This is a genomic window from Aliiglaciecola lipolytica E3, from assembly GCF_000314975.1.
GTDB classification, from domain to species: Bacteria; Pseudomonadota; Gammaproteobacteria; order Enterobacterales; family Alteromonadaceae; genus Aliiglaciecola; species Aliiglaciecola lipolytica.
In genome coordinates, this window is sequence record NZ_BAEN01000015.1 from 57672 (window position 1) to 115342 (window position 57671).

Consider the following 57671-nt stretch of genomic DNA (forward strand, 5'->3'; position numbering starts at 1 on the left):
AAATCGGCACCCAAAGCAGCAGCTCCAGCGAAGCAAGAATCAGCGTCTGCTCCTGCACCAGCAAAAGCACCCACTGAAAGCACGCGAAAGCCACCGGTTCCGCATCATCCTTCTGCAGGCGACAAAAAACCAAGTGGTAAAGTGCATGCTTCACCTTCGGTGCGTCGTTTAGCAAGAGAATTTGGGGTGGATTTAACCCAAGTCAACGGAAGTGGCCCTAAAAATCGTATCTTGAAAGAAGATGTGCAATCTTTTGTTAAGTACGAGTTGTCGCGTCCTAAGATGACAGCTGGTTCTTCAGTCGGTAGCGGCTCAGGTGGATTGCAAGTTATCGCGCCACCTAAAGTGGATTTTGCTAAGTTCGGTGAAGTCGAAGAAGTACCACTCACTCGAATTCAGAAAATTTCTGGGCCAAATCTGCACCGAAACTGGGTCACTATTCCTCATGTGACACAATTCGAAGAAGCAGATATTACGGAATTGGAAGCTTTCCGCAAAGAGCAAAACGTACTCGCTGAAAAACGTAAACTAGGGGTTAAAATTACACCTTTAGTATTTATGATGAAAGCGGTAGCGGATGCGTTAAAGGCTTATCCGGTATTCAACACATCATTGTCTGAATCCGGTGAATCTCTAATCCAGAAAAAATACTACCACATAGGTATCGCGGTAGAGACCCCAGGTGGACTGGTTGTTCCTGTGGTTCGTGATGTGGATAAAAAAGGTATTATTGAACTTTCTAGAGAGCTAACAGAGATCAGCATTAAAGCTAGAGACGGTAAACTCAAAGGGCCGGATATGCAGGGCAGTTGTTTTACTATTTCTAGTTTAGGCGGGATTGGTGGAACAGCATTTACACCGATCGTAAATGCACCAGATGTGGCTATTTTAGGTGTTTCAAAAAGTGAGATGAAACCTAAATGGAATGGTAAAGACTTTGAACCAAGATTGATGTTGCCTTTATCATTGTCTTACGATCACCGTGTAATTGATGGTGCTGTAGCAGCGCGTTTTGCGGTCCACTTAAGTAGTGTACTTGCAGATTTACGCCAGATACTAATGTAGTAGGTCACACTTTGTGTGCGCTACCATTGAATGTGGTAGCGTACACGGTTTAAACATTTTTATACGATGAGTCATACTTTTCTTTGCTAACAGTCTTATGCAAAGGTAGTATTTTACAAATCTGTCAGAATAGAATTCGAAATTTGAGGTCATAATGAGCGAAATTAAAACTCAACTGGTTGTGCTAGGTGCAGGACCTGGTGGATATTCAGCAGCGTTTAGAGCAGCTGATTTAGGTATTGAGACAGTCATCATTGACGCCCGTGACACGTTAGGTGGTGTGTGCTTGAATGTTGGTTGTATTCCATCTAAGGCATTGTTGCACGTCGCTAAAGTAATTGATGATGCAAAAGAAATGGCGTCACACGGTGTGGTATTTGGCGAGCCAAAAATTGATTTAGATAAAGTACGTGGATGGAAAGATAGCGTTGTAGGGCAACTTACGAAAGGCTTATCAGGCATGTCTAAAATGCGCAAAGTCAAATTTGTACAGGGTTATGGTAAGTTTACCGGCTCGAATACGATTGAAGTAGAAGGCAAAGACGGCAAAACTACGATTTCTTTTGACAACGCTATTATCGCAGCCGGCTCAGAACCTGTTTCACTACCGTTTATTCCTAGTGATGATGAGCGCGTAATTGATTCAACTGGCGCATTGGAAATGAAAGATATTCCTGAAAAAATGCTAGTGCTAGGTGGCGGTATTATTGGTTTGGAGATGGGAACGGTATATCGTTCACTAGGTTCACAAATCGATGTGGTTGAGTTTTTAGATCAATTGATTCCTGCAGCTGACAAAGACGTCATTAAGATTTATCAAAAATATGTAAAAGATAAATTCAACGTCATGTTAGAAACCAAAGTAACTGCGGTTGAAGCGAAAAAAGACGGTTTGTATGTGACCTTTGAAGGTAAACAAGCACCTGCAGAGCCAGTTAAATATGACAAAGTATTGGTAGCTGTAGGACGTCGTCCAAATGGTAGCCTTTTGGATGCTGATAAAGCTGGCGTGAAAGTAGATGAGCGTGGCTTTATTAATGTTGATAAACAAATGCGTACCAACGTTAGCAACATTTATGCGATTGGTGATTTAGTCGGTCAGCCAATGTTGGCGCACAAAGCGGTTCACGAAGGACACGTTGCAGCGGAAGTTATTGCTGGTAAGAAACATTTCTTCGATCCTAAATGCATTCCTTCAGTAGCGTATACTGATCCAGAAGTAGCTTGGGTTGGATTAACCGAAAAAGAAGCAAAAGAGCAAGGTGTAAGCTATGAAACAGCATCTTTCCCTTGGGCTGCTTCGGGTCGTGCGATTGCTTCTGGACGTACTGAAGGTATGACTAAAATGATATTTGAGAAAGACACTAACCGTGTAATCGGTGGTGCAATTATTGGTATCAACGCGGGCGAAATGCTGGGCGAAATTGGTTTAGCGATTGAAATGGGAGCAGATGCAGAAGACGTTGCTTTGACTATTCATGCGCATCCAACGCTTAACGAATCAATTGGTTTAGCCTCTGAGATTTTTGAAGGTAGTATTACCGACTTGCCTAATCCAAAGGCAAAGAAAAAGTAATTAACTTCTTTAGAAGATAACTATATGAGATGCCAGTCTGTTTACAGACTGGCATTTTTTTATGATTAGAGTTGGGTTGCTAATACACTCAGCGCGATTGATCGTGTATAAATATAGACTGGAATAGGCTAAGTTAGTTTTTTAACCTTCAAATGGAGACAAACATGGAGCATGAAATTCAAGGTAGTTGTTTGTGTGGCAAGGTCAAATGTGCTGTGAAAGGACCATTTACGCGCTTTTATCAATGCCATTGTGATCGATGTCAAAAGAAAACCGGCTCTGCTTTTGCTTCTTTGATATTTACCACACCAGATAAAATACGTTGGGTAAGTGGCGAGAACAACATCAAGCGTTTTGATCTGCCAAAGGCGGTACGTTTTAGTAATGTTTTTTGTACAGACTGTGGATCACAAGTACCGTATTTGAGTCGTGATGGCAGCATGTTGTGCATTCCGGCGGGGTTCTTAGATGGTGATCCTAAGATCGTGCCTCAAGCAAATATATTTTGGGAAGAGAAATTCCCTTGGTACGAAGCTGGTCAAGACGCGGTAAAGTATCAACAGTACCCTGAATAGTACGCGCTATTTCGCCAATCTGGACGCATGGGTGTACACTTAAGAAAAGTCATCATTTTTGTAGAAAAACAGTTATCGTGGATCAGCTCGAGTTTTTTGACATTCCTAGTCCTTGCATCGGTGTGTGCCAATCTGGTAAGAATGGTTATTGCTCTGGTTGTTTTCGAAGCAGGGAAGAAAGGTTATATTGGCATCAAACATCCGCGTATGCCAAGCGTGTTATTATCAAAGCCTGTCAGCGCCGCAAGGCTATTTCTCAACGTAAAAATAACAGTGATAGTGGTCAAACTATTGCCAAGCAAACCGACTTGTTTGACAACTAAAGTATAATTTATCGTGCGATATTAGCGATACCACTTATTATTTGCTCCCAAAGTGGCTCAGGTAACGTATGAGCCATGCCTTCAAGAATCATTAACTCAGACCCCTGAATGGCTGATGCAGTTGCAATTCCACAAGCAACAGGAATAAGTGGATCTTGGTCTCCATGGATAACCAACGCGGGCAATGTTAGTTGCTTTAGTGCTTGAGTTCGGTCAGGAGAAGCTAAAATAGCGCACACCTGTCGCCATATCCCTTTCGGATAAAACGAACGTTCTCTGGCTAACTGTAAAAAGCTCCCCACTTTTTCTTTATCAAAGTAGTAGTGTGTTCCATTTAATAATTGCCACAAATTCAATGCGTACTGCAGATATGCTTCGGGATCTTTGGGAGCCGGTTTCATCACTTTTAATACAACTGATTTTTTGGGTTTGGGCAATGAAGGATCACCGGTTGTTGACATGATAGAGGTTAAACTGAGTACGCGTTCGGGAAAATCGATTGACATGCACTGGGCAATCATGCCACCCATTGATGCACCAACCACATGACTTGCTTGAATATTAAGATGATCTAAAAGTGCAACAGCATCGGCAGCCATTGTGTGTAAATCGTATAAAACCTCTAGTTTTTTACCAAACAATTGATTAGCAGCAACTGAAATTATTGAGGGGACCTTTTGACCTCGCAACATGGTACTTCTACCTATGTCGCGGTTATCAAAGCGGATCACCCAGAATCCTTGATCCACTAATTTTTGGCAAAATCCTAGATCCCAGTGAATCATTTGAGTCGCTAATCCCATAATGAGTAATAGCGGCTTATTATTTGGATCACCAAACGTCTGGTAACATAAGGAAATGCCGTTTACTTCGGCAAATTGTTCTTGGTTAATGTGTGAATCTATCAAACTAGGCCCTGTCTGGATTTGGATAAAGAATCTTATGTAATGTGTTATCTCGGAAAGGCTGCCATTGGCCCTGTTTTTGTGCCAGACGATTAGCAATAATCCACAACACCTGCGCATTGTGACCTAATCCCATATGACTACCTTTTACTTCGATGTTTTCGGATAAAGCGTGGTTTTCTTCAATATTATTTATACATGCCTGCCAATGAGCAACCCCGTCGCTGCGTGAAAAGATGGCGGAGTTCGGTACTGTTGGCGGTGGAATTAGTCGTGAAACAGCGTCTGGCTCGCGTTTGCTCAAATCGCCATTTATCATTTCAAACATCTTAGCGGCTAGGGGAGCAGAACCTTGTGGACCATTGAACGGACTGCCTAACGATATTACCTGACGAATACAGTCTGGAATAGCGCGCGCTATCTCACGGGCTAAAATGCCGCCTAGACTCCATCCAATTAAACTAACCTTGCTATTATGTTTAACGTGAAGCTCAATCACTTTATTTAATAGCTCATCACTAACGATATGTTTTCCGCCGACTATATGTGTCCCCAAATTACGTCCCAAACCCCAACCAACAGCAGAATAACGCTTCATTTTAAGAAAAGTACGTAGTGGTTTGGTTGATATATCAGAGGCAAGAAAACCGGGGATGACCATTACCGGATGTTTATCACCGCGCGGAGCTTGTAATAGTAAAGGCAATAAAAAACTAGTCGCGCCTAACTCCAGCAATGCTCTACTTTCGGTTAGCATATGACGTTTTTTGGGACGTAAGCTGGGTATCTGAGTTATTTCATTAGCCATACAAATTCTCTGTCAGGTAAATTTCACTTGCGGATTTTTATTTTTGATTTAATAACGCATTAAATGCCGCCATGGCAGTTTGTTTCTCTTGTACTGCCGCTTCCAATTCATTAGCCGAATCCAAAATACATTTGGTAAAAACATCGATATCTGGCATCAAATTCGCGGAACTCGTCGGACTGATTGAGATAGTTCCATCATAACTTAACACCGGAATAATTAATCCCATACCGTCAAAAATAGGGGCAGTTCCCATATTTGCTAGCAATTTATGTCCACCTAAATAAAGTGGTACATTGGGCCCAGGAACATTCGTAATCACGAGGTTGAAAAACGGTTTGTGCCATTTAGCCAAAGCTGAACGTGAGTAGAAACGTGATGCGACACCCGCGAGCCCAAATGGGATCAGGTCGGCAAATCCCATCAAACTTTTAGCATCAATCGCGTCTTGATAAAGTTTACCAACAAGCGTATTGATATGAATTTTTTCCAAGCGTTTAATCGGATTTTCAATATCTGTAGCTAACTGAATATACATGGCTGATACTTGGTTACCCATTGCATTTTTTTCTTCTCTGGAGCGTGTTGATACCGGCACCATAGCAACAAGTGGTTGTTCGGGTAATTCACCTTTTTCCAATAAATACTGACGCAAAGCACCACTGCAAATAGCCAAAATGACATCGTTCATTGTTGCACCATCTATCACTTTGCGTAACGCTTTAACGCGGTTAAGTTCAAGCAATGCAGAGTTCCATTTTCGCTCTTGATCGACCACATCGTTAAATGGTGTTTTGGGAGCACTAAAAGGTAAAGTAGGCATTTTGATGCCATGAACCCGAGACAAGTAACTTGCTTTTAGCGTCGCTTTTCCCGTATCCCAAAGTAATGAAGGCAGCTTACCGGGCTTAGTGATGAGGTTATAAGCACCGCGAGCCACTAAGTTAATATTACCGGGTATTTGTTCTTTTTCCTTTAATTTTGGCGCAGGAATAGGCCTAGGAGTGGGGGATATATCATACAACATGGCCATCAAGTCGGCTCCAGATTTTCCATCAAAACCTGCGTGATGTACTTTTGTTATGAGCGCGACTGAACCTTTAGGTACTTGTGATACGTTGTCTAACCCCTCTACAAACATAAACTCCCAGAGAGGTCTGTTGCGGTCTAATTTGGTTGAAAAATACTGAGACGCTGCGTACCTGAGCTCTTTCCACGATCCCGGCGCTGGCAACTGGATTTTGCGAATATGCAAGTTTAGGTCAAAGTCAGGATCATCAGCCCAGTACGGCTTGTCTATACTAAGCGGGACGGTGACGAGTTTTTGTGTGAGTTTTGACACTAAATGAACGCGTTGTTCTATAAAGTCAAAAAAATCGCTAAATTCCATCGAGCCTTCGATGATACTCACTCCACCTATATGCATTGGAATTTTATCGGTTTCTAAAAAAAGAAATGCAGCATCTAACCCTGAAAGCTCTTCCATCCTGTTGCCTTGTTAACAAAATGTTGTCATAACACCGTACTGTAAAGCGTGTAAATATCAACTAAAATTTATCTATGCGTAACGCTAAGTAGTGCGAATGTTTACTTACGCTTATGAAAAGTCATAACTAAGCGTAAAAAAAATCCGCAAATCCAGCTCAGCATGGCTATAATGTCGGCTAATGTAAACTAGGACCTCACTCAAATAATATATGCAAGCAATTGATTACGCCAAACAAGCGAGCACGTCATTCGTTTTACCGGATATCTGTATACGTATCAGACAAATGTTGGATGATCATCATTCGGATATAGACGATATAGGAAACTTGGTGAGTTTAGATCCGTCACTTGCATCAAAGTTACTAAAACTGGCTAACAGCCCGTTGTTTAGATTCCGTTCGCAAGTAGATAGCATTAGCAAAGCGATAAATGTACTTGGCGGTGAAGCCTTATATAATTTAGTGATGGCGGAAACAGCAAAAGACGCATTTCAGTATTTTAGTGACGAAAATATGGATTTGACGCGTTTTTGGCAGCAAAGTTTATACACTGGGCTAATCGCAAAACATTTAGCTAAATTAGCTCGAGTAAGAGGAACAGAACGTTTTTTTCTGTTGGGGTTGTTGCACAACCTAGCGGAATTGGTAATTACTAAAGAAAACCCTGATATGGCAGCAAAATGTCTGCCAACGGATGAGACCATATTACCTTTTGTATTGCAGAAAAAAATACTCGGATTTACTTATGCACAATGTAGCTCTAACATACTGCAGTTGTGGCAATTACCTACCCAAATTTGGATGCCAATTGAACAAATCAATGATGAAAATCATGCGCTAGGTAACAAAGAAATTGCGATAATGAACGTGGCCTCAGTGGCGGGTTATTTGCTCGCGACGCAATCCTCGAAAAAGCCTGAAAAAACGATTAACGCAGAGATCTTAAAAAGTGTCGATATGGATGCTGATCTGTTAGTTGACGCAATTACATTCAGTAAACAAGAATTCAACCAAATGCTATCGATATTCAGCTCGAACTAAACGCTATTTTTGTAGCCAAAAAGAGACATTTAGGTATAGATAGTTAGACTGTCCAGCCAAAAAATACTATTTGTTTGATTTTTAATCTATTTTACTACTGCAAATCGATGATTAATTCTATACAATAGCGCAAAAAATAGTACAAAATTTAATTTCGAACGTTTTATATGAAGCTTATTTGCGCCACATTTCTTTGTTTTTTGAGTTTTTCCAGTATCGCGCGTACTGATGTTATCCGATCTTTGTTTCTAACGGATGCGCCCTTTCATGGTGACGCTACTGCTGAGCATCACGATTCTTTTGAGATGAATGGAGAGTTGGGCGTCATTTATTCTTCCGGGAATACCACCGGCACTACCATCACCAGTAAACTAAATGCCAAACAGAATTTACTTCATTGGCACAATCGTTATGTCGCTAAAATTCTGTATAAACAAAATGAGCAGGTTATTGATGAAAACAGAGAATTGGTGACCAGTGCTCAAAATGTTTTTGTATCCATGCAGTCTGATTATAAATTGGAAGACCCCAAGAACCGGTTGTTTATGTATGGTGAATATGAAGATGATAGATTCAATGCATATCGTTACCATGCCGCTTTAGCAGTAGGTTATACAGAACAATTATGGTCAGATAAAGAAAGTGAGTTTACTTACAGTGTGGGGCCTGGATATGCACGTACAATTGCCAAAGAAAATTCTTCTGCCCTCGATCAGACCGGTGTTATAATCCGCGCGGCGATGGAATATGAGAAAAAATTTAATGATATGGCCACATTTAGGCAGTATTTGAGTACAGAAACTGATGATGAATTTTCTCGCTCATTTTCCGAAACATCCTTAGCCGCAAAAATTAATGGCTCGTTAGCTATGAAATTATCATTTAATATGACCCATAACCGCTCACCGCAAGAGCTTGACGAACCATTAGATACACAAACTTCCGTTACTTTGGTGTATCAGTTTTTTTAGTAAAAAAAGACTAAAAATATCCATGAATCAGCATGTTGGTACACTTTGTGTTTGCCGAAATGCTGATTCGAAACGTTTCACACATTATTCAGTATAAAAATAATAATATCAGCTGTTTTTATTTTAATTAAAATCAGGAAAGTCGAATGAAAAAATCAGTTCTATGTTCAGTTGTTTTTTGCGCATTGTCAGCGAATGTAAGCGCAGAAGAAACTAAACCTTTCACCATGGATGGCGAGTTTGGCTTAATCGTCACCACGGGTAACACTGAAACTACGTCTGTAAAAGGAAAGTTATCAGCTCATCAAGAATTAGAAGATTGGAGCAATGACTTCATTATTGAAGGGCTTTATAAGAAAGATCAGGTCACTGTTGATGAAGAAACCGTTTCTCAAACCACTGCACAAAAATGGTTTGTTTCTGGTCAGGCTAACTACAAGTTAGAAAACCCAGATCATCGTCTATTTGGATTCGCGTCCTATGAAGATGATCGTTTTAGCAGTTACGAATATCAATCGACAATTGCTGCTGGTTGGAACCAAAAGCTATGGGATACTGATACAACGTCGTTTGAATACAGTATTGGTCCTGGTTACTCATATGCTAAAACCGAAGAAACAGTTGATAGCAATGGTAATATAATACCTAGTGAAACTGAGAAAGGTTTAATTGTACGTGCTGCAATGGATTATCAGTGGCAAATATCTGATACCGCTACTTTCAAACAGTTGTTATCTACCGAGGTGGGTGAAGACAACACAAAATCCAAATCTGTGACCTCTTTGTCAGCTAAAATAAACGGTTCTCTATCCATGAAGTTTACGATTACGTTAGATCACAACTCTGATGTTGCGGAAACTCGTGAGAACTTGGATACGCAGTCTGCAATAACATTGGTATATACCTTCTTCTAAACAGCATTTTAGCTTGCCAAAAAGTCGGCTTATCTAGCCGACTTTTTTGTGCAAACAACAAAACCAATAACGTATTTAACGACTACCAGCGAAATTGCGTTACCAATAAAGTCTGGTGTTGATTAGCATCGATAGGTAGGTTCAATAACACTCGGTTTTGTGCCGTATTTTTATTCATATGCTGCTCTACACCAATTTGCCACTTATCGGTTATATCGTAACGCCAAGCCAATGTGAGACCATAACCATCACTACTATTTGGATCGGTAGGGAAAATATCGTCCTCAGAAACAATAAATCGATCATATCGAAGGCTTATTCGATGTTCTGCAATTGTGTGACTTAGCATCAAGTACCACGCATCAAAATCCACGAAAACATAGCTTAAACCCATCACAGTACTGCCACTCATCCATTGACTGATGAGGCGTGTTTGGGATGTGAATTTGTGCTGTGCAGACAGACTGTGAAATTTGGTTCGCCAACCATATAGCCTCTGACGATTAACTGATAAGGGGTCAGCTTGGTTGTCATAGTAATAGTAACGTAGCGCACTTTGGTTAAAATAATTTAGATGTGCGCCTAGATAAAATCCCCAGCGCTGATCTAATTCATGAAACGGCTCTACATAGTTGGGATGCCAAATAAAATCGGGATCAATTACTGTAGAGTAGGGGGCAAACTGCACTCGATCATTGTTTAAGGATTGGCGGTCGTGCATGGCAAATCCTCGCCAACTAATCAAGGTGCCTAGCGGATCATTTCCTTGAAACAAACCACCAGTCACTTCCCATGACCAAGGGCTTCGTCTGGCTCGGCCGGGACTATACAAAGAAAGCTCCAAGCCTAAGGTTCGCATTTCCTCACCCACCCAACTATTAATCGCCGATTGTGTATAGGTATAAGGAGAGAGCCAGCCTTTATCCACGTTTTCTAATGATAAACGTGGATAAAAAAAGCCAACGCGACCTTTGAATTTAATCTTATCAGGACTTAACGGTTTGTAATTCAATGCAAGCTGGGAAAAGCCTAGGTGTTGTTCGCCGTCAGGATAATAGTTTGCGACTGCGTCTAAGGTCAGATCAGAAGTAAGATCAATATTTGCGTATAGCAATGCCTGTTGAATGCCCACGCCATTTTCATCATGTCGAAGTATACCGGTTCCTTGGTTTTGATATGACTGCAAGTCGTCACTATCGATAAGATAAATTTGAGCCATTCCGCCAATTTCGTTAGCGGCTGCTGTTATTGTTACACTCCAGCCAATTATTACACTCAGTAAAACGTGAGTTATAATAGCGCATTGTGAAACGTCATGTCGTGCCATGGATAGCGAATCTCCAAATTGATCTATTTAGATTTTCTAATCGTTGTAATCTGTCAATTTGTCAGTTCGTTGTTGGTAAAAACTGAGATCTTGTAGAAGTTCTTTTTGCAGTTTTATTTCAATCACAGACGGTTGATTTATATTGACATTTTGCGACAACGATTCAAGGTCATCCTGAATTCTAGGGTGCCACACCTTCAGTGTATAGTGACCAACGGGGACGTCAATTACAACAACGCCATCTTGTGAGGTTTTAGCAAAGTAGGGTGTATCGACTACCCAAATATACGCCAACATCCAATCATGTACATTACAACCTAACTCTACTTCTCCATCAGTTTCAAATAGCAGAGGCTCAACTTTTGAATCACGATATAGCTTTAACTCGAATTGTTTTGCCGGAGAAAATGAATAAACATGATGTTGAATGGAGTCAGAATTTGGAAACACAACGCTACTGCCTTTTTGAATCGGCAAGATATGGGGAACGAACTGACGATCAACTTGATCAAGTACTGACACCTTATCTACCGCTGGAACAGGAGGCGTTCCAGATGTCGGTTCTAAGTAAACAACAGTTTGAAATACAGGTAAGTTTTTATTGCTTTTTATGTCTACGGTGACTGGTACAGCAACAGCATTGACACTAAACAAGATTAACCAAAGCATTCTACCCATATATCCAGATCCTTTTATTATTCGGTTTTTACAATACATTATTACTAGAACGGATTATTGCTTATCTTATTTCTTATTATCCCAAATTCAGATTTAATTACACGGCTTGGAATAAATTTTACGGAAGATTTCTGGAAGAAGGGGAGGTTAGCACTTCCGAAACAGTCAATATTCGGAAGTGCCGGGGTGTTGAATTAATGTAGTATACGGGTTTTGATAGTACCGTTGATTTTGGTTAGCTGCTCAAATGCTTCTTTCGCATCATCTGTTTCAACATCGATTACCACATAACCAATATTTTCATTGGTTTGTAGATATTGTGATGCAATGTTGATGTTATGCGCGGCAAACGCTTGGTTAATTTGGGTTAACACACCCGGTGCATTAATATGAATATGCAGTAAACGAGAACGATCAACGTGTTCTGGTAACGAGACTTCAGGGAAATTAACCGCAGAAAGTGTCGAACCATTATCACTATATTTAGCAAGCTTACCCGCTACTTCGATACCGATATTTTGTTGCGCTTCTTGCGTGCTGCCGCCTACATGAGGCGTTAGAATGACATTATCAAATTTACGTAGAGGCGAAATAAACTCTTCGTCATTAGACTTAGGCTCAACTGGGAAAACATCGATGGCAGCTCCATTTAGCTTGCCTGACTCCATAGCATCAGCCAATGCATCAATATCGATAACTGTTCCTCTGGCAGCGTTCATCAAAATAGCGCCATCTTTCATCATCGCTAGCTCTTTTTTGCCAATCATATTCTGCGTTTGTGCCGTTTCAGGAACATGTAAACTAACCACGTCAGAAGTACTTAATAGCTGCTTTAAAGTTTTAACTTGGGTCGAGTTACCTAACACAAGCTTGTCTTCGATATCGTAAAACTGTACTCGCATGCCTAAATGCTCAGCCAAAATGCTTAGCTGTGTGCCGATGTGACCATAGCCAATAATTCCTAAGGTTTTGCCGCGAGCTTCATACGAACCAACCGCGCTTTTTTCCCATTCACCTCTATGTGCTTTAGCATTTTTGCTAGGAATACCGCGTAGTAACAGGATGATTTGTCCTAATGCAAGTTCTGCTACAGAACGCGTATTAGAAAAAGGTGCATTAAACACAGGGATGCCACGTTCTTGGGTTGCAGCTAGGTCGACCTGATTGGTACCAATACAAAAACAGCCAACTGCAACCAGTTTTTGTGCTGCATCTATTACATTTGCAGTTAATTGCGTACGAGAACGAATACCAATGAAATGAACATCAGCAATTTTATCAATCAGTTCTTGCTCAGATAGAGACGTCTTAATATATTCAATATTGGTATAGCCGTTAGCTTCAAGAGTTTCTACAGCACTTTGGTGCAAACCCTCAAGCAACAATATCTTAATTTTTTCTTTGGGCAGTGATACTTTGCTCATTTATGTTCCCGTACGTGATCGATTGTAATAAATACTTTGGTTTAGCGTATCTGGCTTAGAGACATCTGGACGTCTATTTGAAAGTGGAAAATACCAGAACTTGTACTTTTAGGAAAGTTTCTTTTATATCTATTTAATCTATTCAATCTCAATTACTTCAGAGTCTGTAGCCACCAATACAATGTCGGCTGCACGTATAGCAAACAAGCCGTTGGTAACAACGCCAGGAATGTGGTTGATTTGTTTCTCTAATTCTACTGGATTAAGAATTTTTAGGTTATGCACGTCTAGAATCACGTTACCGTTGTCAGTAACCACGCCTTGACGATATTCCGGATCGCCGCCTAATTTAACCAGCTCACGAGCCACATACGAGCGAGCCATAGGAATGACTTCTACAGGAAGAGGAAAAGCACCCAAAACAGGAACTTGCTTACTATCATCAATTATGCAAACGAACTTTTTAGCCACAGCAGAAACAATTTTTTCACGGGTTAACGCGGCGCCACCACCTTTGATCATATGTTTATGTTTGGTAATCTCGTCTGCACCATCGACATAAATATCAAAGCTATCCACTGAATTAAGATCAAAGACTTCAATGCCCATCGCTTCTAGTTTCTTCGTGGAGTCATCAGAACTTGATACAGCGCCTTTAATTTTATGCTTCACCTTTTCCAGTGCACTAATAAAATAATGTACTGTAGAACCTGTACCAACGCCTATTACACAGTCATCAGTAACAAATTTGATAGCAGCTTCACCAACGGCCTGTTTCTTTTGATCTTGAGTCATACTTACTCCTAAAAAATACTGAAAATATTCGCGATTCCAAACTAGGCAATGAGTATAACGCACTTAACTGAGGAACAGGTATAAACAACGTTAAACTGAAATAATTCGGCTCGGCGTTACTATTTTGTGTACTGGAATGTCCCAACTTTCTGTTGATAAGGAAGAGGCTTGTTGGCAATCATGGGCGAATCCAAATAGTTGAGGAGATCGAGCTAAATTGTCTATTTCTGCCAGTGTTCTATCATAAAATCCGCCCCCCATACCGAGTCTATTGCCATTTTCATCAAATGCGACTAATGGCAAGAAAATGCAATCAAGTTGATCAATTAATGTGACGTTCGATGACTCAATTACAGGCTCAGGTATTGCGAATCGGTTATTGAGCATGGGGGTTTGCTCAGTATATTCGACAAACAATAATTGTTGACCTTGATCCGGATCGAGCACGGGTAAATAGGTTTTTTTGCTATTTTGCCAGCACCATTGAATTATCTCATGGCAAGACAACTCACCATCTCGACTGAGATACAAAGCAATGTGTTCAGACTCCTCGAGTAAACGATGATTAACAATTATTTGTAACGCTTGTGTACTGGCTTCTTGCTGTTGTTCTGCGCTGAGTTCGCGACGTAATTGCCGGAACTTTTTTCGCAATTCAATTTTGTCAGTTAACAATGTTGGACTGCCTTAAATAAGCCTAAGATGAAGGACAATAATGATTCAATATACTGACAACTTTGCTTTTTTCTATAGGTTTTGTCAAAACATCAGAAATGCCAGAAGTGTGAAGTTTTTGTTGATTTTGCGCGAATACATCGGCCGTTAAGGCAATAATTTTCTGTTCTGGAATTAACGATTTAATTTGGGCGCTGGTTTCGTATCCATCCATGCCAGGTAAATGAATATCCATAAAAATGATGTCGTATTGTTGGTTATTTATTTTCTGTAATGCGGTTTCGCCATTTTCAGCAATATCAATAGATAGGCCGATAGATTCAAATATGGCCTTCGCTACTTCTTGATTAATATCATTGTCTTCAACCAACAATACTTTTGTGCTGGTATTGATAGTTTCTGGCATCAATACAGTTTTCGTCGGAGGCTCGCTAGTAGGTGCTAACGTGACAGGAAGTGACACTTTCACTAATGTACCTTCGTTTAGTTCGCTATTTATTTTTATCGTTCCCGACATGAGTTCAACTAAACTCTTGGTTATCATCAATCCTAACCCAGCACCTTCTTTACCAGCTCGTTCACCCACTTGTTGAAATTTACCGAAAAGCAACGGCATGTCCTCTTTGGCTATGCCAATGCCCTGATCTTTTATGGCGATAACCAAAACATTATTATCGATCACTATATTGACCGAAACCGACTTACCTGCGGGGGTAAATTTGACCGCATTAGAAATCAAGTTGAGAATGATTTGGCTCAACCTAGCCTCATCTAGCTCTACATTTTGTACCGAATTGGCTGCAAACGAGAATACTAATTGCACTGAGTTATCGTCTGCTAAGGTACGTGCTATGGCGTGTATTGAATCGAAAAAGTTATTAATATCAATGTTTTTTGGGTTAAGTGTTAATTTACCTGATTCAATCTTATTGACATCTAGTACCGAATTGATCAATTCCAATAAGCGCTTTCCACTAAAATCCATATGTCTTAAATACTGATAATAATGATCGGGTAACTGTACACTTTTGTCGTTTTGCATCAGTTGGCTAAAACTAATAATTGCATTTAATGGCGTGCGCAACTCATGACTAAGGCTAGACATGAAATCGGTTTTACGTTGATTTGCTTCTTCAACTTGTCTGATTTTTAAGCGCAGCTCTAATTGTGATACTACTTCTCTACCTAAGATCGCCAAACTTTTACGTTGTTGGTGAGTTAAGGTTTTTGGTTGGTCACTAATGGTACAAAGGGTACCAATTGCCATTCCTTCTGGTGTTTCTAATGGCATACCTGCGTAGAAACGAATATTGGGCTCTTCGGTAACTAAAGGGTTGTCAAAAAATCGCTCATCTAAGTGAGTATCTGATACTTCGAAAATTTCTTTTTGATGAATCGCGTGTGCACAAAATGCAATATCACGACTAGTTTCTTCAGCATCGATACCCACTTTTGATTTAAACCATTGTCTATCAGGATCGACTAAGCTAATCAGCGCGATAGGTGTACCGCATATTTCTGAGGCGAGTTCAGTTAAATCGTCAAACACTTTTTCTGCTTCGGTGTCTAATATTTGATATCGATACAGCGCTTCTAATCTTTGCTTTTCGTTTTCTGGTTTATCAGCAATTTTCATTTTTTTGTCATTGATTTCAGTACGCTTTCAATAAGAGTAGCTTATCTATACGAATGCATGATCACAATAGTTAAAATGCTGAGGTAAAACTGAATAAAAGTAGGGAAGTACGGACCAATACAATCACATTGCTTGATCCGTATTTTTGAAGACAATTATAACGCGTAAGTATCGATATACAGTTTACGCAGACGAGCATGATCGACTTTGGTCGCTACATCTATTTGATTAGCGTCTAGCCACAATGGACTCGCCGTTGAGCCTGCTGGTGCGATGCTAGTTTGTCCACGATTAAGCGGGTCGGTAGAGACCCTAGCATGGCCACGGGTTAACTCAAATAAACTTGGATCGATTAAATATGCCAATGGCATTGCATCATGGAAAAAACAAACACGGTCATCTCGCCCTTGCGAATAAAAGTCCACATAGAACTGAGAGGATTCTTTCACGAAGCCACCTAATTTAGGGTTTTTGCTTTCAAGCTCGTCAAGAAAATCTAATGTGAAAGGCACGTCATTGGTTACATCCAACCCAAACATTTTTAGATCCCAGTCTGCTGCAAATACGATCTCTGCTGCATGGGCGTCGTTCCAGATATTGGCTTCGGCAACCGGCGTTACATTGCCTTTCACAAATGCCGCTCCACCCATAATGACGACGCCTTTCACCAACTTGGGAAGTTCAGGCTCTAGACGCAAGGCTAATGCTAAATTGCCCAGTGGACCTATTGCGACTATGGTAACTTCGCCAGGGTGCTGGCGTGCCGTATCGACGATGAATTGTGCAGAGCTGCGAGGATCAAGCTTGCGGTCTGAAACTGGAAAGTTAATATTGCCAAAACCATCGTCACCATGAACAAAATGTGCATAGCCTGACTCTGGTCCCACCCAAGGCATACCCACTCCCTTGGTTACAGGAATATCTTGTTTCGCCAACTCACACAAAGTCAGTGCATTTTGTGCTGACATAGAAACCGGCACATTTCCATAAACTGTGGTTAAACCTAATACGTCTATATCAGGAGATTGAAAAGCAAAAAAGATTGCCATCGCGTCGTCAATACCTGGATCGGTATCAAGAATAATTTTGTGAGCCATGTATATGTTCTCTTTAAAAAATAAATTTTGATTAAGCTTGGTTCTGACTGAGGAAAAGATCAACCTCTTCAGAGTTCGGAATTGATTGAGCTGCGCCACTTCGCGTGACAGCTATAGCGGAAGCTGCACAAGCTCTTGTTAATGCATCTTTGGCTTTTTCTCTGCGACTGTAGGCCGCTAAAAAATAGCCTATAAAGGTATCACCGGCTGCCGTTGTGTCTACTGTATCGACAACAAATGCAGGTACATCAATAGTTTCTTCTGGCAGTATCATTCGAACGCCTTTTTTGCCCAACGTAATAATTACCTCCGCATGCGGCCAGTCACTACGAAAATAGGCTTCCATTTGTTCAATATCATTCACGCCAGTTATTTCAGCGGCTTCTACTTCGTTAACTATCAATAGGTCGATACAATCATGAGGCAATTGCTTGACTGAATCTGTCATTGGCGCTGGATTAAAAGCCACTTTTAGCCCGATCTTTTTGGCATCTTGGAAAACAATATCGATTGCGCTGGTTTCATTTTGGGTTAATACCCAATCAGAATCTGCTGCGTCATCGAGTGCGCGTAGTATGTCTTTATTATCGATGGTGAGGTTGGCGCCACCAAACAATACAATGGCATTCTCACCAGTGGTAGTAACTTGGATAATGGCATGACCTGTGGGCGAATCTGTACATTGCACAAATTTACAATCGACACCTTGTTTGATCATCGCTTGCTTAAAATGCGCATCATGCTCATTAATTTTGCCTACATGCTTAACTTCGGTTCCCGCTTTAGCCAGTGCTATAGATTGATTTGCACCTTTTCCACCTAATAATTGCTGATAATCAGTAGAAGATAGCGTTTCTCCGGGTTGAACAAAATGTTCTACCTGATAAACGTGATCAATATTAATTGAACCGAAATTAATAACAGCCATATAGTTTCCAACCAAGCATTAAATTATGAGTTTAAGAAAGAAATGCGTTTGTACCATAAGTTTAAAGCAAAAAGAACAGATAAAGTTGACCATGTGGTCAACTTTATCTGTTTTTGTCTAGCATATCGCTGATTTACGGAAAGCGAATTAGCGCGCAAAAGCACCTGAAATTCGATGCAATATGCCTCGCGGAGCTTGGAAAGGTTGACTATTAGCACGAAAAAGTCGCACTGAAATGGTTGCGCCATGACCCCAAGGCCACCAAGACAACATCATCTCAAACTCACCACTATCGTCTTTGGTGAGAAGTTCTTGGTTTTTTTCCAGAATATTAAAGAAACCCGCACGATGTCTTAAAATGGGATCGGCTTTTTTGAATTGTTTCTTATTCCAAGTATGCGGAAAATGTTTTTGTGCGATTAGATAAACTTGTTGCGCGTGATCGACTGAAAATTCTGATAAAAGACAACCAAAATGTTCATCCCACTTCCATTCTATTCTATTGCCAAGTTCGTCGAAAAATCCAGAGCATGCTTCACGCATTGCTTGTTGATGGGTTGGTGACACTTTCATTTTTTATTATTCTTTTTATTAGTTTAAAAATTAAGCGGTGTGATTAAAATATTAATTCACCACCTTAAAGTTCAACTCCTTTTGTGCATATTTATTTCATTAGTTGCTTGTTTTTTGTCCTTTAAACATTCGCGAAATAATCCTGCAAAATGTACACCATCAAGATTATTGTTCATGTAAAACAGAGTGTTACGAACTATTTTTTGCATAAAAAAAGCGAGCTGTCAAATAAATTGACACTCGCCTTATGAAATTAGGGTCTCCCAAAATGCCGCTGTTCGGTGTGCGCCCGTGAACCGAAAGTTCAGGGCGGAAACATCATCATTACCGTAGGCTTCTTGGTTCAAGCCAAGCTTGCACAATAGTAATGGAATCAATTTCCAGGTTAATTAGCATCGGCCAGGGACATAACTGAACTGGCAAACATCCCAGGAGATGACAAATTTTACCATAGCGGCAATAAAATAAAATCGAAAACTGGAAAATCATTTTTAGATGCATAAAAAATCAACATTTCGCGCGCTCAAAAGGAGCTGCAAAATGTTGAAAATTAAACTTCCTATAATGAATTTAAAAATGCTAAAAGTGCGTTTTTATCAGCATTAGACAAACTTTCAAATTGGACTCTAGCTTGTTCAGATTCACCGCCATGCCACAAGATTGCTTCTTCGATAGTGCGCGCTCTGCCATCATGCAAATAACTGTGCTCTGGTGTACAAAACTCATTTCCCTGTCCACCTATCTCATTAATTACACCACCCGTAACACAGGCAGATAAACCTAATCCCCAAAGAGGAGCAGTTCGCCATTCAGCTCCACTGGCAATACCTTCCCCTAAGTTATCAGCTAACCCTTCACCCATGTCATGTAACAGCAAGTCGGTATAAGGATAGATAGTCTGATCTCTAAGTTCAGAAAACGGATGATACACACTGGTTTGTGCCTGAGGCGTGTGACAGCTTGCACAGTCAATTGCTGAGAATATTGCTTTTCCTTGCTGCACTTGTGGGTCATCTATATCGCGTTGGGCACGTACACCCAATAGCGCGATATATTTCACTAAGTCATCTAAGTGTTCATCTGCTAGCTCAGAGCCGCTGTTGCCACATTGATGCTGATTACTGCCACAGTCTGGGGTAGGTAATACACTGGTCATAACGCCAAGATCCGTATTAAATGCAGCGGCAACTTGATGTTTAATGCTCGATGTTGCGGCTTTGTAGCCAAATCGTCCTAACCGGAGTTCAGCCGTTTGTGGATCAAATACCCGTTGAGCACGGCCGGAAATACCGTCGCCATCGATGTCATCAGGATCTTCCATCGAGAGAATATACTCTTCTGGAATAGCTTCTAATAATTCTAGTCCAACCAATTGTGGTGCGATTCGAGCAGAGAATTTGGCCGGTGTTTTTTTACTGAACACATAATTGGGCGAACGTAACCCGTTGTTTTCTCTCCAAGAGTCAATGGATACTTCACCTTCACCAAATTGATTGCTATCGATATATAGAGTCTTAGGTTGCAAAACATTACCAAGATCTGGGTCAGATAAACCATTTTCATCAGCTACCTTAAATACCCATTTGTCCAATGGCTCGCCTATCGCAACTGGCGCAGCTCGACCGTTTCGCTCGTGGCAGCCTGAACAGTTTTCTTTGATATAACGTGTATTTGATTTGCCAATCATTTCAGGAAAAATACCATTTTCAACTCGCTCGTCATGTTGCCCATCTACAAAACTTGTGTGATGAATGCGGCGGCCTAAAACAAACGCTTGGCCATTTAGATTAGAAAGATTGGTGGCCATTTGCATAAAATGGTTATCAGGTTCATTGGTGTAGTTATAAGGTAAAGTCGTTTTGCCTCCTAACCAACCTTGTTGATCAATCGGATAAGAGTCTTCTCTTTCAGATCCCATGTCACCAAACGTACCTCTAGTTTCCCAAGGGACAATACCTTGACCCACGATATACAAATAGGTCGTGCCATAATAATTTTCACGACCTTCAGGCGGTGCATCTAAAAATTGACTTACTTCAAACTCCATGCGTTGACCGACTTCTAAAGGCAAAGCGCCGTTTGCAGGGTCCCAATTTAGTGGGCGATAGTCATCAATAATGACTTGATATTTATATTGGTCACCATCGTTACTTATTTTATTGAAGTTATAATCGAACGATCCGTTATCAAGTTCAACAACACTGCCACCACCAAAGTAATTACCGTGATACTCGGCAACAGTGCCAATTCCACGATACCAGGCTCTAAATTCGCGCGCGCCAAGTTTCCATTCGGTGACAAAAGTAATCTCAATCGAGCTTCCGCCTTTGGGAATATAGTCGACAATTTCAAATTGTGCAGTGCGATGAGTCCAATAGTGGGATAAATAGTGGTCGTATATCTGGAACTGATCTTCTTTGGCGTGCCTGTCGCGCCCCCGGTCTGCAAAGCGGGTAATAATGGCATCGCCACGGTCATAACTAATCGGTTGCTCAAGGTCTGTGCTACCACTAAATAATGGCACAATGTCGCCAGTATCCACATTGTAACTAACTAAATGCCAAACACCGCCAACACCATCACCATTGGTATCGCCTGGATTTAAATCATTGGCAAACAAATACAAGGGACGACCCTCGAAGGTCACTTGCATACCACCATCATTTCTGTCAATTGTGCTTAAGCCGTTTATGCCAGAAACTTGGTTATCCTGTACTAACAGGGGGGGCCAATTTGCTGCACAGCCGTCGTAGCAAACACTTTGCCCATCTTGTCCAATATCGTTGTCAAATACATAGAGCGAATACCCTGGAGTAGCGGTTGCGTTACCGGATACTAAAATGCCATTAGAGACAGTTACTTCGCTACCTTGAATGATGATCGCGCAGCCTGAAGAATCGACGACAGTATTGGCAGGCGTATTCGGGCACATGTCTAGTTCATCTGCAACACCATCATTGTCACTGTCTGCTGGCGGAATATCCGCACATCCGAATTCATCTACTGGTGTACCAAACGGGGTGTTTGGACATTGATCAATACTATCCGCTACCCCATCAGAGTCTGAGTCGGTTACTGAAGGAATAACGATATCATCAAAATAGAAAGTCCAATCTTCAGGATTTGCCGCCGCGTCACCATTAATCCCTAAGTCAAAAATAATTGTAATTTGACTAACATTGCTTCCCACTTCGCCAGCAAATTCAAAACTTAGCTCTTCCCACCCGTTTCCAGAATGCGGCACATTACGTTCTACATTCATGCCTTCTAGTTTAAACAACACCATTACAGGACGGTTCGCCCAGACTTTCATGGTAAAAATTGTGCTATCAACGTTGATAGGGGAGTCGAGTGTAAGCGTGCTTCCACCCCATGGTTCGCCTGCAAATTTTTGCATGCGGACCACTTGAGAACTCGTATTAATTCCAGAGGGATCGGGGTTATTGATAATCGACGCTTCGCCGCCAGCGAAGTTTCCAAATGCATAGTTTCCAGCTTGATCTTCAAACTCAACCGTTGTGGAGTTGGTATCTGCGTAGGGTTGATCACTGATTTCGTCATAGTAGAACGTCCAGTAATCAGGGTCACCTGCAGCATCACCGACAATGCCTAAATCAAATATAAAGGTTAACTGTGAAACAGAACCCATTACGCCGGCAAAATCAAAGGAAAGGACTTCCCAACCCGTTCCGGTATGGACAACACTGCGTTCTTGGTTCAATCCTTCTAACTTAAATAGCACACTAACTGCACGGTTAGACCATACTTTCAAATTAAATACCGTACTTTCTACACTGATTGCTTCAGAGAGTGAGTATGTTGAACCTCCCCAAGGTTGTCCTGCGAATTTTTGCATTTGCACAACTTGGTTACTTTGGTTGATGCCCATCACTTGTGGATTGGCAACAATAGTTGAAAAACCACCGTCGAAATTGCCAAAAGGGTAGCTCTCTATGGGACCTTCGAAATCTACCAGTAGTCCATCAGGTTGCGGTTCTGGATCAGGCTCTGGATCGACATCAATTGGCTCATTTGCTGATGGATAACTAATGTCATCGTAATAAAAAGTCCAATTAGTTGGGTCGCCGGCAGCATCCCCCATAACGCCTAGATCAAAAATTAATGTAATTTGATTAACGTTGCTACCATTTTCGCCGGCAAAATCAAAACTAAGCTCTTCCCATCCATTACCTGAGTGAGCGACGTTTCGTTCGACGTTCATACCTTCGAGTTTAAATAATACGTTGACGCTTCTGTCTGACCACACTTTCATGGTAAAAACAGTATCCTCTACATCAATAGCTGCAGGCAATGTAAACGTTGAGCCGCCCCAAGGCTGTCCGAAGAACTTCTGCATCAGCACAACCTGAGAACTTCTATTAGTTTCGGTAACTTCAGGGTTTGTCGCAATTGAGGACACGCCACCATCAAAGTTAACAAAGGCGTATGAAGCAGCATCCGCTTCAAAGTCAATAACGTCTATAGTTGGCTCTTCAAACAAAACAATGTCATCGTATAAGAACGTCCAATTAGCAGCGTCTCCGGCGGCATCCCCCATTACGCCTAAATCAAAAATTAAAGTGATTTGCGAAACATTTGCGCCTGACTCACCACTAAAATCGAAATTTAATTCCTCCCAACCAGTTCCAGCATGCGCAACATTGCGTTCTACATTCATACTTTCAAGTTTAAACAGCACATTTACAGGCCTGTCAGACCACACCTTCAAACTGAAAATGCTACTATCCACATCTATAGGCGCGTCCAATGAAATCGTTGAGCCCCCCCAAGGTTGACCAAAGTATTTTTGCATTTGCACAACTTGTGCACTGGTATTGGCGTCACTAATTTGCGAATTTGAAATTACCGTTGAAACACCACCGTCAAAATTAACAAAGCTATAATTATTTTGGGTCTGTTCAAAATCGACTAAAACGCGTTTATTAAGTCCATTGCCAGGCGGTAGTTCCTCACCTTGCAAAAATGCCACATTGTCGACTCTAAATACCGCACCTTCACCTTGTCCCCAATCGGGGAAAATCATCACTACATCAATGCCGTTTAGGTTCAAGCCAGAGCCAGCAAGGTTGCGTAGCGGAATAGAATAGTGTTGCCATTGTTCGGTTGGTGGGTCTATTGAAACTACCGCTTCAGAACTTACTCCGCCTTGTTCTACTTTTAGATTCCAATTGACATTTGCCGCCATAGTGGGATTTACAAGCTTCAAGTCAAATTCGAGTACACCATTAGCCAACATGGGTGAGCCATCAAAAGGCGCAGGTAAGCTGGAAACAGAGGTGTTAAAACCGACGACTGTTGGCGCAGTACCAATGGTGAATTCAACCACCTGTCCGTGTTCGGCATCATCTTTCACAGTAACTGGGGTAGAGCCACCACAACAATCCCATGCTGGCCAAGATTCATGTATATCATTTTCAAAAATCACTAATTCTCGGGCTACACCGTCGGATGGCGGAATAGGAGTAGGGGCTGCACCATTTTGTAGTGTGCCACCCTCAGCAATACTGTCATCATATCCTTCAGATACAGTTGCGCAGCCTTTACCATTGGTCGGTGATATAGAACATTCGTATACCCGCACATAATCAACTTCAAACGTGTTCTCAGCATGGAAAGCGTTTGGATCAACGCCGCCTAAATTAACCGCTTCTGGCCAAGCACCGCCTACAGCGAAATTTAAAATAAGGTGAAAATCTTGGTCATAAGGTGCGGAATTCCATAACAGTTCACCATTTTTTTCGGTGTACCATCCTTTATGAATTAAGCCATCAGGCTGACCATCTTCATTATAAGCAACCTCAGATTGACGCTGTGTTTCGAATAAAACATCGTCTACATACCAACGTATTTCACCTTCTTCCCACTCTATAGCATAAACATGGAAATCATCAGCAGGATTAACGTTGTTGGCTAGTACGTAGTTGTGACCTGTTTGGTCATTGTCTGGCCAGCTTTTTCCATAGTGCAATGTGCCATACACATCAGTTTGAATATCACTTGAATTTGGTGCACGAGGTACGCCTAAATTAACCGCTTCGAAAATATCAATTTCACCAGAATGTGGCCAACCTCCATACACTTCATTTGTGGGAAGCATCCAAATTGCCGGCCAGGCCCCTTGGCCACGAGAGGCTTTTGCGCGAATTTCGAATCGTCCATAAGTAAAATCAGCTTTACCTTTGGTAAGAAGTTTGGCTGAACTGTAAGGCAGTGGCAGGCCGCTTTCCGGCTTAGCAACAATTTTCAGTACACCATTTTCTATGTAGGCGTTTTCAGGATTATCTGTATAACATTGTTTCTCAAAGTTTCCACCGCCATTACAGTCAATTGCATGTGCCCATTTATTTGAGTCAATCTGATCTTGATTAAATTCATCATTCCAGACCATTTCCCATGGTGTGTATGCTTGTGTGACAGCTGTAAATAGCATGCGCGCCCGTTGCAGCTCAAAATCAACTCGCACTGTCGTTGTTTGCCCCGGTGCTAAATTAGCAGTGTCTAACTCTTTAAATGGCGTGCCATTTTCATCGACACCATCTGGATTCAGCACAGTATGTGAAGAATGGTCAATTAGAACCCGCATAGGTTGAGAGAGCGGTTCGGTGCTGGAGTTTTCAATAGTTAAATAAGAAAAGTAGCTTCGATTCACGCGATCCACAGCCAGTCGTGACTGACTGACCTGCACGCTATTTTGAATGTTTTGCCAAGCTGCCTGGCACGTGCCTGACAGCAGAGTGAGCAAGGCTAAGCCCAGCCCCTTAAAGAGTTTTGCTTTTTTCATTAGTTTACCTAGATAGAAATTTGTCAGTAAAAATGTGAGGCAAGACCCATAATCCACTACTTTTGGAACAGCTGAACAAATCGCCACACATCTGCAAAAGTTAAAAATTAATTGTTAGAGGGTTTTGTACGGCGTCGTCTGAGTCCTAAAAGCGCTAATGAACAAAGCCATAATCCGCTAGGTTCATTTACATCAACATTTGGGTTAACGTCTTTTAGGCTAATATTATCAATAATAAAACTAGAGCCATATGCGTCAGCTAACGCAAAATCATCGATACCTACATTCAACTGGAAGTCTAAAAACCAGCCATTTTGATTGGCAAATGAACTGTCTAATTCGAAGCTAACAGACTGACTGGCAGCACCATTAATTTCTGAGGGACCAATCAAGAAACCGAGCGCCCCTGTATGATCGTAATAGTTACCTAATCCATCGTTTAAACCAATTAAGAAGTAATCAGCTACAAAATTAGCATTTGCCGAAGTCACTTCGCTATCGACAGAAAATTGAATATCTAACCATAAGGTGCTGCCAAGATCTGCACTCAAATCTAGTTCTTGATATAACGTATTGGCAAAAAATGCTTCGTCAATTGCAAAACTTCCTGAGTCACCTGGTACGTCAAAATGATCTACATTGATTACGGCAGCGCAATTTCCTGCATCATTTTTAATTGCAAAATCATTGCCTAGGGAAACATCACCAAATCCGTCGGTATCCTTTTGCCATCCGTTGTAGTTACAGGAGCTGAAATCACCGTTACTTATGATTGCTGCTGGGGCATTCATACTGCTGATTGCCAAGACTAATAGTGCCATTTTAATTGGTTTATCCATTTTTTTATCCATACTTTTAGTGATGTAATTTGGCTATTTCCCGCAGATATAAAAATCAATGCAATTTGGTAACATCTGCCATGCAAATGGGAAAATATTTGTTAACTTATTATTAACAGTTGACAGAGTAGGGTGAGAAAAGACATGTTGAAATGCATTTGCGCTAAAAGGGGTATGACGACGAGTTAAGTTGGACTAAAGTCTAATTCCAATCAGTAGATTTTTAGGTTTGTTTGATTTCTGTATAAAATTATATGGGTGTTGAGTATTCGTAAAAATACTTTTAATTCAATATGATAGGTTTTTGATTGCGTTTTTTATGTCTAAAAAGGTTATTGAACGAAACAATTACCTTATAAATCGTCAATAAATTCTCACTTAACAGAGGCTAATTTGCGCCATTGATACCCCTCTAGGCAGGGCACTTTGGTAGTGTTACGATCTAGATAATTAATATTGCCTTATTTCCAGTAAAGGAATCTGATTTGAATCAATCGCTTTTAAACTATGAAGAGTTGTCTACATTACTTGAACAACACAATATTTTAACCGATGCCTCGGAAGTGCATGGTATTTTCTGTGGCATGTTGTCAGGTGGAATGCCGTTAGAAAGCCAGGATTGGTCGACGCCACTAAACGACTCAATCAATCAGGGGGATTCTTTGCCGCAGAAGGTTCAAGAGCAATTAACTGTGTTGTATAACAATACCTGTCAACAGTTGTTGGAAGCTGATTTTACGTTGAATCTTTGCATGCCTGATGATTCCGCACCTATCAATGAAAGAGGTAAGGCACTTATTAACTGGGTTCAGGGATTTATGTTGGGTTTTGGATTCCACCAAGCCGATTTAACCGCTTGTTCGGACGACGTAAAAGAAGCGCTCGAAGATTTTTACGAAATTTCTCGAATGGACGAAACCATGCCCGAAAATGAAGAGGCGGAAAGAGCCTTGTTTGAAGTTGTAGAATATGTACGTGTGTCGTGTATGTTGTGTTTTAATGAATTGGGGCATTCTGCTGATCAGGCACAAACAGAACCGAAGACGGTCCATTAATGAGTACTAATATGATTCAACAGTGCAGCGCTCGCAGAGACAAACTGCGCTCACAAATGTTGCCCAATAGTATTGCCATAATTCCCGCAGCAAACTTGGTCACACGTAGCAACGATACAGAGTTTACCTTTCGACAAGATAGCGATTTTCATTATTTATGTGCATTTCCTGAGCCCGATGCCTATTTAGTCATTAGTAACAGTGAACACCTGAATGATGATTTTAGTGCATTATTTTGTTTGCCCAAAGATGAATTAGCAGAAATATGGCAAGGTCGGCGTATTGGTCCGGAAGCGGCAATGGCAGATTATGCCGTTGATATTGCCCATGTGATTGATGATCTTGAGGTAGGGCTAACGAGTTATCTCGATGGCCACGACAATCTTTATTTTGCCCGCGGTCACCATGGCCCGAGTGATGTATTAATTGATGAGGTCATGAGCAATTTACGCAGTGCGCCAAAACAAACGAAGATAGCGCCCGCATGTGAAATTGATCTTCGTCCTTTGGTGCATGAAATGCGCTTATTTAAATCTGACTTTGAAATCGAGATAATGCGCAAGGCCGCGGCCATTTCAAGTAAGGCCCACGTTGAAGCTATGAAGTGCAGTCAGGCGGGCAAAAACGAATACCATTTAGAAGCAACTATTCATTACCATTTCGCAATGCACGGTGCCAAATCACCTGCTTATTCGACCATTGTTGGTGGTGGCGAAAATGCGTGTATTTTGCATTACACTGAAAACAATTGTGAGCTACAAGACAACACCCTAGTGTTGATCGATGCCGGCGCAGAATTGCAAGGTTATGCTGCTGATATCACGCGAACGTTTCCAGTAAACGGACGCTTTACGACACCACAAAAAATACTTTACCAATTGGTTTTAGACGCACAACTAGCTTGTTTGCCTTTGTTTAAACCAGGCAGCACGTTTAAAGCCGCTTCTGATAAAGCAATTGAAGTGCTGACCGCAGGATTAATTGATTTGGGGTTATTAACCGGTGACTTGCGCGAAAACATTGAGCAACAACACTATCGTCAATTTTTTATGCACGGACTTGGGCATTGGCTGGGACTAGATGTGCATGATGTGGGCAAATACAAAGTCGCAGGCCAAGATCGTCCATTTGAACCTGGAATGGTGCTAACCGTTGAGCCTGGATTGTATGTGGCTGAAACGGCCGATGTTGATCCTAAATGGCGAGGGATTGGTATCCGTATCGAAGATAATATAGTTATCACCGAACAGGGTCACGACGTGTTAACCGATGATGTCCCGAAAACCGTTGAGCAGATAGAACATTTGATGGCTGGGTAGAGAGAATGACGGCGGTCGAGAAATCCTTTGATTTAGTCATTGCTGGTGGCGGGGCGGTTGGCTTAACGTTGGCGCTGGCAATAATCAAACGAAGCCAGCTTAAGGTTGCTGTAGTAGAAGCTGGTGAAGCGCCATCAACGGATTCTTCAATAAAGGATAGTTCGTCATTTCTGGATTTACGTAGTGTGGCCCTGTCTGCTCAATCAACGCAGATTTTGACTGAATTGGGCTTGTCTGGCTTAACGGATTTAGGTTGTGCTATCACCCACATCCATGTATCTGATCAGGGGCATTTTGGACGCTGTACGCTACATGCTCAAGACTATCAACTTGATGCGCTGGGTCAGGTGATAGAATTACCTGCGCTGGTAAACTTACTGCAAACTGAAATCGAACAGTACTCTGAGCAATTAACGTTTTTCTACCAAGCGTCTATTCAGCAAATCCACAGAACTGCCGATCAAGTGGATATCACGCTCAATGATAAGCAAGTACTTACTGCATCTTTACTGGCTATTGCCGAAGGTGGAAGTTCTCAAACCCGAGAATTGCTAGGCATAAAGGTGCAACTCAAAAACTATCAACAGTCGGCCATAGTGGCAAATGTGGCACTCTTTGATGACCACAAAAACACTGCTTATGAACGTTTTACCTCACAAGGGCCATTGGCATTGTTGCCTTTGAAAGCTGATAATCAACAAACTGACAATTATCGCAGTTCTTTGGTGTGGACATTATCTCGTTCAGAATGTGACTTGGTTTTAGGGTTAACCGATCAGCAATTTATCGCCCGTTTACAAGATGAATTTGGCTATCGTTTAGGGAAAATAAAAGCGATTGGCAAGCGTAGTGCTTTTCCTTTGATTCAAAGCAAAGCTTTACAACATATACATCATCGAACCGCGTTACTCGGCAATGCGTGCCAAACATTGCACCCGATTGCAGGGCAAGGGTTGAATTTAGGTTTGCGCGATGTCAATGAGCTGGTACGTGCTATCTTATCCGAAGGGCAGATAGATATCGGTCAGTATCAATGTTTGAGTCGGTATCAGGCGAGTCGTGTTTTGGATCAAAACAGGTTAATTACAGCAACGGATTTTTTAGTGCATACTTTTTCAAACGATTATCAGCCATTGGTAGCCGGTCGAAACATAGCACTGACGCTTTTGGATGGTCATCCTAGATTAAAAAATATTTTGGCTCACCATGCTATGGGCTATCACGGAACAATAGGATAACTAAATGCAAAACTACGATGTAGCTATTGTTGGTGCCGGTATTATTGGTTTAACCGCGGCATTGGCACTACAAAATAGCGACTTGAAGGTTGTAGTCATCGATTCGGAGCCTGCAAACAAGCCCTTAAGCGCGGAGCCTGAGTTACGGGTCAGCGCCATTAACTTGGCAAGCCAAGCCGTTTTTACTAATTTAGGTGCATGGCAGCATATTGAAAATCAACGTTTGCAAGCGTATCAGCATATGCATGTTTGGGAACAAGACAGTTTTGCAAAAATTGCGTTTTCAGCAACCGATATCCACCGTTCACATCTAGGTTCGATTATAGAAAATCAAGCTATTCGACTAGGGCTATTACAACAACTCAATACAGTATCGAATGTTGATTTAATGGATAGTGCGAAAATAGCCAATATCGCAATGGGTCAATCGGAAAGCTTTATTAGTCTAGAAAATGGTCATCACCTTAGTAGCAAACTGGTTGTAGGGGCAGATGGCGCAAACTCGCTCGTACGCAAAGTAGCGAAATTACCGCTGACCTTTTGGGATTATGATCATATCGCTATTGTTGCCACCATCGAATCTGAATTGGAACACAAAAGTGTTGCGCGCCAAGTGTTTACCCCTGACGGTCCTTTGGCTTTCTTGCCACTGTATGAAAAAAATCTGTGCTCGATTGTCTGGTCACAGCAAAGTGAAGCAGCAGAATCCCTGCTCAAATTGGACGATAAGGCGTTTAATAACGCTCTGAGTGCCGCAAGCGATATGCGGTTAGGTCAAGTTAAACTCAAGAGCATGCGGGCAAGCTACCCGTTAAAAATGCGCTATTGCCGACAATGGGTTACTGATCGAATTGTACTGATTGGCGATGCTGCACACACCATTCATCCTTTAGCTGGTCAAGGGGCTAATTTAGGCATCGCCGATGCTACGGCATTAGCACAAGTGCTGGTTGAACTGAATGAACAAAATAAAGATATTGGACTGACAAAAAATTTGCGTGCTTTTGAGCGTTGGCGTAAATCTGAAGCGTTGCAAATGATTGCTGTGATGGAAGGTTTTAAACGACTTTTTAGTGGTGCGAATCCTCTTAAAAAGCTGATCAGAGATGTTGGATTAACGGCGACAAATCAATTGTCGCCGCTGAAAAACGATATTATCAAACATGCTGTAGGGATTGACGGTAATCTCCCTAAACTGGCAAAAAAAGTGCCAGTTTAAGGTCAGCAAATTAATCAACTTATTTCGTTTATTATCCTTGGTTTTGATACCAAGTTTTAAATTCATCAGAAGCTAAAAATCCGGCGAAAGACGGCTCGCTCCCAAGACTTTCGGGAGTGAATTCATAATACAAACGATCACTGATCAGGTTTAACGTATCTGCTACACCTTGATAGTTTTGTTGTTCGTTATAAATCGTTAACAGTGTCCAATACGGTGGCTCAAAACTAGGTTCTGCGTTTACCCCTAAATAGGCGTATTTAAGCGCTTCATTCATTTGTCCCAGATTATAATGTAAGTTAGCACTTAGCTCTCCAAGCGCACCATCCATGCCAAAACGCTCGATTACATTTGCCATAGCCTGTAGCGTTTTCGTATTGTTGTTAGTCATCACGTAATAATCGATGAGCATAAATTGGGTAGAAGGAGAATCCCCAAAATGTTTATCCAGTAAACCAAGTTGAGTCAGATATTCGTCATCGTTGATGTTTTGCGCCAGCATAATGCCGGTATCAATGATTACGCGTTGCTTTTTCATTTCCTCTGGCATGTTCTGTAATAGGCGATAGGCTTGTTCAAACTGGCCCGCTTGACGTAGGCGACCTATTTGTTGAAATTTATTCATCACGTCTTGATTGATTTTTGCATTGCCGAACATCTTGCCGAAGAAAGAGTCGTCAGTAGAGACCATTAAACTCGTGGCTTGCGTTAACGAAGTACTAAATAATCCACCTTTACTGGCCAGATGAAAGTCATACACTTTTTGCGCTTCGTTTAAATATAAAATCAAATATTCATGCCCACCGGTTGCATAGTCAATGCGCACTAAGGGTCGAAGCACGCCTTGTTCGTCAATCATGCGAACAAATAGGGTATTGGCTTCTTCAATAAAAAATTGTCCAAACAGATTGTTGATTAATACTTTTTGAGTTGAAGGAGATGAAAACCCAAGGATGAAATCGTTGATATCTTTTTGTTTCGAAAATAGAGCAGTGGCTACAATTCGCCCTAATTTTTCTGTGTCGGTAAGCTTCCCTAAAGTATCAAGATCTTTGGCATTTAGGGCGTCAACAAACACACCTGCGCTAGCCGCAGATTGTTCGGTAAAGTCTGACTTTTGATTTTTTCCACCCATCTGTTGAGCGTTGGCTAAACTCACCAAGCTGCTTAACAAAAAAATTGTCAGCAGGTTTCGAAGGTAATTTAAGTAGGTGTTATGCGTAGTTTTATTGTTCATAAAATAAGTCCATTTGACTGCATTGCGATAATTTTAGTTTTGCCTGATTGATTTTGCCGCTAAAAACCTGATTTGTACATCGCTAAGCCGCTTTTTTGTGCATTGGGCACAATGGTCCGGTCGACTCGGTATACGCAAGTTGTTTTGCTTATTGAAAATACTTAGCATAGACAAAACACTTAACGGGTTGAGATAACCATGCAAAAAAGAACGTTTCTAAAATTATCAACTTTCGGAATGGCATCATTTGCATTCACAGGTTCTTCGGTCGGTAGCGAAGCGAAATCTTCAATATCTACGACTATGCCAACGGTTAATATGGACGTCGAACCGATTTCTGTCATAGAAAGAAAACGTCGTATCGAAAATGCGCAGCGATATATGGAAGAGCACGACATTGATGCGATTGTTCTGGATGCGGGCGCGTCGATGGACTATTTCACCGGAATTCAGTGGTGGCGAAGCGAACGATTAACCGGGGTAGTTATCCCTCGTAGCGGTGATATTGCTGTTGTGTGTCCTTTTTTTGAAGAGCCGAGCATTCGAGAATCATTGAAGCTTGGCGATGATGTTCGGGTTTGGCAAGAGCATGAAAGTCCATTCGAATTGGTCAAACAAATCTTGCGAGATAGAGGGATTCAAAAAGGTCAGATTGGATTTGAAACAAGTGTTAGGTATTTCATTGTAGATGGCATTATGTCGTTATTACCTAACATGACACATACCAATGCTGAACCTGTTATTTTAGGTTGTCGGATGTATAAATCTCCACAAGAATTAACCCTTATCCATAAAGCAAATGAGGTGACTTTAGCAGCCTACCAATATGTGTTTTCCAAGTTGAAGTTGGGCATGAGCCAGCAAGACGTTAAACAATTAATGAACAACGCCCAATCCCAATTAGGTGGGCGCAATGCTTGGTGCCTAGCGCTGTTTAATGATGCAAGCGCTTATCCTCATGGAACTAAGCAACCGCAAGTGATTAAGCCAGGTTCAGTGGTGTTACTAGATAGTGGTTGCAGTGTGCATGGTTATCAATCGGATATCAGTCGCACACTGGTTTATGGGGAGGCGACTAAAAAGCAACGTGCCGTTTGGAATACCGTGCGAGAAGGACAACGCATCGCATTTGAAACCGCTAAAGTGGGTGTACCTGCAGGCAAGGTTGATGATGCGGTACGGACTTTTTACGAAAAACAAGGCTACGGACCTTTATATCAACTTCCTGGATTATCGCATCGCACAGGACACGGTATCGGCATGGAAGGCCACGAAAGTGTAAACTTTGTGAAAGGCGAAACCACCTTGCTTAATAAAGGAATGTGTTTATCAAATGAACCAGGCATTTACATTCCAGGTGAATTCGGCGTGCGATTAGAAGATTGTTTATACATGGGCGACAAAAAAGCCCATTGGTTTACCGAACCACCGGAGTCTTTAGACGAACCCCTAGGGCGACTCGTGCCTTTATCTCTATAACACCTGTAGCAGGGGATTCAGCCCCTGAAGATTGATTAGCATGCACCGGGATAAATCCCGGCCTACACCTGAAACGTTGATTGCCATTCACCGGGATAAATCCCGGCCTACACCTGAAACGTTGATTGCCATCCACCGGTATAAATCCCGGTCTACACCTGAAACGTTGATTGTCACCCACCGGGATAAATCCCTGCCTATGGTGTTGATTACGACTTCAATCGCGCCATAATAAAATCTGCTAATGCACGACTGATTTGCGGATGCTGGGTGTCTTGGTTGAACAAACAAATTTTTATTTTACCAAGATGTGGCAGCGACTTATGCCGTATCTCTTGTAACGCATTGGGCAAACTAGAACGTGCTAATGCTGTAATGCCCAACCCTTGTTGAATCGCGGCAATAAGACCATACAAATCCGCATTGGTATAGGTAATGCGCCAGCTGGTGGTTTGTTGTTTGAGTTTTTCAATCACTCGCGAACGATAAACACAGCCATCTGGTGCGAGTACTAAGGCTACCTTATTGGTAGCAATCGCCTTGTTAGCATCTCCAACCCATATCAATTCATCCTCTAGAACCACTTCCCCCTGCGTTTGCTGATCGGGATGCACCAAAGCGAGGACTAAATCAAAATCCCGTCGTTTTTTGTCATCCAACAAACTGCGGCTTAATGCGGAAGTGACTTCCAGCGCCACGTCAGGATACTGTTTACTGAACTCGCCTACGATACTCGGCAGCAAGGTTGTGGCAAATTCACTGGGTATGCCTAGCCGCAGGCGACCACGCAATGAAGACTGCTCAAATTGACGAAAGATATCGTCATTAATATCTAGCATGGCTTTGGCGTGTTGCAACAGTGCCTGTCCATCTTGATTCACAACCTGACGCTGACCTATTTTCTCAAACAATCGGCGACCTAGCTGTTCTTCTAACTTTTTGATTTGTAAGCTTATGGCAGGTTGCGAACGGCCTAACATATCACCGGCTTTGGCAAACCCGCCTAGTTCGACCACGCTAACAAAAGTGCGTAAATTGTCTAAAGAAAGCTGTCTCATATTCGATTTGGTTGCTAAAAATTCATTAATATTACTAATTTAAGTAATTTAATACATTTAAAAAAATTATGTAAGCATTTGAATTATCAATTTGTCCCAACGCCGTCTGATTTCTATACTTCTCTACCAAGGTGAACTAATCAGGTGAATGTAAATGACCAATAAAACTGTGCTACATGCAAAGCATATCGAAGCTGGCGCGAAAATGGTGGATTTCCACGGGTGGGAAATGCCAATCAACTACGGTTCTCAAATTGAAGAACATCACGCGGTTAGAAAAGATGCTGGCATGTTTGACGTCTCACATATGACCATTGTGGATGTTAAAGGCAGTGAAGCAAAAGGCTATTTACGCAAGCTTTTGGCAAATGACGTCGCTAAATTAAGCGATAAAGGTAAAGCCCTATACAGCGGCATGCTTAATGAAGACGGTGGCGTTGTTGATGATTTGATTGTTTATCACTTTGATGAAACCAATTATCGTTTGGTGGTGAATTCAGCCACTCGTGAAAAAGACATGAATTGGCTAAATGGCGTCGCTGAAGAATTTTCGGTTAGCATTACTGAAATCCCAGACTTTGCCATGATCGCAGTGCAAGGCCCTAATGCCAAAGAAAAAGCAGCTGCATTATTTTCTGATGCGCAAAAAGAAGCGGTAGCGGGCATGAAACCTTTCTTTGGTGTTCAAGCCGAAGATTTATTCATTGCAACCACAGGTTACACTGGTGAAGCCGGGTATGAAATCATGGTTCCTAACGATATGGCGGCCGATTTTTGGCAGCGCCTGATTGACGCTGGCGTAACGCCCTGTGGTTTGGGTGCGCGTGATACGCTGCGTTTAGAAGCCGGTATGAATTTATATGGTCAGGATATGGACGAAACGATTTCTCCATTGGCAGCAAATATGGCTTGGACTATCACTTGGGAGCCATCTGAGCGCGACTTCATGGGGCGTAAAGCGCTAGAAACGCAAAAAGCACATGGCACGCACAAATTAGTTGGCTTGGTGATGACCGATAAGGGGGTCCTGCGTACAGGGCAAAAAGTAAAAGTCTCTGAAGGTGAAGGCGTTATTACGTCGGGTACATTTTCACCTACACTTGGACACAGTATCGCCATGGCAAGAATTCCAGCCACCTCTGACGAAACCGCAGAAGTGGAAATGCGTAAAAAGTGGGTTACCGTAAAGATAGTGAAACCTAGCTTTGTTAGAAACGGAAAAAGTGTTCTGTAACATTAAAAAGCAACACCTGAACTAAAATTTCGACAAGTAGTATTATAAAAACCAATATTAGGAACGATTATGAGCAACATTCCATCAGAATTACGTTATGCATCAACTCACGAATGGGTCCGGAACGAAGGTGATGGTACTTTCACTGTGGGGATTACCGAACACGCCCAAGAACTTTTAGGCGACATGGTGTTTGTTGAATTACCTGAAGTAGGTGATGCTGTTGGCGCGGGCGACGACGTTGCAGTTGCTGAGTCTGTTAAAGCCGCATCTGACGTCTATGCACCTATCACTGGTACAATCGTAGCGATTAACGAAGACTTGGAAAACACGCCAGAGCTGGTTAACAGCGACGCATTTGGCGATGGTTGGTTATTCCGCATCGAAGCTGAAGATCCAACTGAAGTGGAGTCTCTGTTAGATGCTGAAGGTTACGAAAACAGTATCGACGAAGATTAATCTTCGTTCTCAATATTATGCTCGCGATGGTGTTTTTTAGGATTCATCTAAAAATCGCGAGCAAATCGCATTTCTATTCCCAGTATCACATTGTTTAAATTAAAGGCATTCATTCATGGCTAATATCCCGTTTTCACTCGCACAGCTTGAACAATCAGAAGATTTTGTAAGGCGTCACATCGGCCCTAGCGAAAGCGAAATGGCCGAAATGCTAGAGTTTGTTGGTGCCGATTCATTAGACGATTTAATGAAGCAGACTGTACCGGCAGGGATTCGTTTACCTGAAGCCCTTAACATTGGCGACAGTATTACCGAAGTGCAAGCACTGCACGAGCTTAAGCAAATCGCCGCTAAGAATCAGATTAAGCGCAGTTTTATTGGAATGGGTTACAGCGATACTATTACCCCCAACGTTATTTTACGTAACGTATTGGAAAATCCAGGTTGGTACACGGCTTATACACCTTATCAGCCTGAAATTGCGCAAGGTAGATTAGAAGCGCTATTAAACTTCCAGCAAGTGACGATTGATTTGACTGGTTTAGAACTCGCTTCCGCTTCGTTGTTAGATGAAGCCACTGCCGCCGCTGAAGCCATGGGCTTGGCGAAACGCGTTTCGAAAAACCGCAAAGCAAACAGTTTCTTTGTAGCTGATGATGTGCATCCGCAAACTTTAGATGTGGTAAAAACCCGCGCCGATATGTTTGGTTTTGACGTAATCGTTGGTAAAGAATCAGAAGCGGCATCTCACGATGTGTTCGGCGCGTTATTGCAGTACCCAGGCACAACGGGCGAAGTTAAAGATCTTACCGATATCATCAGTGCTCTGCACGATAACAAAGCGATAGTATCGGTGGCTGCTGATATTATGAGCCTAGTTTTATTAAAATCACCCGGCGAAATGGGCGCTGACGTAGTATTGGGATCAGCACAACGTTTTGGTGTACCTATGGGCTATGGTGGTCCTCACGCTGCATTTTTTGCTACCCGTGATGCTTACAAGCGCTCTCTGCCCGGTCGTATCATAGGCGTGTCTAAAGACACCCGCGGACGCCCGGCATTGCGTATGGCACTGCAAACGCGCGAACAACATATACGTCGTGAAAAAGCCAATTCGAATATCTGTACTGCACAAGTGTTGTTGGCCAATATGGCTTCTTTTTACGCGGTTTACCATGGTCCAAAAGGCTTAAAAACCATTGCAACGCGCATTAACCGTTTAGCGGATTTATTGGCTAGCGCATTAACGCGCCACGGCTATGCGCTTAAGCATAGTAGCTGGTTTGACACCATCACAGTCTTAGTTGACGACAAAGCGTCGCTTATTGCTCGTGCTGCTGAGGCTGGTATGAACCTTCGTTCTGATTTAGCCGATAACGAAGTTGGAATTTCAATTGACGAAACCACTAATCGTCACGATTTAAAAGCGTTAATCGATTTGTTCTGCGGCGACTTGCATGGTTTCGATATTGAAATGTTGGATGCCGAAATTACTACTCAAGGTTCCAAGTCACTACCTGAGTCTTTATTGCGTAGCGATGACATTTTGAGTAACCCAGTATTTAACTCATATCACTCTGAAACAGAAATGCTGCGCTATATTAAATCTTTAGAAGACAAAGATTTAGCCTTGAATCACTCCATGATTAGCCTTGGCTCATGTACCATGAAACTTAATGCAACGGCTGAAATGATCCCGGTCACTTGGCCTGAATTTGGCAAACTGCATCCTTTTGCGCCCATCGAACAAGCGCAGGGTTACAAACAGATGATTGACGAGTTAAGTGAGTGGTTAATTAACATCACCGGATATGATGCCATGTCAATGCAACCTAACTCAGGCGCGCAGGGCGAATATGCGGGATTGATTGCAATTAAAAACTACCACGAAAGCCGTGGGGAAGGGCATAGAGATGTATGTTTGATACCCAGCTCAGCACATGGAACTAACCCAGCTTCAGCGCAAATGGTGAGCTTAAAAGTGGTGGTAGTGAACTGTGATAAAAACGGTAATGTCGATTTAGCCGATTTACGCAAAAAAGCCGCAGAAGTTGCGGACAATCTATCTTGTGCGATGATCACTTACCCGTCAACTCATGGTGTGTACGAAGAAACGATCAAAGAAATGTGCGATATAGTGCATGAATTTGGCGGCCAAGTTTACATGGATGGCGCAAACATGAATGCGCAGGTGGGTGTCACTTCACCCGGTTTAATTGGTGGTGATGTCTCCCATTTGAACTTGCACAAAACCTTCTGTATTCCACACGGTGGCGGCGGCCCCGGCATGGGACCTATTGGCGTAAAAGCCCACTTAGCCCCGTTTTTACCGAATCACCAAGTAATCGATACCGGTAATACAACTGCTGGCAACGGAGCGGTTTCTGCTGCGCCTTGGGGCAGTGCGTCAATTTTGCCAATCAGTTATATGTACATCAAAATGATGGGCAGCGCCGGACTTAAAAAAGCCACCGAAGTGGCGATGTTAAATGCAAACTACATCGCGCAAAAACTCGAAGGTCACTATCCGGTACTCTACAAAGGTCGAAACAACCGCGTAGCGCACGAATGTATAATCGACTTGCGCCCTATTAAAGAAAGCTCTGGTGTGAGTGAAATGGACGTAGCCAAACGACTCAACGACTACGGTTTCCACGCACCCACAATGAGCTTCCCAGTAGCTGGTACGCTGATGATCGAACCAACTGAATCTGAAGCTAAAGCCGAACTTGACCGCTTCATCGAAGCCATGATTTGCATCCGCGCAGAAATGGCAAAAGTGGAAAGCGGCGAATGGGACGCCACCGACAACCCGTTGCACAACGCCCCTCACACCCTAGATGACATATGCGACAGCGACTGGAACCGCAGCTACGACAGACAAACCGCTGCTTACCCAGTACCGTCAGTTGCCAGAAACAAATTCTGGCCAAGCGTTAACCGCATCGACGACGTATACGGAGATCGAAACTTGATCTGCTCATGCCCGAGTATCGAGACCTATATGGAAGATTGATTTTTTTGTCAGTTTCGAATGAAGTTTGTGTTGCTTAAATAAAGTTTGTGATTTAAATATAGTTTGTGAAAAAGGGTCGAAAGGCCCTTTGCTTTTACCAGCCAAAAATATAAGTTAGTCATTTTAAGCTCGATAGATTTTTTATGTGAATCCAATTGAGTTTTGATTATTGACGGCTTTTCAATTTATAACTCAATTACCGCATAACTTGCTTTACCACTTTTATGAACGCCACTTGCATTAGATACAACAATTGAACTAAGTCTAATTGTATGTTTTTGTGGCCTATGAACATGGCCAGTAAGGAGGTAATTTGGTGATCTTAATTTTTGGTTTAGTGCCAGACGAATATTGCTACATCCAAAGTCTTATCCGTTTTGCTTGGAGCACGAAGTTCCTTTTGGTGGTACATGATATAAAATAATATCGCACCTTTTAAATACCGCAAAATAGTCGCTGTCATATTTTATACAACCAAATTTGATCCCTTTGATTGTCGTTATTGTTCCATCCCCAATAAACCTACTTTTCCCTCCAGCCAAGATTGTGTTCCATTACAAAAATCGTGATTACCAGAACACACTAAAACAGGCTGATTGAATTCATTAAACCATTTTTTATAAAAGCTAATTTGTTCTTCTGCTGAAATTGAGTTTCTCTATGATCTAAAAAATCGCTTGTAAGACAAATAACATCAAAGCTTTCACTATTCTCATTAATCCACGTAATAGCATCATCAGAATCATGCAAATCGGTACAGTGCAATATTTTCAAGTTAGTAACTCCAGTCCTCATAAGCCAGAGGAAGGCTATTAAGCAAATCTCGACGTTCTTTCCAATTGGGCAAATGCTTGTTCATTAATAACCGAAAACGTTCGTTGTGGTGGCGCTCATGAAGGTGTACTAATTCATGCACCAATATGAACTCCATACACTCTATAGGTTTTTTGGCGAGTTCTAAGTTCAACCAAATGCGTTTTGCTTGAATATTGCAACTGCCCCACTTGGTTTTCATTTTTTTGATCCCTAATGAGTCAGGTGCTACACCTAACTTCTTCTGCCATTTAGGAAGCATTTTGGCTATTGAACCGTTCATTTCATATCGGTAAAAGCGGTTGAGTAATTTGAGCTTGTTATCTGTTGAAGTATTTTCAGCTATAGCTATCTCTAAGTTGCCATTTCCTTTTGCCGTGACATTGTATCTACCTGTTGCTTCGATAAGCTTTAATCGATATTTTTTACCCCAAAGATAGTGGCATTCACCATTAACCATTTCGCGTGTGGATTGGCGTTCTTGCCCAGCAAAGTCAGCTTGCTGTTTTTTGATCCACGCCAGCTTATTAACAATAGCCAGTCTGATCTTTTGTTCACTCGTATCATTCGGAATAGACAATCGCACTTTGCCATTGGGCGGTAATACGCTCAGGTGAATATTTTTAATGGCTCTGCGATTTAGCTCCACATCGATTTCACCAATACGCACTACTTCAACACTTTGAGCATTGCTTTTAGTATGACGCACTAATGATATTCCTTTTGAGCTTTTATCAGCTCCATAAGATCATCGATGTTAACATCGTATCCACCTGATTCTGCTCTAATCGCATTGGCAATTTCACGCTCCTTGAATCTATCACCAAGCCATTCAGCTTTCTTAGTATAACGAACAGCAGTATCGATTTTAGTTGCGAGTACTTCATCGTTACCAAAGTTGTCGTAAATCGCTTGTTTAGCAGGAGTATCAACAGACTCAGGGTAACTCTGAGAACTATTTTCAGTAGGATTAACCACTTTCTTTGCAAGTGCTCGAATTTGTTCGAGATACTCTTGATAGCTAATGGCTTGTTCTCTTCGCTGCTTAATAATCTCATCCAGCAAGGATGCCATGCTATCGTAGTACTTAGGGTTTACTGGGTTCTCATCGACAATCGTTTTTCTTACGTTATTCTCAATCGCTTCTGCCATTGCCGCTTCATTGTCATGCAAGCTTTCAGGTAATGATTCAAGCCCTTTACCATTGTTATTCACTACTAGATCAATCAGGCCGAGTTCTTCAAAATCCATGAGTAATTCGCTGTCATCTGCACGAATGTACATATCTAACAAATGGCGCATAGCAGGTTCAAATCGCTTCATTTCGAGTAAGTCGCCACTGGCAAGTTTTACTTCGTCACGCACCTTTTCAAAGTAGGCTACTTCTTTCTTAATATTTTCTGCTTGCTCGAATGTAAAGCCTGCTTGTTCCATTTCATTAGCAATGTTGGTGTATGCACGAATAAGTTTAACGACTGATTGATATAGCGTTAAACGCAAGGCTTCTTTTTCCGTGCGTTCATTTTCGTCCGCAGGTTCTACACCAGATTCACCACAGAAATAGTGAATGAAATCTTTAGTATCTCTAGGGGCTTTAACAGATTCACATAAGGCCCTTACAGCTTCTAACGAATTATCCAAATCTGTTTTTGACTCAGTCAAACGATCTTTTAAAAGTCCTTCAACGTCATCTGCATCGTATCCGTCAAAAGCTTCTGCGGTATAGTCCTTTATGGCTTTATCAAGTGACCGGAACAAGTCCTTATAGTCGATGATATAACCATAGTCTTTATCTTCACCATCCAATCTGTTTACACGACAAATCGCTTGGAAGAGGTTGTGATCAGCCATCTTTTTATCGATATATAGGTAAGTCGCTGAAGGTGCATCAAAGCCAGTTAAGAGTTTATCGACAACAATTAGTAAGCGCATTTGTCCCGGCTCTTCGATAAAACGTTTCTTAACAGCCTTTTCAAATTCTTCAACACGCTTAGCAGCTTCCTCTTCGCTTTGTTCAAAGTAGTCAGCTAACATTTTTCGATAAGTTGTATATTTGAAGAGCTTTTCAGTTTTTCCTTCACCGGTCTCTTCCCCTTTGATTGTGCTTGCTGCGGGCTGATAACTTGTGACGATTGCACACTTCCCTGTAAGATCTGTTTTATTAAATAACTCATAAACCACACAAGCTTGATGGACGCTAGCACATACCAACATGGCGTTACCTCTGCCAGACATCAGCGCGGGTTTGATCTCCATATCCATCAATATATCGCTAACGATTTGCTCTAAGCGAGACTTACTGGAAAGCACCTTTTGCATCGTGCCCCATTTCTGCTTGAGTTGCATCTTAGCAAGGTTTGACAGCCCCTTTGTTTTAGCTTCAAACCATTGATCTACTTTTTTCTCTGACGTTAAATGTTGATCGATATCTCTTGCTTCATAACGAAGATCAAGTACCACACCGTCACTAACAGCTTCGTCAAACTTATAGGTGTGAATGTAGGGGCCAAATACCTCTAACGACTTCTTCTTGTCCCTCTTCATCAACGGGGTGCCCGTAAAACCAATGAACATTGCTTCTGGTAGTATTGCGTTCATTGCTTCGTGGAGTTTGCCCGACTGGGTTCTGTGGCATTCGTCCACGAACACAAATAAGTTACCTTTAGCAATAAAGTCGCTAGGTAGATTTTGAGTGAGTGCAGCAAGGTAACCTTTAGTAGCTTCCTCATCCTCTTCATCACTAGGAGCTTCACCATTTCGACCAAATTTATGCACTAGCGAGCAGAACAACCAAGGGTTAGGTTGATTCAACGTAGCAACTAAGTCTTCGCCACTTTTTGTTCGATATATGTCTTCATCAACACCAGAGAACACCTTTTCGATTTGTTCATCTAATTCAGTTCTGTCCGTGACAATTAAAACACGAGAATCGGTAATATTTTCTCTAATCCACTTTGCCAACCACACCATAGTTAAGCTCTTTCCCGATCCTTGGGTGTGCCAAATGATGCCATTTTGTTTTGATTTAATATGACTCTTGGCTGCTTGGATTCCAAAAAACTGGTTGTGACGACAGGTTTTCTTAACACCTGCGTCAAACACAATAAAGTCATGAATAAGCTGTAAAAACCTTTTCTTGTCACAAAGCTGAGTAATATGGGTATCTAATAAAGAATTTGTTTTTTTATCGGCTGATGGCAAGCCTCCAGAAAGGTCTGGCTCTTTCCACTCTAAATAATATTTTTCTGATGTTTCAATGGTTCCGTAACGAATGCCTTGCGTGTCGTTACCCGCCATGACTAACTGCATGGTAGTGAAAAAATTGCGGATGAAGGCTTTCTTTTGATTATCTAGATTTTGACGAATACCTTCACTGACAGATATGGTTGAGCGCTTAAGTTCAATAACACCTAAAGCAATACCGTTAACGTAGATCACTATATCAGGGCGCTTTTTAAGCTCGCCGTTTACAGTGACTTCTTCTGCAATGGCAAAGTCATTATTATCAGGTTTTTTCCAGTCAATCAGCCAAACGGTTTGGTTTAGTTCACCAGCCCCTTCTTTTTCTTTTACTCCATAGCGAAGTAGGCGATAAACATCTTTATTTGCATCAAAGAGTTTTTTACCTTCACCAAGGGCTGCGGCAGTATCGAGTTGGCGTAATGTGCGGTTAATCAGCGAGTCAGAAAACCCTCGGCCTTTAAGCCATTTGGTCAACAGGCCTTTTTCAATATTGCTGTTGCCTTCACGATATTCCCAATTGCCGAGGTAGTCATAATCAAGTTGTTCTTTAAAAAACTTAACAATGCGGTTTTGTGTTTTTCGTTCTAATTGACCGACATTACTCATATAGTTCCTTTATATTTTTTTATTGAACTAACTTAATTAACTTAGTTTTTCCAAGTTAGTTAAAGCAAATTTAATTTCTCTATCACTAAATAGATTTAATTTTCGCTGTGCCCATTTTGCTCCAGCAGGCCAATTAGCTATTCCGTCCCTAATAGACTCAACTGTTGCATCACAATGTTGCTTAGTAATAAGCCAATCTACTGTAGATAAAAGCTCAAGACCAAAAGGAGACTCAAAGCCATTAATGACTTCAGTTGCTTCTTCTAATGCTGGTAAATACTCTTTTGCCTCGGTACTTAAGTAGGTCGAAACTTTTTGCCTCTCTTTTTCATTGAACCAGATGACATCTAAAGGATCACAATCTGGAATACGTTTATCTGATTTCAAATAACTACCATCTAAAGCATTTAACAAGTGCTCTAAGTTGTTGGCATATGGGCCATAATAATTAGCTTCGAAGTTAAGCTTCAACTCATTTTTCAGGCCTGAATTTTCAATGGTTCTCTGTAAAAACCAAGCTAACTTTTGAATTTCTAGTAGGCTACACTCCATGCCTAATATCCAATAGCGTCTTACCAATTCTGCAACTAACGCTCTTGCAGGAGTTAGTTTCTTTACACCTGATTTTTTAGCTACATTTTGATATTTTCTTGTAGGTTCAAATACAATAATATTTGTGGTTTTAATGTCTGATAATGCTTTTTCAATTTCTAATTTCACCTCAGGCCAAGATAGACCACCTTGCCCTGCGCCAAGAGGAGGAATTGCTATAGAACTGACATTATTGTTTTCTATAAAATGGCGAAGATCAACTAAGCCATCTTGAACCCATTCCATTTTAGATTTTGCACGCCAATGCTGCTTGGTAGGGAAGTTTACAATCCACCTAGGCCCCATTAATTCGCCTGTTTCAGTAACAAACATTTTGCCCGTAGTTACTTGTTTAGCTTTACATGCACTTGCATATTCTGCCATATTTTTAGGAAAGCGCTCTTTGAACATTAACGCAATGCCTTTTCCCATGACCCCTACAGTATTGACTGTATTTACTAGTGCATCTGCGTTAGCTTCGAGTAAATTACCTTGTGTATAAGTGATCATTAGAAATACCATCCCGGACGTACAATAACGTCCAAATTCATATTGCGTTGTTGAATATGTTGTTTTAATTGTTGTTCAACTTGAGCGTTGTAACAAGCTATGCCTAATAAAGCATTTATTGGACAATGCTGTTTGATTAATGCCTCAGCTTGGTATCGCTCGAACTTCGCAGGATCATTCAGATCTCTAGCAAAATTCCTTGCTTGTAAAATAGGCCAATCTACCTGCCTTAAGTAGCTTAAGTCAGAATAGAAATTAGCCCATTGATAGTATGCATGCATGTCTGTATAGACAAATTCCAAGTTTAGTTGCTCAACTTTATGTAATGATGATACCAAAATAACAATGTCTTCGTTAGCTCTCTGAATAACACCTCGTCCTGACTTTATGTTGAGCAACATAGGTGAGAAAGGGGTAAAGTAAAAAGGCACATAGTCATTTAATGAACCAAAAGGAGAAATCGGGACTGGATGAGTTGCTCGTTTTTGTATTAACTCCGAACTACCGATTGCTTCCCAATTAGGTGACTGCACCTGACTATTACCACAATACAAACCGTTATCTAAGATCCACGGTATATTGTTGCGATGCACTATGCGCCAAATTAGCGCTTTTTGTGGGTTAAGAGTTTGACTATAGTTATACAATTTACTCACCAACAAACATTGCAGGATTAATATCTACATGACATTCAACATTATGTGAATTCAGCAGCCTATCTACAACTGCTTTCACTCGTGCATTTTTAACATAAATACAGAAAATCAAGTTGGGGTTTACACTTGTAGGCGATAAACACTCCGCCATACAGGCTACTTTGCACGCTCTATCATCATAATCTCTTTCTTCCATCAATTCCCAATCAATCGCTAAAAAGCCGGCATCATAGTCTAAAATTTGATAACCCTGTTCAGCTAAAGGGTGTGTAGGTACAATTTGCCAGCCATTTGCTCTTGCTGTACTTCTCCGGATAGCAATTAAGACGAAATCTTTATTCGGGTACGATCTCTGTACGCCATAATCAAAGGGGTTTTTGGCGAAAAAGTGGAACGGTACATAAAGATCTAAGCTGTGGTTAGCCCTAGAATCTAATATTTCACCATCAGCAACATCTTCAAATCCATCATTGCTTAGCTCACACCTTGGTTGCAATCCATGCTGAAGAATCGATTCTAGATTTTCTAAAGCAGATAAGTGATAAATTAATCTTCCATCTCTAATCATTGTTCATTCCTTTTATTGTTTTACTTTAAACTGAACAACATTACTCATCGCTTAAATCCTTTAAACTTGCGCATAGTTTCTGAATCTTTGATTTGGCATCGTTGATACTTTTCTGATTTTTATCACTGAAGTATTTGTAAATACCAAGGCTTGGTAATGCTAAGCCACTCAGTTCAAAACCTTCACTCTCTAATACACTTACTAATGTATCAGGTGCATTCTCTATCTCACCACCTATAACTCTAATATCAAAGCAGCCAGCTGTTTTATGGATCTCAATATAATATCGCTCTCCATGATGAACAAAACCGCTTAGTTTCAAATGCGCACTTTCTTCACGCGATTTAACTGGTACATACCATAAACTTGAAAACGGTGTTAATAGGGTTTCGTCCAGCGATAATTCAAGTTCTAGAGTTTTCGTGTAAAGCTCAACATGAGGATGGTTCCGCTGTGACTGTCCAAGTAACACAAATTCAGAATTATTTTTCTCTATAAAGCCTTGCTGGCAGTACGCCATTAATTCTTTATGTTGAATTAAAGCTTTTCTCCAAGGCTCAATTTCCTCAGACTCTATAGCGTTGGAGCAAATAGCAGATAGTGACGTTTGTACTTCATTAGAATTAAATAGTGGGTCATCTAATACTACTTTTATGTAACTTTGCTTTTGTTCAATTGAAGCTGTTCCGAAACGCAATAATCTTTTCCAACTATGATCACGAGGAATATTATTTCTGGTATCTCGTGATGACAGCATATTGTACTTTCCGCGCTTGTTGTTGGTGAAGTACTCACCTTTACTAAGTACCGCTCTCTCCCACAGATAATCAATTGATGCTGAGCTATTTTCTATTTCGTCAAAAACACCTTGAATAGCATCAGAATATCGCTTGAAGCTGGCTAAATACTCGTTATCTTCTTCAGCGTCCCAGTTGCAGTGTTCGTGTTCTCGGTAAAAACTTAGAATTTTAGAAAAGTTTAAAATGCAGCCAATTTGACCTTTTAAGAACGAATGCTGTTCTGCGTTCATAATTAGATCACGCCACTCTTGCGACCTTAATAATAAATGGGCCTTAATTTTTTCTTCAACAATCTGAGCGCCAGCAAAACCTGATATTTCAATATCAGCAGCTAGGCTTTCTAGGATAGGTTTATCTGATTGACACAACTTATCAATAGCAAAGAATGCTTTGTAAAATTCATCTGAGGTATTGGTAATGGTGTTTTCGGTTAGATTAAATACAACTCTCAACCATTCATTTAATTCCGTGTCAGAAGGTGATTTGGAAACATAGTTATAAAATGCATAGAATCTTAATTTATCATCATAACTAGCGTCATTTTTTAATACATTTTTAAAAGTTTTATACTCAGAATAATGATAGTCATTCTCTAAGTAGCTATGTATTTGGTTATCGATTAAACCATCTCTAGATATGAGGTCAAGGAAGCTAATAAGGCGAACAATAAACTCTTTATTTAAGCAGTCTAGTACTTCATATTTAGAAAGCGTAAGCGCCTCTAATCGTCCGTTACGCCCAAAGAGTTCTCCACTATTCACATGAAGATCGATTGGTGAATCTCGATGGTCAATTAGGTATTGATAGGCAATGACTAAGCGAATGAAATTCATTAGTTCATCATCAAAGGTATTGTCATTAGAGCAGACATTTCTATAAGGCCAAAATAGGTCTGCCCAGTCAGTATCTACTTTATGTATAAAGTAATCATAACCGCTAGCGTTTTTGTTAAATGGTAGAGAGTATGCGGGCCAAGGCTCTTCAAAAGACTTAATTTTTTGCTCTAACTTCGCCTTGAAATTCTCAAAAATAGTAAGCGGTTTACCACGAGCATTCATTTTTATATAAAGCTCGTCCGACAAACCAAATGAGTGAAGGTCTAAAAACTGAAACGTAATGTAAGGATTACTTGTGTTGGTAATTCTGTCATACAAGTCAATATCACTGCCAGAGAACAAAGTTTGAACAGCATCGAGCATATTCAAACAAGCTTGCACTGTTGGGTCTTGCTGCCAAGACAAATAAAACCATTGGCTATTTTTGATCTGATCACTTATCACTGTATTTGAAAGCACAAAATCTTTCGAGGTTAATGCATCAAAAAACTCAGTAGTACTTGGTCGCGTTTTGTAGGTTAACCGTGAACGGTGCTCATCAGTTACAAATCTACTTCTAAATTCTTCGATATGATCATGTTGAACAGCCAAATACCAATGTAACAAATACAAGGTTGTTAAACGTTGCTGCCCATCAAGCACTGAAAACGCCTTGCTTTGGCCTTCTTCAAAGTTGCCATATACAAAGTCTAAATCAAGTGGCAGGCGTGACTCAGCATTATTATATAAAGCTTGAGATAAAGAATTTAGAAATAGCGTTCTTACTTCACTTTCTTCCTTTCGGCCCTGAGCATAATCTCGCTGCAATATAGGGATTTCAATGGTCTCAACCGTGTCGATATCAAATAAACCGTAAAGCGTTAAGCTTTTTCCCTTACTCATGAACTAACTCCTTTTTGATGAACGCCTACTCCCTGAAAAAAACCAAACAACATTTCAATCATTGCTCGTTGATGGTCTTCACTGTCTCTTGTTTCCCAAAACAGCATCTTATCTACTTGTTTGCTGTAGTACTTAAGAAAGGCATTTTTAGTACAAAGCGGCACAAAGGTAGCTTTTTTATCTAAAGCAATAATTTTTGAACGTTTAATGGGGAACACAGCGTTTTGGTAACTACGGTTAGTTGAACTATCCAGCAATGTTAAGTTACCGATGGAATTATCAACGTCTTCGTTGCCGTCAGGGTCATAATGTTCTCTTACCTTGTTATACAAGGTTTCAAACTGGTCATTGTTGAAAGTGGCAGTTTTTATCAAAGCTTGGGCTTCAAGCCTGATATTTTGCTCGTCACTAACCGTTTCAGTATCAGGTTCGTATACTGAAACGTGTTCATCGCTAGAAATATAATCAACAACATTTTCAAGCCATGCTTTTTGTTTGTCTTTACTGTTTGGCATATCAGAGGCAACAGAGCGGATATGTTCTATATCCCAACCATTTGATGGGTCTTTATATTTATCAAATTGAAAACGCGCATTGCTTGCAGGGTTTGCAAGTAGGCTAGAAACATTAAATAGTAATAATATGGGCCTTAGCTTGTGAGCACCTGACTCATAAGTGAAAGAATTTAATATTTCTTCAAGCCATTCTTGAGATAATGCCTCGATGTTACCACCAGTAAACGTTCTGTTTAATACTTGCTCAAGTAATGTCTGGCGAAAGTCATATTTTGTAAGTGATGCCTGATGTAAATCGAAAATGTTTGTTATAGATACTTTTTGCGAGACCAAATAACCAATCAAGTGAAATAGGGCACGGTCATTATACCACTCTTCCAGCGTCATAAAGCACTGTTTTATCTTTAGCCACTCACGCGTTACATCGACAGTTTTATCTTGTTCGCTATTAGTGTTTAGTAGTCTGTTAAATTTCAAAAAGATCTCTAGTTTGTCTGTATCGAGAATTCCTTCACTATCCAAATTTTTAGCCGCTAGCGCTAAGACAAATTCAATGCGGTTAGTTTCAATTCGGTTATTAGTAATGAAATACCAAAACGCTTCATCTTGTAAACGCTTTTCAATGGCATCCCATTCCTGAGATATCTTTAATTGTTGTAAGTCTTGAATTGGTTTATTACTATCAGGTTCGGTTACATCTTTGGCAAAGTTACTTGATTTCAAAAATAGCGCTTTGACTAATTCAGCGTTAACGAGAGGAATTTTACCCATATTTAGTCGGGTAAATACTTCGGTAACATTTTCAGTTTCGTCAATTTGATACCATATGACTTGAACACTCTTCTTTGTATCCTTGGGGCCTAACAATGTTTGAATAAAGTCAACTTTATATGTGCCATCTTGCGCCTTAAACCATTCTTCTACTGCTTTTTTAGCTTCTACGATATGGAAGAAGTCAATGTTCTCCTCACCGCGTTCCTCATTGATATCCTGAAGAAATTCAGCACTTTCTTCTCTGGTCTCATAACTCAATTCATAACGAGATTTACCTAGTAGAGCAAGGATGTCTTTTAAGTAAGTTAGAATTATATATATGGTTGTCAGTCGCTGTTGCCCATCAACCAATTCCCAATCGCCATTATGCTGTTTAACAACAATGGGCTGTAAGCAATAAAAAGTATTTTTAGTACTATTTTCCGCTTGTTGCTGAAACTCTTTGATGTCATCAAGCAACTCAGTAACTTGCCGTTTAGACCAGCGATAACCACGTTGGTAGGCAGGAATGAAAAAGGACAACTCCAGCAGGTCATTAATAGGTTTTAACTCTAATTCATTACATTCAGACATCCGTGTTCCTTATTTTTGATTAAATGGTAATCGTGTGCGGCCAGTGAGTAGTTCTTGCATCATGGCTTGTTTGATTTTGTGTTTTACGTTCTTTTTGACCAACATTACCTGATCCCTGTTTCTGATTAGCTTAATAAAAACTTAGTTCTTTTGTCTGCGTCGTTTAAACAATCGTTAGGCACAAAAATCCACCCTTCACTTTGAGACGTATAGTCATCTGGAACTGTTAAGCACTGCGGTTTAAGTGCGAACAGCTTAGCAATCAATGCACAAGTCAACGCATCTATATGATCTTGAGTTGCCAACCTCGCATCTAACAATTGTTCTTTACCAAGTTCATTTATAATCCAGCTTAACGATGCTTATTTTTGCATACTAAAAATAACTTCAGAATATGCACAAGGTGAAGGATAAGCTTCGATAATGGTTAGGTTTTCATCCTGCCATACACCAGTTTGTAAAATATTCGCAGCAAACTTGGCTACAACATGCATCCCTTTAGTGGCCTGACTGCCAATCATATCTTTGATGGAAGAAAGCGGTGTATAACCCCAACCTGCTAAAAACTGCTCAGTTTCTCGAAAAAGATAAGGATTTAGTGCACTGGGTGTTTCACCATCTATGTATTTCCCATCCAATAATGTCCGAAAACCGTCACTGAAGCCGAGCGGTGTATGAATTGCCAGAGTTACCTTACCATGTAAATATTCAGTCTTGCACAGTGTAAACATGGCCTGAATAAAGGAAGGTTGATCCGGTGATTCATGGATAATGGATGATAAATTACCGCGACAAGGCAAACCTACAATCTGACCTTGGCTGTCTAAGATAACAATGGCATCGCGACTGTTCCTATTCTTTGAACAATTCCAACCACCAAGATCCCAGCCGATAAAATAATGCCCTTTAAGCACACCATCAAATTCAGTCACAGGCTTGCACCAATATTAGTAATACCATGTTTATTATCTCTCACTTGGGAATAACGTTCTTAGCATCGAATCACTGGATGTTAGCATTAGTGAGTTGTCTTCTTCTGTTGCTTCAAAGCTTACACTCTTCACTTTATGAAACTTGATTGATTCTGGAACAAAACATAATGCTGGGCTATTCTTTTCGAAAGGATCATCTAAATTGGTGGTACCCAATAGACCGCTTTTTACTTGAGAGTACTCCGGAAATAAAACCACACATTGGCTATCACCATTTTTTTGTATTGAAGGGTATATAATTCCGTTAATTTGAGAACCAAATTCGGTACTGAGAAACTCAAAGATGACTTGAGTCGCTAAATAATCATGTTGATTATTACGACTAGACGGTCGTGTAAGTTTGAAGACCAACTCTGGGAAAAAAGCGTAAGCATGAGATAAAACCAGCCATCTATCTGAAAATATATCGTCATTAATTTGAACATCTTTCAAAATGTTCAAATCCAAGAGTTTTAAAGCTCTATTCGGGCGAAATTCTCCGGAAACCACACCATCGCCTACAATTGGTCTTAATTCACTAATACATGTATTTCGGTCAAATGCTGCATAGAATGCGGATACACCTGCTGGAGTCATTCGCTGTGAACTAGCAAATTTTGCAGGCACTGCTCCTAACTGGTTTATAGGATCTTTATCAATGGCTTCAATATCAGCAATAGAGTAACCCACTCTTGCACGGTAAAGAGGTTGTGTGACTGGTAAATCAACAACTAAATGCTTTAGTAACTGACCGTCCTCGACAATTGTTTCAAATAAGTCCTTACAAAACGTGAAGGCCAACTTATTAAAAAATCGCTTACTATGTCGTATTGAATGAGTAAAATTATACCAACGCTCTTCGAAATCATTTAATTCATCAAGGTTGCCATCATTTAAAACATATAAAAGTGAATAGCCATTCTGATTGGTTTCATCCGGTACTTTTTCGATAAATTGCTCTACAAATGACTCATTTACTAAATCGAGGTGGGATTCAAAGAAGTCAAATAGTTTAAATACATGAGGGTCAGGGCTACCGCATTCGAATATCATCGCTTGGTCATGCTTTGATAACTCGTCCGTAGTGACCAATATTTCTTTCGCCTTACCTAGCAAAAACTGTTCAAACTTTTCATCGTCTACACAGATATCTTGGTTATCACAATAGTCACAACTTGCAACTAGACCATGACTAGTAACAAATGTTTTTAAGGTATTGTGGTTAACACACTTCACGCAGATCAAAATGGCAACCTTGTTTTGCCTGTGAGTAGCTCTTGCATCATGCCTTGTTTAATTTGACGAGTTTTCTTTAGGCGGTGTTCAAGTGTTTGAATTTCTTCATCTATATCCGAGAGAATAGTGGCGATTGCTGTTTGTTCTTCAATCGAAGGCTTAATAACTTTTATATTTAAGCAAGATTGTTTGTTTAACTTTGGTTGAGCTGTCCCTGAGTTGAGTAGTGAGTAATCTAAACTTTCCAAATAAGGTATCAAAAAATCAATATGGTAGTTTTTCTTCGGGGTCATGACATGAGCATGATTGTTTACCCAAATTTTTCCACTTGCTTTAAATGCTAAAGGTAAGCTCCTACTTAATATATTTTCACCATCCTCACCTAGTAAAATAAACTCTCCATCGAAAATAAAGTCATTTACATAGTCAACTATCCCTGATGCACCATAGTATGGATATTGACCTTTAATTCTTGCTCTATCACCAGACTTTAGTGGCCGTCTTTGCCCATCAAAAAAGTTAGCAGCTTCATCTAAAGTAACTACCTTCCAGTCCTCTGGAATTTCGCCTAGGTCGCTGGGTTTTGTGCCTTTGGATTGGCCTTGCTTTTTGCCTTCAGTGTAAGTAGCAAACTGCGGTAAACGGGTTTTACCTGTAAGCAGTTGCTGCATGGTGGCGGTTTTAATCGCTTGTTTTTTGGCGATAAGCTTTTCCAATTCCGTTAATAGCGCATCCACATCAGATAAGGCATTGGCAATGGCGGTTTGTTCTTTAAGAGTTTCTGGCACGGGAACTCTATATTGCCTTAAACTACTTACAAGAACACTTGGTTGGCTCGTTGTTGCAGTGAACCTTTCAACTTCTTTGAAAGCAAGCTCACTCATTAAAAAGTGACAAAGATATTCAGAGTATAACTTTTCCTGCTTTGGAGTAATTCGAGCAATATTTTGTTGAATATGATACTTGTCGTTTTCGTAAATTACGGCAGCATTGCCAATTGAGCCAACGCATGGGTAGATGACATCCCCTTTAGTTAACCTAGAACGCTTTAACTTTAGAGATAGTGAATTATCAATTCGAGTAAGCTCTCGGTTTATAATTCTGTTCTTTCCTATATTAAATCCTCGCAGTGCAATAATTTCACCTGCTGGATTCTCTTTCCACATACTAGAGTATTCTGCACCTGCAAGCCTCGAAATCACTGATATGTCATTAAGAAGGTGGATTTCCCATTTATCCGGAATAATACCAACTTCTGTTTTGTTAAATCCTTCTGGAACTTGTTGTTCTGTTACACTCATAGCATCCACTCCAACCCCATTGCTTTTAAATGGCCTGCCACTTTATCACTAAGAGAATCAACAGATTTGGCGAGTTTTGGCAGTGGAGTGCTATAGCGCTCTTCCAGTTGTTTAACACGGTTTGCCATTTGTTGGGTAACACGTTCAATTTCAGCAACGATATTTGCTTGTAATGTGGCAAGCCATTTGTCATCGACAATCAGGGCTTTTAATTCATCAATATTAAGTTTTGGATATTGACTGAATACCGCTAAATCCAGAGTTTCTTGCGCTTCTTTAACCGCTTTTTTCGCAGCCGCTTCAGCATTAAACAGTTTAGTTGCTTGTTTCAGCGCTTTAATTTCGTCAGCATCGGTTGCTAGCTTAGCTCTGGCAGCAACGCTGGCTTTGGTGATTTTGTCTTTATCGTTGAGGGCTTCAACCAATAAGCCATCTTCGCTCCCTGTTCCAGAAGAAGCATGTTCCTCAAGGTAACTTTCAAGTGCTTGGGTGGCTTCGTCTTGTTTGGCTTGCAGAGCATCAACCTGAGCTTGTTCGTCAGCAAAGTAACGGGCAACGATTAAGCTTGGTGGAATAATCTCTGCTTTGTACTTTTTCTTGTTAATAATTAAATCAGGTGTTTCTTTTAGCTTTTCGCCTTTTTTAGCTACAAGTTCACGTAATGTATTACCTACTTGCCAATCGTCCTGTACCAATACATACACATCGTCCTGCATGGTATCAGCCCAGTAATCCATCAGGATTTGGTAAATATCGTATTTGCTTAATAGGTCACTATTGACATAGCTATGTAACAAGTTCTCTGAAATGTTAAAGATAAAGTTTTTAGGGTTATCGCCTACTTTAATCTCTTTTAATTTCGCTTCTGGTATCCATTGTTTAAATGGCAATAAGCTGCGAGCGGCAAAGTCTTTAAATTCTTGGTGAGCCAAAATAGTGCTTTTAACTTGGCTAGCTTCAACCAGTGCGTGGCTATAGCCTTCACGTTCAGGTTTAAATAAAGTTGCTCGAATGCTTGGGAATACCTGCCAGTAATGCTCAAGGGCATCAATGTCACGGTTTGGAATGCCACCTTGCAGGTGAGCGCTTAAATCGTGTAAATCTTCTGGCTCAGACGAGTCGATATAACGCGGGATGTTAAGGTTGTAATCATTCGCGGCAATTTCATCAATTTCCACTAAGCGGCTGTAACGCTCAAGTTCTAAGCCTTTGTTAAATACATCAACAATTTTATGAATGTCTTGGCTGCGCAGTCGGTTTTTGTTGCCATCTTTGATAAAGCCTTTGCTGGCATCAACCATAAAGATTGGGCGACCTGAAACTGTTGGCAGCTCAATATCGCCTTCGTTAAAGCTAGTGACTGCTTTTTGTGCGTGTTCTTTATCAATCACGATAATACACGCAGGAATACCTGTGCCATAAAACAAGTTGGCAGGTAAGCCAATAATGCCTTTAATGTAACCTTGCTTGATGAGGTTTTCACGAATTTTTGCTTCGGCATTACCACGGAACAGTACGCCATGGGGTAAGATAACCGCGCCTTTACCTGTGCTCTTTAAGCTTTTAATGATGTGTAGTAAAAATGTATAGTCACCGTTTTTCTCTGGCGGAATACCCCAAGTAAATCGACCATATAAATCTTCGTTTGGATTTAACCCACTCGTCCAGTTTTTATTCGAAAATGGGGGGTTGGCCACTGCAAAATCAAAGGTTTTAAGTTGATTAGGTGCATCTTTCCATTGCGGATCTGACAAGGTATTGCCTTTCCAGATTTTTGCCGTGGCGTTGTTATGCAAGATCATATTCATGCGAGCTAATGCACTGGTGGCGTTATCCATTTCCTGCCCAAAAATAGACAAGCCACGCGGTGCTTCATCGCTAGCTTTTAATAAAAGTGAACCCGACCCGCAAGCACAGTCATACACAGTTGCGTCTTGGGAAGTGCTTTCGGTTATGCCCACAACCTTGGCTAAAATTTGCGAAACTTCAGATGGGGTATAGAATTGCCCCTTTGATTTACCTGATTCCGTAGCAAAGTGGCGCATTAAATATTCATATGCATCACCTAATAAATCATCACCCGCAGCGCGGTTGGCCGTTAAATCTAGACCTTGGAAAATACCCACCAGTTTTGTGAGGCGGTCGATCATTTCTTTGCCTTTGCCTAACTTGTCTTCATCGTTGAAATCGGCAACGTCAATCACACCTTTTAAATCGTTTTCTTCGGCAAGGGCTGAAATGATTTTATTAATCTTATCGCCAATCTCTTTGTCACCCTTAGCGGCAACCATATCGTCATAACTAGCACCTTTTGGCACTACAATCATGCCGTAAGGGTCACCTTTGAACTTGTCTGAAACGTACTTCATAAACAACATGGTGAGCACGTAATCTTTGTATTGGCTAGCGTCCATACCGCCACGTAGCTCATCACAGCTTGCCCAAAGAGATGAATATAATTCAGTTTTTTTAATTGCCATTGTATTCCTTTAAGTTCCTTTTGTAAGAACAATGCTGTTGAATTGCCCCATACAATTTATGTAGAAAGGGCCAACAGGCAGTTCTAAAATGTTTGTTGTTATTTTTGTTATTGGTATTCAGACAGTCCGGGTGCTAGTGAGCGACTTTCGACGTTGTACAAGGTTTGGTGATTACATAGCCACAATTGATAGTGAAAACCCTTAAGGCTGTGATCTTCCGTACAGTCCACATTCCAATGTCTTAGCCAGTAACCGGCTACGGCAGCTCTGACAGTTAATTTTAGCTTGCCACCTTCCATGTTAAAGTCATGTGCTATGGTATCCGGCTGTCTAACATTTCGTTTATTTGGATGTGGAACTAATTCTAATTCAACCATTCTATTCCATTGATGATCTGAAAGCTTCATTTCACCTTTAACTGGATTGTCGTGATCAATTTCTACAGAAACAAACCTTGTTAATACATATGATCTATATTCTTTTTTAGAAGGATCAAATGCTCTTAAGTACCAATGGATTCCATTGTCAAATATAGCTAATGGATACAGCAGCTTATTCGACTT

The 57671-nt window shown here is 40.9% G+C and carries 43 protein-coding genes and 1 other RNA gene (2 of these 44 cut by a window edge); 15 read left to right on the forward strand and 29 right to left on the reverse strand.

The features are described 5' to 3' along the window. The 4 genes from aceF to GLIP_RS02580 all read left to right on the forward strand — a co-directional run. On the forward strand, positions 1–1065 hold the 3' portion of the coding sequence (gene aceF / locus GLIP_RS02565) for a dihydrolipoyllysine-residue acetyltransferase (RefSeq protein WP_008842998.1). 930 nt of this gene lie to the left of the window's left edge; 1065 of the gene's 1995 nt are visible here — the last part of the coding sequence; its start codon lies off the left edge, out of view; its stop codon occupies positions 1063–1065. A gap of 154 nt (positions 1066–1219) precedes the next feature. Continuing rightward, entirely contained in the window at positions 1220–2641 is a 1422-nt protein-coding gene (gene lpdA, locus GLIP_RS02570) for a dihydrolipoyl dehydrogenase (protein ID WP_008842999.1), read from the forward strand. Between the two features lie 164 nt (positions 2642–2805). After that, positions 2806–3216 (forward strand): GFA family protein, encoded by a 411-nt coding sequence (locus GLIP_RS02575; RefSeq protein ID WP_008843000.1) that lies wholly within the window; start codon positions 2806–2808, stop codon positions 3214–3216. A gap of 77 nt (positions 3217–3293) precedes the next feature. Further along, positions 3294–3539: a DUF1289 domain-containing protein gene (locus tag GLIP_RS02580; RefSeq protein WP_008843001.1), complete on the forward strand. Its 246-nt coding sequence runs from the start codon at positions 3294–3296 to the stop codon at positions 3537–3539. 8 nt (positions 3540–3547) lie between these two features. Here GLIP_RS02580 and GLIP_RS02585 read toward each other — a convergent pair whose 3' ends face one another. The 3 genes from GLIP_RS02585 to GLIP_RS02595 are packed head-to-tail and all read right to left on the reverse strand — an operon-like array spanning position 3548 to position 6738. After that, positions 3548–4447, reverse strand: a complete 900-nt coding sequence (locus tag GLIP_RS02585; protein WP_008843002.1) for an alpha/beta fold hydrolase — start codon at positions 4445–4447, stop codon at positions 3548–3550. 1 nt (position 4448) lies between these two features. Continuing rightward, positions 4449–5252, reverse strand: coding sequence for a lipase family protein (locus GLIP_RS02590; protein WP_008843003.1), 804 nt, complete (start codon positions 5250–5252; stop codon positions 4449–4451). Positions 5253–5289: 37 nt separating this feature from the next. Continuing rightward, positions 5290–6738, reverse strand: coding sequence for a WS/DGAT/MGAT family O-acyltransferase (locus tag GLIP_RS02595; protein WP_008843004.1), 1449 nt, complete (start codon positions 6736–6738; stop codon positions 5290–5292). 211 nt (positions 6739–6949) lie between these two features. Here GLIP_RS02595 and GLIP_RS02600 point away from each other — a divergent pair, with 211 nt between their 5' ends. From GLIP_RS02600 to GLIP_RS02610, 3 genes are all read left to right on the forward strand, one after another. Beyond that, a complete protein-coding gene (locus tag GLIP_RS02600; RefSeq protein WP_008843005.1) occupies positions 6950–7780 on the forward strand; it encodes an HDOD domain-containing protein in 831 nt (276 codons plus the stop codon). Between the two features lie 167 nt (positions 7781–7947). Then, positions 7948–8751 carry a DUF481 domain-containing protein gene (locus GLIP_RS02605; RefSeq protein ID WP_008843006.1) on the forward strand — a complete coding sequence of 268 codons (804 nt, stop codon included), beginning with the start codon at positions 7948–7950 and terminating at the stop codon, positions 8749–8751. A 146-nt stretch (positions 8752–8897) separates the two neighbouring features. After that, a complete protein-coding gene (locus GLIP_RS02610) occupies positions 8898–9665 on the forward strand; it encodes a DUF481 domain-containing protein (RefSeq protein ID WP_008843007.1) in 768 nt (255 codons plus the stop codon). Between the two features lie 82 nt (positions 9666–9747). Here the strand turns inward: GLIP_RS02610 and GLIP_RS02615 are convergent, their stop codons facing one another. The 12 genes from GLIP_RS02615 to GLIP_RS02670 form a co-directional block, all read right to left on the reverse strand. Next, complete coding sequence (locus GLIP_RS02615; RefSeq protein ID WP_008843008.1) at positions 9748–10992, reverse strand: hypothetical protein; 1245 nt, start codon at positions 10990–10992, stop codon at positions 9748–9750. A gap of 36 nt (positions 10993–11028) precedes the next feature. Beyond that, the gene (locus tag GLIP_RS02620) at positions 11029–11670 is read right to left on the reverse strand and encodes a methylamine utilization protein (RefSeq protein WP_008843009.1); all 642 of its coding nucleotides are present in this window, start codon (positions 11668–11670) and stop codon (positions 11029–11031) included. A gap of 194 nt (positions 11671–11864) precedes the next feature. Further along, the gene (gene serA, locus GLIP_RS02625; RefSeq protein ID WP_008843010.1) at positions 11865–13094 is read right to left on the reverse strand and encodes a phosphoglycerate dehydrogenase; all 1230 of its coding nucleotides are present in this window, start codon (positions 13092–13094) and stop codon (positions 11865–11867) included. A gap of 138 nt (positions 13095–13232) precedes the next feature. Beyond that, on the reverse strand, positions 13233–13889 hold the full coding sequence (gene rpiA, locus GLIP_RS02630) for a ribose-5-phosphate isomerase RpiA (protein WP_008843011.1): 657 nt from the start codon (positions 13887–13889) through the stop codon (positions 13233–13235). Between the two features lie 90 nt (positions 13890–13979). Next, entirely contained in the window at positions 13980–14564 is a 585-nt protein-coding gene (locus GLIP_RS02635; RefSeq protein WP_008843012.1) for a 5-formyltetrahydrofolate cyclo-ligase, read from the reverse strand. A 22-nt stretch (positions 14565–14586) separates the two neighbouring features. Further along, positions 14587–16200 (reverse strand): GAF domain-containing hybrid sensor histidine kinase/response regulator, encoded by a 1614-nt coding sequence (locus GLIP_RS02640; protein ID WP_008843013.1) that lies wholly within the window; start codon positions 16198–16200, stop codon positions 14587–14589. 155 nt (positions 16201–16355) lie between these two features. Then, positions 16356–17297 carry a nucleoside hydrolase gene (locus GLIP_RS02645; protein ID WP_008843014.1) on the reverse strand — a complete coding sequence of 314 codons (942 nt, stop codon included), beginning with the start codon at positions 17295–17297 and terminating at the stop codon, positions 16356–16358. A 31-nt stretch (positions 17298–17328) separates the two neighbouring features. Beyond that, positions 17329–18225, reverse strand: a complete 897-nt coding sequence (locus GLIP_RS02650; protein ID WP_008843015.1) for a ribokinase — start codon at positions 18223–18225, stop codon at positions 17329–17331. A gap of 147 nt (positions 18226–18372) precedes the next feature. After that, complete coding sequence (locus GLIP_RS02655) at positions 18373–18798, reverse strand: hypothetical protein (protein ID WP_008843016.1); 426 nt, start codon at positions 18796–18798, stop codon at positions 18373–18375. Positions 18799–19054: 256 nt separating this feature from the next. Continuing rightward, a non-coding RNA gene (gene ssrS, locus GLIP_RS21615) (6S RNA) lies at positions 19055–19236 on the reverse strand. 121 nt (positions 19237–19357) lie between these two features. After that, a complete protein-coding gene (locus tag GLIP_RS21250; RefSeq protein WP_008843018.1) occupies positions 19358–25600 on the reverse strand; it encodes a di-heme oxidoredictase family protein in 6243 nt (2080 codons plus the stop codon). A gap of 107 nt (positions 25601–25707) precedes the next feature. Then, entirely contained in the window at positions 25708–26439 is a 732-nt protein-coding gene (locus GLIP_RS02670; protein ID WP_008843019.1) for a hypothetical protein, read from the reverse strand. Positions 26440–26924: 485 nt separating this feature from the next. Here GLIP_RS02670 and GLIP_RS02675 point away from each other — a divergent pair, with 485 nt between their 5' ends. The 4 genes from GLIP_RS02675 to GLIP_RS02690 are packed head-to-tail and all read left to right on the forward strand — an operon-like array spanning position 26925 to position 31270. Then, positions 26925–27494, forward strand: a complete 570-nt coding sequence (locus GLIP_RS02675) for a UPF0149 family protein (protein WP_008843020.1) — start codon at positions 26925–26927, stop codon at positions 27492–27494. Then, positions 27494–28813, forward strand: coding sequence for a Xaa-Pro aminopeptidase (pepP, locus tag GLIP_RS02680; protein ID WP_226992165.1), 1320 nt, complete (start codon positions 27494–27496; stop codon positions 28811–28813). Before GLIP_RS02675 ends, pepP begins: the two co-directional genes overlap by 1 nt. 5 nt (positions 28814–28818) lie before the next feature. Continuing rightward, a complete protein-coding gene (gene ubiH, locus GLIP_RS02685; protein WP_008843022.1) occupies positions 28819–30051 on the forward strand; it encodes a 2-octaprenyl-6-methoxyphenyl hydroxylase in 1233 nt (410 codons plus the stop codon). A gap of 4 nt (positions 30052–30055) precedes the next feature. Further along, a complete protein-coding gene (locus GLIP_RS02690; RefSeq protein WP_008843023.1) occupies positions 30056–31270 on the forward strand; it encodes an FAD-dependent oxidoreductase in 1215 nt (404 codons plus the stop codon). A 31-nt stretch (positions 31271–31301) separates the two neighbouring features. Here the strand turns inward: GLIP_RS02690 and GLIP_RS02695 are convergent, their stop codons facing one another. After that, a complete protein-coding gene (locus GLIP_RS02695) occupies positions 31302–32507 on the reverse strand; it encodes a hypothetical protein (RefSeq protein WP_008843024.1) in 1206 nt (401 codons plus the stop codon). A 198-nt stretch (positions 32508–32705) separates the two neighbouring features. Here GLIP_RS02695 and GLIP_RS02700 point away from each other — a divergent pair, with 198 nt between their 5' ends. Further along, the gene (locus GLIP_RS02700) at positions 32706–33986 is read left to right on the forward strand and encodes a M24 family metallopeptidase (RefSeq protein WP_008843025.1); all 1281 of its coding nucleotides are present in this window, start codon (positions 32706–32708) and stop codon (positions 33984–33986) included. Positions 33987–34195: 209 nt separating this feature from the next. On the opposite strand, the gene GLIP_RS02705 is transcribed toward GLIP_RS02700, so the two are convergent. Continuing rightward, on the reverse strand, positions 34196–35044 hold the full coding sequence (locus GLIP_RS02705; protein WP_008843026.1) for a LysR family transcriptional regulator: 849 nt from the start codon (positions 35042–35044) through the stop codon (positions 34196–34198). Between the two features lie 154 nt (positions 35045–35198). Here GLIP_RS02705 and gcvT point away from each other — a divergent pair, with 154 nt between their 5' ends. The 3 genes from gcvT to gcvP all read left to right on the forward strand — a co-directional run bounded on the left by gcvT (position 35199) and on the right by gcvP (position 39753). Beyond that, on the forward strand, positions 35199–36278 hold the full coding sequence (gene gcvT / locus GLIP_RS02710) for a glycine cleavage system aminomethyltransferase GcvT (RefSeq protein WP_008843027.1): 1080 nt from the start codon (positions 35199–35201) through the stop codon (positions 36276–36278). A 69-nt stretch (positions 36279–36347) separates the two neighbouring features. Beyond that, positions 36348–36737, forward strand: coding sequence for a glycine cleavage system protein GcvH (gene gcvH / locus GLIP_RS02715; RefSeq protein ID WP_008843028.1), 390 nt, complete (start codon positions 36348–36350; stop codon positions 36735–36737). Positions 36738–36852: 115 nt separating this feature from the next. Continuing rightward, positions 36853–39753, forward strand: a complete 2901-nt coding sequence (gcvP, locus tag GLIP_RS02720; protein WP_008843029.1) for an aminomethyl-transferring glycine dehydrogenase — start codon at positions 36853–36855, stop codon at positions 39751–39753. A 775-nt stretch (positions 39754–40528) separates the two neighbouring features. Here gcvP and GLIP_RS02730 read toward each other — a convergent pair. The 12 genes from GLIP_RS02730 to GLIP_RS02785 all read right to left on the reverse strand — a co-directional run. Further along, positions 40529–41275: a M48 family metallopeptidase gene (locus GLIP_RS02730; protein ID WP_008843031.1), complete on the reverse strand. Its 747-nt coding sequence runs from the start codon at positions 41273–41275 to the stop codon at positions 40529–40531. After that, on the reverse strand, positions 41275–44415 hold the full coding sequence (locus tag GLIP_RS02735) for a type I restriction endonuclease subunit R (protein WP_008843032.1): 3141 nt from the start codon (positions 44413–44415) through the stop codon (positions 41275–41277). The genes GLIP_RS02730 and GLIP_RS02735 overlap by 1 nt, the downstream gene beginning before the upstream one ends. Positions 44416–44451: 36 nt before the next feature. After that, positions 44452–45528 (reverse strand): type II toxin-antitoxin system antitoxin DNA ADP-ribosyl glycohydrolase DarG, encoded by a 1077-nt coding sequence (gene darG / locus GLIP_RS02740; protein WP_322786208.1) that lies wholly within the window; start codon positions 45526–45528, stop codon positions 44452–44454. After that, the gene (gene darT / locus GLIP_RS02745) at positions 45516–46163 is read right to left on the reverse strand and encodes a type II toxin-antitoxin system toxin DNA ADP-ribosyl transferase DarT (protein ID WP_008843034.1); all 648 of its coding nucleotides are present in this window, start codon (positions 46161–46163) and stop codon (positions 45516–45518) included. Before darT ends, darG begins: the two co-directional genes overlap by 13 nt. A gap of 1 nt (position 46164) precedes the next feature. Continuing rightward, positions 46165–46740: a DarT ssDNA thymidine ADP-ribosyltransferase family protein gene (locus tag GLIP_RS02750; RefSeq protein ID WP_008843035.1), complete on the reverse strand. Its 576-nt coding sequence runs from the start codon at positions 46738–46740 to the stop codon at positions 46165–46167. 40 nt (positions 46741–46780) lie between these two features. Further along, entirely contained in the window at positions 46781–49258 is a 2478-nt protein-coding gene (locus GLIP_RS02755; RefSeq protein ID WP_008843036.1) for a DUF262 domain-containing protein, read from the reverse strand. After that, complete coding sequence (locus GLIP_RS02760) at positions 49255–51120, reverse strand: DUF262 domain-containing protein (RefSeq protein ID WP_008843037.1); 1866 nt, start codon at positions 51118–51120, stop codon at positions 49255–49257. The genes GLIP_RS02755 and GLIP_RS02760 overlap by 4 nt, the downstream gene beginning before the upstream one ends. Positions 51121–51482: 362 nt before the next feature. Next, the gene (locus tag GLIP_RS02765; RefSeq protein ID WP_008843039.1) at positions 51483–52052 is read right to left on the reverse strand and encodes a hypothetical protein; all 570 of its coding nucleotides are present in this window, start codon (positions 52050–52052) and stop codon (positions 51483–51485) included. A 33-nt stretch (positions 52053–52085) separates the two neighbouring features. Next, complete coding sequence (locus GLIP_RS02770; RefSeq protein WP_226992166.1) at positions 52086–53327, reverse strand: RES family NAD+ phosphorylase; 1242 nt, start codon at positions 53325–53327, stop codon at positions 52086–52088. A 5-nt stretch (positions 53328–53332) separates the two neighbouring features. After that, positions 53333–54628 carry a restriction endonuclease subunit S gene (locus GLIP_RS21860; RefSeq protein ID WP_008843041.1) on the reverse strand — a complete coding sequence of 432 codons (1296 nt, stop codon included), beginning with the start codon at positions 54626–54628 and terminating at the stop codon, positions 53333–53335. After that, positions 54625–57108 (reverse strand): type I restriction-modification system subunit M, encoded by a 2484-nt coding sequence (locus tag GLIP_RS02780; RefSeq protein ID WP_008843042.1) that lies wholly within the window; start codon positions 57106–57108, stop codon positions 54625–54627. Before GLIP_RS02780 ends, GLIP_RS21860 begins: the two co-directional genes overlap by 4 nt. A 107-nt stretch (positions 57109–57215) precedes the next feature. Then, a protein-coding gene (locus GLIP_RS02785) for a helix-turn-helix transcriptional regulator (protein WP_008843043.1) crosses the window boundary here: on the reverse strand, positions 57216–57671 show its 3' portion. 432 nt of this gene lie beyond the right edge of the window; 456 of the gene's 888 nt are visible here — the last part of the coding sequence; its start codon lies beyond the right edge, outside the window — the gene reads right to left on this strand; it ends in the stop codon at positions 57216–57218.

Excerpts from the sequence above, each read along its gene's own strand:
- lpdA (WP_008842999.1), top strand. The coding sequence starts at position 1,220 with ATGAGCGAAATTAAAACTCAACTGGTTGTGCTAGGTGCAGGACCTGGT.
- GLIP_RS02575 (WP_008843000.1), top strand. The coding sequence starts at position 2,806 with ATGGAGCATGAAATTCAAGGTAGTTGTTTGTGTGGCAAGGTCAAATGT.
- GLIP_RS02590 (WP_008843003.1), bottom strand. The coding sequence starts at position 5,252 with ATGGCTAATGAAATAACTCAGATACCCAGCTTACGTCCCAAAAAACGT.
- GLIP_RS02595 (WP_008843004.1), bottom strand. The coding sequence starts at position 6,738 with ATGGAAGAGCTTTCAGGGTTAGATGCTGCATTTCTTTTTTTAGAAACC.
- GLIP_RS02600 (WP_008843005.1), top strand. The coding sequence starts at position 6,950 with ATGCAAGCAATTGATTACGCCAAACAAGCGAGCACGTCATTCGTTTTA.
- GLIP_RS02605 (WP_008843006.1), top strand. The coding sequence starts at position 7,948 with ATGAAGCTTATTTGCGCCACATTTCTTTGTTTTTTGAGTTTTTCCAGT.
- GLIP_RS02610 (WP_008843007.1), top strand. The coding sequence starts at position 8,898 with ATGAAAAAATCAGTTCTATGTTCAGTTGTTTTTTGCGCATTGTCAGCG.
- GLIP_RS02615 (WP_008843008.1), bottom strand. The coding sequence starts at position 10,992 with ATGGCACGACATGACGTTTCACAATGCGCTATTATAACTCACGTTTTA.
- GLIP_RS02620 (WP_008843009.1), bottom strand. The coding sequence starts at position 11,670 with ATGGGTAGAATGCTTTGGTTAATCTTGTTTAGTGTCAATGCTGTTGCT.
- serA (WP_008843010.1), bottom strand. The coding sequence starts at position 13,094 with ATGAGCAAAGTATCACTGCCCAAAGAAAAAATTAAGATATTGTTGCTT.
- rpiA (WP_008843011.1), bottom strand. The coding sequence starts at position 13,889 with ATGACTCAAGATCAAAAGAAACAGGCCGTTGGTGAAGCTGCTATCAAA.
- GLIP_RS02640 (WP_008843013.1), bottom strand. The coding sequence starts at position 16,200 with ATGAAAATTGCTGATAAACCAGAAAACGAAAAGCAAAGATTAGAAGCG.
- GLIP_RS02645 (WP_008843014.1), bottom strand. The coding sequence starts at position 17,297 with ATGGCTCACAAAATTATTCTTGATACCGATCCAGGTATTGACGACGCG.
- GLIP_RS02650 (WP_008843015.1), bottom strand. The coding sequence starts at position 18,225 with ATGGCTGTTATTAATTTCGGTTCAATTAATATTGATCACGTTTATCAG.
- GLIP_RS02655 (WP_008843016.1), bottom strand. The coding sequence starts at position 18,798 with ATGAAAGTGTCACCAACCCATCAACAAGCAATGCGTGAAGCATGCTCT.
- GLIP_RS21250 (WP_008843018.1), bottom strand. The coding sequence starts at position 25,600 with ATGAAAAAAGCAAAACTCTTTAAGGGGCTGGGCTTAGCCTTGCTCACT.
- GLIP_RS02670 (WP_008843019.1), bottom strand. The coding sequence starts at position 26,439 with ATGGATAAACCAATTAAAATGGCACTATTAGTCTTGGCAATCAGCAGT.
- pepP (WP_226992165.1), top strand. The coding sequence starts at position 27,494 with ATGAGTACTAATATGATTCAACAGTGCAGCGCTCGCAGAGACAAACTG.
- ubiH (WP_008843022.1), top strand. The coding sequence starts at position 28,819 with ATGACGGCGGTCGAGAAATCCTTTGATTTAGTCATTGCTGGTGGCGGG.
- GLIP_RS02690 (WP_008843023.1), top strand. The coding sequence starts at position 30,056 with ATGCAAAACTACGATGTAGCTATTGTTGGTGCCGGTATTATTGGTTTA.
- GLIP_RS02695 (WP_008843024.1), bottom strand. The coding sequence starts at position 32,507 with ATGAACAATAAAACTACGCATAACACCTACTTAAATTACCTTCGAAAC.
- GLIP_RS02700 (WP_008843025.1), top strand. The coding sequence starts at position 32,706 with ATGCAAAAAAGAACGTTTCTAAAATTATCAACTTTCGGAATGGCATCA.
- GLIP_RS02705 (WP_008843026.1), bottom strand. The coding sequence starts at position 35,044 with ATGAGACAGCTTTCTTTAGACAATTTACGCACTTTTGTTAGCGTGGTC.
- gcvT (WP_008843027.1), top strand. The coding sequence starts at position 35,199 with ATGACCAATAAAACTGTGCTACATGCAAAGCATATCGAAGCTGGCGCG.
- gcvH (WP_008843028.1), top strand. The coding sequence starts at position 36,348 with ATGAGCAACATTCCATCAGAATTACGTTATGCATCAACTCACGAATGG.
- gcvP (WP_008843029.1), top strand. The coding sequence starts at position 36,853 with ATGGCTAATATCCCGTTTTCACTCGCACAGCTTGAACAATCAGAAGAT.
- GLIP_RS02735 (WP_008843032.1), bottom strand. The coding sequence starts at position 44,415 with ATGAGTAATGTCGGTCAATTAGAACGAAAAACACAAAACCGCATTGTT.
- darG (WP_322786208.1), bottom strand. The coding sequence starts at position 45,528 with ATGGTATTTCTAATGATCACTTATACACAAGGTAATTTACTCGAAGCT.
- GLIP_RS02750 (WP_008843035.1), bottom strand. The coding sequence starts at position 46,740 with ATGATTAGAGATGGAAGATTAATTTATCACTTATCTGCTTTAGAAAAT.
- GLIP_RS02755 (WP_008843036.1), bottom strand. The coding sequence starts at position 49,258 with ATGAGTAAGGGAAAAAGCTTAACGCTTTACGGTTTATTTGATATCGAC.
- GLIP_RS02760 (WP_008843037.1), bottom strand. The coding sequence starts at position 51,120 with ATGTCTGAATGTAATGAATTAGAGTTAAAACCTATTAATGACCTGCTG.
- GLIP_RS21860 (WP_008843041.1), bottom strand. The coding sequence starts at position 54,628 with ATGAGTGTAACAGAACAACAAGTTCCAGAAGGATTTAACAAAACAGAA.
- GLIP_RS02780 (WP_008843042.1), bottom strand. The coding sequence starts at position 57,108 with ATGGCAATTAAAAAAACTGAATTATATTCATCTCTTTGGGCAAGCTGT.